The organism is Pseudomonas sp. CC120222-01a, from assembly GCF_003097235.1.
In the GTDB taxonomy this organism is placed as follows: domain Bacteria; phylum Pseudomonadota; class Gammaproteobacteria; order Pseudomonadales; family Pseudomonadaceae; genus Aquipseudomonas.
In genome coordinates this window covers 1-52,018 of the sequence record NZ_QEQQ01000033.1, presented here as the reverse complement: position 1 = coordinate 52,018, position 52,018 = coordinate 1, and the positions used below count along the sequence as shown (strand labels likewise).

The window sequence follows — 52,018 nt, the reverse complement described above, 5'->3', positions numbered from 1 at the left end:
AGCCTTTTTTAGTATCGACTTCTCGCGTTCAAGGCGCGTGATGCGAGCTTCCAGCTCTTGGATTTTTTGCTGCTCTGGCGTCAACGCTTTGCTGGCCGGCGTGATGCCGCCGCGCTCTTGCTGAAGCTGATTAACCCACCGGCGCAGGGCTGACTCGACCAAGCCGAGCGAGCGTGCAGCTTCGGCGTGGCTATAGCCTTGGTCGAGCACCAGGCAGGCAGCTTCGCGCTTGAATTCAGGAGTAAAGGTACGGCGTTGCTTGGTCATCAGACACCTCTCTGTGGCGAGCATTCTCGCCTAAATTGGTGTCCGGGGTTAGTAGACCACTACAGGGTTTTTCACTGGAGCGGGAGCCTGGGAATAGGCTGAGGATAAGTTTAGAGATAGAAATTTGTACGCTTCAGAATAATACCCATTAAATTCAGGGTCTTTCGTATAGGTTCGACTCCTGTCTCCGCACCACATATGAAGGCTTGCAGCGATGCAGGCCTTTTTTGTGTTTGTCCCGCCTTACACCCCCGTCCTGCATTTCTGAAGTGACTACTGAGGCGAGAATCTTTCCTACAACGCGTGTGGCCACCCCGCAAGGCACCTACGGTTGCGTAAGCAGGAACATAAGGATAAATTCCCCCAGTCGCCGAAGCATCGGCGATGCGACCTTGGCCGGTCGGAATCGAAAGGCGCAGCAGCGCCCAGTCTTCATCGCAGGCGCTTTTTTTGTGCCCGCGATGTCGCGTTATGGCGGTGGTGCGCGGGACACCTTCGGGTGTGCCGGGCTCCTTTCGTCCCGGTCGGCCAACCCGCGTACTGCTGCCACCTAAACTTGCTTGGCCGCGAGCGGTGGCAGTTCCACAACGAAAGGAACTCATGCATGACCACCAGAAATCCGTTCAGGATCCTCGCATCCGTTCTCCGCCGCCGCCCCGCGCCGGCTCCCAAACCTCACCGATTCTACCCAATCTGCGATCTGGTTCGTCCCACCTCCAACCCAAAGGTGGTGCCCAATGACTGACCAGGAACGCTTATCCACCATCCAAAGCTACGCCTGGACCCTCGAACTGCTCGGCGAAGCCTTGGTCCAGCACGATGAAGTGCTGGAGTGCGAACACAACCCTCACCTGAGCTTCCGCAACACCGCAGGCATCCACCAGGCGATCCGGATCATCAGCCGGCTGGCCAGTGAGCAATGCGGGAAGATGATCGACCCCAGCGACTTGAGCGACCTGGTCGATTGAATGGTAAGTGAGCTGTCGCCAGCCTTTAGCTGGCGCAGCTGCTACTGTCAGAAGCCTCAACAACGAAAGATGAGGTTCAAGATGGTTTCTCACAGGGATGTCATCGCCAAAAACCGTGATGCCTGGAATGCGTCAGCCGATCATCACCGGCGAAGCGCGGCCTGGGGCCAGTTGATCGATGCCGTGGCTCACAAAGACTTTTCTTGCCTGGATTCAACCCTGACTGAGCAGTTGGAGCAGGTAGGCGTAACAGGAAAGGCCGTAATCCAGCTGGGCTGCAACAATGGCCGCGAAGCGTTATCGCTGTTTGCCCTTGGCGCACTGGAAGTGGTGGGCGTCGATCAGTCTTCGGAATTTCTCAAGCAAGCGCACGAGCTAGCCGAGATATCCCCTTACTCGCCAGACTTCATCGAAGCCGACATCCACGAGCTCCCGGCAAGCCTCAACGATCGCTTCGATGTCGCCCTGATCACCATCGGTGTCCTGAACTGGATGCCCAACCTCGCGCTGTTCTTCAGCCACGTCGCCAGAACGCTGAAACCGGGCGGCACGCTGGTGATCTACGAAACGCACCCCTTCCTGGAAATGCTCGACCCCGAAGCCAGCGACCCGTGGCGTATCAGCACGTCCTATTTCCTGACCGAACCGCTGGTCGAAACGGGCGCCATTGTCTACGAAGGCAAGGCCGAGCCAAACGGGCTGCAGTCTTACTGGCATCTCCACCCGCTGAGCGACGTGCTCATGAGCATTACTGGCGCAGGCTTGAGCCTTCGTGCATTCGACGAATACCCGCATTCCAATCGGGAGGAGGTCTACGACGTCTATGAGCAGGGTGCGGCACAAATACCAATGTGCTACACCCTGGTCGCGGAAAAACGCTGAGGAAGCTGATGAGCAGGGCCGGTTTTCCCGACTCAGCCCACCGTAATCGCCGCATTCAGCATCAACACCACGATCAAACCAACCACTGCCACGATGGACTGCACCACCGAGATGGTCTTGGTCGCTTCACCCATGGTCATGCCAAAGGACTCCTTCACCATCCAGAAGCCCGCATGGTTGGCATAGTTGAAGAACAGCGATCCGCAGCCGATCGACAGGGCCAGCAACGGCAGGTTCAGGCTCGGGTCAGCACCTGCAAGTGGCGCCAGCAGGCCGGCAGCACCGACGATACCGACCGTGGCAGAGCCGGTAGACACCGACAGCAACATCGCGATCAGCCACCCCAGGATCAACGGCGGGAAGGCTGATTGCTGGGTCAGGTGCACGATAGCATCGCCGACCTTGGCGCTGGTCAGCATCTCCTGGAAGGCACCGCCACCGGCGATGATCATGATGATCGAGGCGATAGGCTTGAGGCTTTTGCCCAACGCATCGCGCAGCTGTTCGGCGTTGCCGCCGCGCACGAGTACCAGGCTAGCGCCGGCGAACAGTACGCCCAGCAGCATGGCGATCAATGGGTTGCCCAGGAAGCTGGCCAGTTCCAGCAGCGCATTGCCCTTGGGCAGCAGCATTTCCGCGACGGCATGCACCAGCATCAGGATCGCCGGCAGCAGCGCGGCCAGCATGCCCACCACTACGCCGGGGCGGGGTTGATCGTCGGCTTTCTCGGCCAGGGTGAATTGGTCCAGCAATGCCTGGTCGGGCCGCGTGCTCATGCGCTGCGAAATGAACAGGCCATACAGCGGGCCGCCCAGGATCATGGCCGGGATCGCGGCAAGGAAGCCATAGAGCATGGTCGGCCCGACAGAGGTCTTGAGCACGGCGATGGCGGTCAAGGGGCCTGGGTGCGGCGGGACCATGCCGTGCATGGCGGCAAGCGCGGCAATCACTGGCACACCGACGTACACATACGCCGAGCCCTTGAAGCGGGCCTTGCTCTCCAGCTTGCGCGCCACGCTGAAGATCAGCGGCAGCATGATCACCAGGCCCACTTCGAAGAACATCGGGATGCCAATGACAAAGGCAACCAGCATCATCGCCCAAGGGATCATCCGGTCCGAGGTGCGCTTGAGGATCACATCCGCGACCTGCTCGGTGACACCAGCGTCCGCCAGGATCTTGCCGAGCATCGCGCCCAGCGCGATCACCACCCCGACCGCACCCAGGGTCTTCCCGGCGCCCGTGAGCAGATGGGAGACGATGCTGCCGGGCTCCATGCGGGTGGCAAAGCCCACGCCAATGGACACCACCAGCAAGGCCAGCAGCGGGTGCATCTTGAGGCGGGACACGATGAGCGCTACCAGCACCAGGACACTGACCAATGCGGTCAGCAACAGCTGTATATCTAAGGGAGTCATTCAGGGAATCTCGGTTGGGCTGGCGCGCTAGCGGCACTCAGGCATTGCAGGCATGACAGGGGTTTCTGCGGGCAGTAGCGAGCCGTTATCGGTCGCGGGCAGATGGCCGACTGGATGCGCAAACATCGAACTTCGGAGGAATGGGGCTGGCGGACGGAGGTGTCGCGCCGGGCTTACGCGTAGGGCTGGGCAGTGCGGTCATGGAGCGATTCACCTTGTTATTTGGTCATCTATATGAATCTTTACAAAGTATTTCCGGGACGGCGGGATGCTGTCAATAGCATGCGGTCGCATCACATGGCCTTTTCGCCTTGGCAGGCAATACTTCTCTGTATACGCAGGCGTGCTCCTGGTGGCGCGCGCCGCTGGGAGGTGTCAGGTGAACAAGCTATCAATCGTGGGTGCCGGGATCGTGGGCGAGGCGGCGGCACAGATCATTGCCCGGGAAGAGTACTGCCGTGAGCTGATGTTGCTCGATGTGCAAGGTGAGCTGGCCCAGGGCAAGGCGCTGGACATCTGGCAGGCGGCTGTCGAGTCAGGTTCCGATACCAAGGTGCTAGGCGGCGCCAAGGCCGAAATGCTGCAGGACTCGGACCTGGTGGTGATTACCGCAGGCGTGCCGCGCAAGCCTGGTCAGTCGCGGCAGGACGTGCTGAGCATCAACCTGCCGATCCTCGACGGCATCATGCACGACATCAACCGCTTTGCGCCGGCAGCGACGGTGCTGGTGGTGTCGAACCCGGTCGACGTGCTGACCTATCGGGCCAGGTCGCTCAGCAAGCTCGGGCGCAGCAGGGTGTTCGGGCAGGCGGGGGTGTTGGATACCGCACGCATGAAATGCTTCATTGCCGAGGAGACGGGGTTTTCTGCGCGGGATATCACGGCGCTGGTGCTGGGCGGGCATGGCGACAGCATGGTGCCGTTGATGCGCTACTGCCAGGTCGGCTCGGTGCCGTTGTCGCATTTCCTGTCCGATGAGCAGATCGAACGGATCGTCGAGCGCACACGCAAAGGTGGTGGCGAGATCCTGGGCTTGAAGAAGGTCGGCAGCGCTTGCGATGCCCCGGGTGTGGCCATTGCGCAGATGGTGGATGCGATTGCCAATGGGCGTAACCGCATTCTGCCGTCGGTTGCGATTCTTGAGGGGGAATACGGGCGCACCGATATCGCCATGGGCGTTCCCTGTGTGCTGGCAGAAGAGGGGATTGCCCGGGTGATTGAGTTGCCGCTGGATGCTCAGGAGCAGGCGATGTTTGATCACTCGGCGGATCAGGTGGCGAGGGATATTGCGGAGATGAAGGCGTTGTGAGGATTTGAATTGTCGTTGGTCATGCCATGAAGCGGGTATGCAGGCTCGGGTGGTGTGGGGTAACTCAGGCAACCGTTACGCCAGGGAACATTTCACCATCCTACGTGTCACACCCGTTCATCGGGGTGTCTCCCCACCATTACCAAGGAGAGGTAAGCATGGCCTTTGACGCTTTCATCCAAATCGACGACATTGCTGGCGAAGCGCTGGATGAGCAGTACACTAACTGGATCGAAATCAACGGCTACAACTTCGGCGTGAATCAAAGCACGTCTGCCACCGCGAGCTCTTCTGGCGGTGCCACATCGGGGCGAACCACCCTGACCAACTTCACCTTCACCAAGTTTCTCGATAGCGCCAGTTGCAAGCTGCTGGAAGCAAGCTGCTCTGGGCAGCATCTCAAGGAAGTGAAACTCGCGCTTTGCCGGGCAGGTACCGACAAGCTCAAGTACTACGAGATCGTGCTGGAGGAGGTGATCATTGCCGATTACTCGCAGAACGCCAGTTCAGGCGTTCCCATCGAAATCGTCCAGCTGAACTACGGGCGTATCAAGACCACCTACACCCGCCAGAAGCGCTCCGACGGCAGCGGCGGCGGTAATGTGGCCGGGGGCTGGGACCGGATCAACAACAAGAAGTACGCGTGAGGTAGGGCCATGTCCGAAGCACGCAGCTTTATCAACCCAAGAACCCAGTCGTACCAGTCGCTGAAAGCCAGTACGCCAGTGTCCGGTTACGCCAGAGGCAAATTCGATGTCTTGAATGCGCACATTGCCAACAGCGTGGTCATGGCCGGTGAACTGGTCATCCTGGGCGACGCCGATACGCCTTCTTGCACCAGCCAGGAAGCGTTCCTGATGGCCAAGGCTAGCGAGGTGCACGCAGGTCTGCTGACCAGCGGGGTGGACGCGGATGATTTCTTCCTCGAGCACTTCGACTTGCTGCAAAGTCTGCTGGCCCACGCTTCGATGGGGGCCGGTGCCGCCAGCGAGGGTTGGAGCAAGCACCTTGGCAATATCAAGACCACGCTGGAAGATATCGAGAAACTGCACCGCGACTACCTGGGTTCTGGCACGCTCGCTGCCCGTGATGCGTTCTACGCCAAGCGCTCTGCCTTGTTCATGAAGCTCGAAAAGCAGTTGGGCAATGTTGCCGCGTACGGTTCGGGGTTGCGCCGCCAGGGCAAGATGAAGCAGGCATTGGGCATTTCGACCCGCAGCTACCTGCATACCGGTGAAATCGCGGGTTATGCCGACAAGGTGTCTGGCGTTGCCAGAGCGTCGAACCTGGTCAAGAAGGGCACTTACATCGGTACCGCGTTGGATGTGGCATCCACAGGCCTGTCGATTCATAAAGCTTGCACTACGGGGCGAGAGGATCAGTGTCGGCGGGCCAAATATGTCGAGACCTCAACGTTGATGGGTAGCCTGGCAGGCGGCAGTGCCGGGGGGTATTTGGGTGGTATGGCAGGGACCGGTGTTTGTGCCGTCGTACTGGGGGTCACTACAGGCGGCCCCGGAGCATTAGCGTGTGCTGTCGTCGGCGGTGCCGTGGGCGGTAAGGTACTTGGAGATTTCGGCAGCAAAGGGGGCGAGATTTTTGGTGACTTTTTGTATAGCGAGGTATCGGAGTGAGTGAAGTTGAGCCTGGAATGGTTGCGTTTCTGATTCTCGCACCCATGTTGCTGGCCATGGTCGTACAGTGTTACATCGCACATAAATACACTGAGCGCTTCGAGTCGTTACTTACGAACTGCACGTTCGTGACAGGCAATAAAAAGACGTTTGAACATGCGGGCCTCGTGGGCAAGGTCATGCGCACGGGGTTGATCTCCATGGTGCTGACCATGCCGAAGATGTTCGTGCGCAGAAGGTTGATTGACCTTGATGAAGTAAGACGCTTCCCGCCGAGCATGAGACGCCTTCTGGTGAGCCTGTTGGTAATTCATATCCTGTTGGCCACCGCGCTGGTCATCTTCAATTACGCTCTGCCAGTGAACGTTCACTGAGCGAAAATGGGTTTGAGATGGGCCTATTTGACGTTGAGGGCTGTATTGAGCCCTTTCGTGGCCTGTAGGGGATCGCGGTCAGGCCGGACGGGTTTGTACGAGCCGTGGAATTAGCCTGATGTAAACCAGCTCACTCACCAGTTCCAGCAGCGTCTGGGTGATTACCGCCGCCGGCGCCAACCCACGCAAGTCCTCCGGCAGTGCCAGCGCCAACGGCAACACCACCAGCGAGTTCCGTGTCGCGGCGCTGAAGGTCACCGAGCGTGCCTCTGCCACCGGCAGGCGCAGCATCCGCGCCGAAACGAACCCGAGCACCGGCGCCAGCAGCATGAAGCCGACGTATACCGGAATCACCGGCAGCAACCGGTCGAAATCCCCAAGCACCACGGCAATCTGCGACCCGATCACCGCCACCAATACCAACGCCATCGCAGGCACCGGCATCCACGCCCAAGCGTCATTCCAGGCCGCCACCGCACGGGAGCGGCGGGCGCTGGCGCTGGTGAGCACGGCGAGGATCATCGGCAGCACGATCAGTAGCACGAAGGCTTCCACGAACGGCGCGATGCTGATGGCTACGCCGCTGCTGTCGCCGAGCATCAGCGCCAGGTACACCGGCAGCAGCACCAGCTGCACCAGCAACAACACGGGCGTGGCAGCGAGGGTCAGGCGCGAGTCGCCTTTGCCGATGTGGGTGAACACCACCACATAGTCGATGCACGGTGTCAGCAACACCAGCAGGGCGCCGATGAGGATCGCCGGGTGCTCGGCCAGGCCGCGGGTGAGGCCCCACACCAGCAGTGGCACAAGGATGAAGTTGGCGAGCAGCAGGGCGGTCATGAAGCGGCGGTTGCCCAGGCCCTGGCGCAGGTCCAGGAAGGGGATCTGCAGGAACATCGCGTACATCAGCACGGCGATGGCGGGAGTGACCAGCGCTTGCAGGTGTTGTGCGGCGTCGCTGGCCAGCAGGCCGAAGGCAACAGCAGCGAGCACCGCGGCAAAGTAGATCGGGATTTGCTGGGTTTCGAGTTGCTCTCTGGTCAAGACCGGGCCTGTGCTGGGTTGTGCTTGGGGTGGCACAGGTTAATACGTGACGACGGGCGGCGCACGACGAATCAGGCAGGCTTGAGCCAGTCGACACCGCGCGCCTGGATGATCAGGCTCAAGGTCCCTTGGTGCGCAGCTGCATAGCAGGCCAGAAACCCGCCCACCGGATACAGGTTGTGCACTTCCAGCGGGTGCCCATCTGCACTGGCCAGCTGAATTTCCCTGCGACCCTCTTCAAGCTGCGTCAGGTCAAACGCCTCACCGGTTTGAGCATCGATCAGCGCCCACAGGCTTGGGTCTTCTGCCTTGATCGGCTGGACGTTCACCAGGCCATCGCCGGTGATGAACACACCTTGGCCAGCGTGGGGGCCGCTGCGCAGATAGAGGCGATAACCCGTCTCGCCATGGCGAAAATACAGCAGCAACGCCGCTGGCTGGGCGGCTTGCTCGAAGGTGATCAGCCCGATCTCCCGGCCGTGGTGCCAGTTCGCGTCGGTGCCATTCAACATGCCGAGGGTGGTGGCGCCTTCGACGAAATGACCTGGCGCTTGCTTTGGGCTCGCCAGCGCTACGGGCCCGCGGGTCATGTTGCCCAGCACATTGATCGGCGCTTCAGCGACCTGCAGGGTGGCGGTGAAGGACAGTGCTACGTGATCAGCCATGGGTGGCCTCCTGCTCGTTTATCAGAGGAGGCGGCAGGTTAGGCAGACTGGCCCACACAGACTATTCGGAAGCGATTCCCGCGCCAGAACGCAGGCATGAAAAAGCCCGGCACAAGGCCGGGCTTCTTCACATCAGGCTTGCGCCAATCAGTTGCCGTATACCGGCAGCTTCTTGCAGATGGCCTTGACCTTCTCACGCACGGCGTCGATCACCGCTTCGTTGTTCAGGTCAGCCAGGATGTCGCAGATCCAGCCGGCCAGCTCGCGGCACTCGGTTTCCTTGAAACCACGGGTGGTGACGGCTGGGGTGCCGAAACGCAGGCCCGAGGTGACGAACGGGGAACGTGGGTCGTTCGGTACCGAGTTCTTGTTGACGGTGATGAAGGCTTTGCCCAAGGCAGCGTCAGCATCTTTACCGGAGATTTCCTGCTTGATCAGCGACAGCAGGAACAGGTGGTTCTGGGTGCCGCCGGAAACGACGTCGAAACCACGCTCGATGAACACTTCGGCCATGGCCTGGGCGTTCTTCACGACCTGCTGCTGGTAAGCCTTGAACTCAGGCTGCAGGGCTTCCTTGAAGCAGATGGCCTTGGCAGCGATCACGTGCTCCAGCGGGCCGCCCTGGGCGCCTGGGAACACGGCGGAGTTCAGCTTCTTCTCGATGTCGGCGTTGGCACGGGCCAGGATCAGGCCGCCACGTGGACCGCGCAGGGTCTTGTGGGTGGTGGTAGTGACCACGTCGGCGAACGGCACCGGGTTCGGGTACACGCCAGCGGCAACCAGGCCGGCAACGTGGGCCATGTCGACGAACAGGTAGGCACCGACCTTGTCGGCGATGGCGCGGAAGCGGGCGAAGTCCAGGACCTGCGAGTAAGCCGAGAAGCCGGCAACGATCATCTTCGGCTTGTGCTCGACAGCCAGGCGCTCGACTTCGTCGTAGTCGATCAGGCCGTTGCCGTCGATGCCGTACTGGATGGCGTTGTACAGCTTGCCCGACGAGCTTACCGAAGCACCGTGGGTCAGGTGGCCACCGTGGGCCAGGCTCATGCCCAGGATGGTGTCACCGGCCGACAGCAGGGCCAGGTAGACCGCGGCGTTGGCTTGCGAGCCTGCGTGCGGCTGGACGTTGGCGTAGTCGGCGCCGAACAGCTCCTTGGCACGGTCGATGGCCAGTTGCTCGACCACGTCGACGTACTCGCAGCCGCCGTAGTAACGCTTGCCTGGGTAGCCTTCGGCGTACTTGTTGGTCAGGACCGAGCCCTGGGCTTCCATGACTGCCGGGCTGGTGTAGTTTTCCGAAGCGATCAGCTCGATATGCTCTTCCTGGCGCAGGGCTTCTTGCTGCATGGCTTCGAAGAGCTCGGCGTCGTACTTGGCAATGGTCAAATCACGGCTGAACATGGCGGTCCTCAAGGATCGGGGTAATTTGGGGGGGCATTCTAACCGATTGATCCGCGCCTGGCATATGAACTGGCATCAAGTCGCGGACCAATGGGGCTCATGTTGCATCCCGCGCCGTGTCTGGGCTGGAGTTGACTCGGAGGTCCGTTTTTAATGGCGCTTCTCTGCGTCGCAGAGCGGGCTCTTGTGGGAGCGGCCTTGTGTCGCGAAAGGGCCGCAAAGCGGCCCCGGCAATTTCTGCATGTGTGCTGAAATCCTGGGGCTGCTTCGCAGCCCTTTCGCGACACAAGGCCGCTCCCACAGGGATCGTGCAAGCCGGCAGTTGCTCACTGGAACATGAACAGGGTCTCGTTGGCGAACTGCGCCTCGAACTGGTTGGCCGGCATCGGCCGCCCGAACAGGTAGCCCTGCACCTCGTCACAGCCATGCTCACGGAGGAATTCCAGCTGCTCGTGGGTCTCCACGCCCTCGGCGATCACCGCCAGGTTGAGGCTGTGGGCCATGGCGATGATCGCCCGGGCGATCTGCGCGTCCTGCTCGCCCTCGGGCAGGCCGTCGACGAAGGTGCGGTCGATCTTCAGCACGTCGATGGGGAACTGCTTGAGGTAGTTCAGCGACGAGTAACCGGTGCCGAAGTCGTCGACCGCGATGCTCAGGCCAAGGTTCTTCAGGCTGGCGAGAATCTGCAGCGCCTCGTTGACTTCGCGCATCAGGATGCTCTCGGTCAGCTCCAGCTCCAGGCACGCCGGCGGCAGGCCGGTTTCTTCGAGGATGGTGGCGATGCGCGTGCCCAACTGGCCGTCGGAGAACTGCCGCGCCGAGATGTTGACCGACACCTTCGGCACGCGCACCTTGTTCTTGTGCCAGACCTTGAGTTGGCGGCTGGCCTCGCGCAGCACCCAGTCGCCGACATCCACCACCAGGCCCAGCTCTTCGATCACCGGGATGAAGTCGCCCGGCGGTACCAGGCCGCGGGTCGGGTGGCGCCAGCGCAGCAGTGCTTCGGCACCGGTCAGGCGCTTGCCGTCGCCGCTGAACTGTGGCTGGTAGTAAAGGATGAATTCGTTCTGCTCCAGCGCGTGGCGCAGGTCGCTTTCCAGCTCCAGACGCTCCAGGGCACTGGCGTTCATCTCGGTCTGGTAGAACTGGAAGTTGTTCTTGCCGCGCTCCTTGGCGTGGTACATGGCGGTGTCGGCGTTCTTCATCAGCTGGCTCAGCTCGTTGCCGTCCTGCGGGCTGAGGGCGATGCCGATACTGGCCGTCACGAAGAACTCGCGGCCTTCCAGCACGAACGGCCGCACCAGGCTGCCAAGAATGTTCTCGGCCACGTGGATGGCACGGTTGAGGGCCATCTCGCGGGTGGCGCGCGGCTGCAGCAGCAGGGTGAATTCGTCGCCGCCCATGCGCGCCACGGTGTCGTCGTCGTCGACGCAGGCCAGCAGGCGCAGGGCCATGTCCTTGAGCATGCGGTCGCCCGCAGCGTGGCCAAGGGAGTCGTTGATCGGCTTGAAGCGGTCCAGGTCGAGGAACATCAGCACCACCCACGACTTCTGCCGCTCGGCCTGTTGCAGCGCCGTGTGCAGGCGGTCCTGGAACAGCGTGCGGTTGGGCAGGTGGGTGAGGGCGTCGTAGTAGGCCAGGCGGTGGATACGCTGTTCGCTGGCCTTGCGTTCGCTGATGTCGGTGAAGAAGCACACATAGCTGGCCAGGTCGCCTTCGTCGTCGAGCACGGCGGTGATGCCGACCCAGGCCGGGTAATGGTCGCCGTCGCGGCGCTTGAGCCACACTTCGCCTTCCCAGCTGCCGCGCTGGTGCAGCTGCTTGAGCACGTAGCGCAGGTGGCTTTGCTGCTGATCCTCGACCACCAGCATGGCCGGCAACTGGTCGAGCACGTCGCTGACCGCGTAGCCACTGACTCGGCTGAATGCCTCGTTGGCCTGCACGATGTAGCCGGCCGGGTCGGTGATGAGGATGGCCGAGGTGGAGTGTTCGAATACCGTCGCGGCCATGCGCAGGTCTTTTTCCGCACGGCGCTGCTGGCTGATGTCGCGGCCCACGCCGAGCACGCCTTCGAAGCGCTGCTGGTCGTCCCACACCAGTACCAGGCGCAGCTCGATGGGGATCTTGCGGCCATCGGCGCGCAGGCAATCGAACAGGAACAACTGCGTCGGCAACTGGCTGCGCAGCAGTGCCAGTTGTTCGCTGTCGCCCATGGCCTTGCTGACCCGCTCCATCAGGCTGTAGATGCCGGTGAGCTGGGACGGGTTGGCGATGATCGACTGCCAGCCGTTGTCGAAGATCCAGTCGGCCTGGTAGCCCAGCACCGCCTGCACCGACGGGCTGAGGTAGTTGAGCTGCAGGCGGCTGTCGGTGGAGAAGATCACGTCGCTGATACTCTCGGCGAGCATGCGGTAGCGCTGCTCGCTGTCGCGCAGCGACTGGCTGGCCTCGATCTGCACAGTGACATCCTTGCCCACGCCGATGATGCGCGTGACCAGGCCATCGTCGTCGCGGGTCAGCACCTGCTCACGGATTTCATAGCAACGCCAGCCGCCGTCGCGGTGGCGGAAGCGCAGCTGGGTGTGCAGCGACTGGCTGTGTGCACTGTCACGCTGTTGCTGGCGCAAGGCTTGATAATGCGCGGCGTCTTCGGGGTGTAGCAGCAGCTCCCAGAAGCGGTCACCCATCTGCGCCAGCTCGGTGCGGTCGTAGCCGAGGGTCTGGCCGAGATGGCGGTTGCTGAAGATCATGCGCTGGCTGAGTACGTCCTGTACGTAGAGCTGGTCGGGCACGGTACGCACCACGTCGGACCAGAAGCTTTCACGCTCCAGCAGCGACAGCTCCACCTGCTTGCGGCTGGTGATGTCACTGATGCTGAGGATCACCGCCTGGTAATCGCGGCGCTGCTGCGGCAGGCGCGCCATCATCCACAGGTGCAGTTCGCCGCCCAGCGGCGCGGGCAGGCGTACTTCCAGCTCCAGCGACGGGCGCTGTTCGATCAGGGCGTCGATCAGTTGCATGCCGATGCTGTCGCGGCCAGCGCCGCTGCCATCGATCAGCCGTTGCCAGGCGCCTTCGTGGCACTCGACATTGAGCAACTGGCGCGCCACCTGGTTGATCTCGGTGATCTTCAGCTCCTGCAGCAGCGAGCGGCGCAGGTTAGGGTCCAGCGCCAGGCTCTGCTTGAGCCCGGCGAGGTTGCGCAGGTGATAGCGGTCGAGCTGGCCGGGCAGGCTCGACAGGTCGAGCACGCACAAAGCCACGCCGGTGCCTTCGAAAATTTCGTGGTAGCGTCGCCGGTCTTCCTGCAGCGCGCGCTGGCGGCGGCGCATGTTGAACAGCGCCAGCACCGGCAGCAGGGCGCAAAACAGCGCCAGCAGGCACTTGCCGATCAGTGCCGGCAGCAATTTCTGCTGGGCCAGGCCGGCGTCGAACAGGCCACGCAATTGCCAGGCGCTGTTGTCGATGAAGGCGAGCATCACGCTTTGCAGCGGTTCACCACTGGTCTGTACCGGGGCGTGCCGTTCCAGTACCTCGCCGTTGCGGCTGTTTTCCAGCAACCAGAGCGGGTGGCCGGGGCCGTCCAGGTGCACGGTGAGCGCCTGGTAATAGTCCGCAGACAAGCGCAGCAGCCAGTAGCCCCGATCCTGCTCTGCCGTCTGGCGCAATAGCAGGTAGATGGTGCGGTTGTCTGCCGAGTTGGCGAAAAAGTAGCTGCGGCCCTGGTTCAGCCCGACCAGCTCGTCAATCAACTGGCGGTCTGGGCTGCCGGCCAGACTGTCGCTGAGCAGTTGCCCGGCATGGTCCAGCCAGGCCAAGTCGCGCAGGGCGGGCAGGCGTTCGCGCAGGGTCGCCAGCAGGCTCGGCAGCGCGGCGGGCGCCGGCGCTTTGACGTAGGGCTGGACCACATTGATGGCCTGCTGGGCCTTGAGCGCCATGTTCAGGCTCAGGTGGTCGGCGAGTTCGGCGCTCGCGTCCAGGTTCAGCTGGCGCTGGTCAGCCTGGGTGTGGCGAAACTGGGAAAACAGTTGCCACAGCAGCAAACCCAGCAGAATCAGGGCCAGCAGGGCCAGCGCACCCTTGACCGAACCACGCAGCGAAGCGACTGGGGCCGGCGAAGCGGGGCGCAGCAGAGTCGGATGATTGAGATTGGTCAAGCGTTGGTCCTGCGATTGGGCTGGCGATGGCAGGGAGGGAACATGCACGGTGTATGCCGGTATCTGCACAGGCCTGGACCGCGGCCGCGCACTATAAAGCCGGACTTCCGAACGGGCTAGCATGCCTGTGATTATGGCAATGTGCCAGCCCAATTGTCCGACGCCAGTGGTCGTGGTGATGTCGGCCTGTTCGGCAAGACCCTGCATCCTGTGCGAGAATGCCGCCCGCTTCAATGACAACGCATCGGAGATGTTCGGTTTTGGTTACTCACTTTTCCACCAATGGCCTCGATTCCGCCTGCGGGCGCAGCAGTCAGACCCTTGTCAGCACTGCCGTGACCGCGGACGTATCCTGCAAATCCTGCCAGCGTTCGCTGGTCAAACCCGACGCGGCTGCGGCCTCGAAAAACAAGACGCCATCGCTGGCTGAACTGCGCAAGACCGCCAAGGCGGCGGCAGCCCCGGCTGAAGTGGCACCTGTGGCTGCCGTGGCCAAGCCGGCTGGCCAGGTTGTGAGCACGCCTGCTGCGGCCAAGCCTGCCCAGGTTGCCAAGGTTGCCGAGCAGCCTGCCCGCAACAGTGGCTTCAGCGTCAAGGCCGCTTATGCTGCGCGCCTGGCCGAGCAGAGCGACCGTTGCCGGTTGCCGCGGGGCAAGGCTAAGAAGCAGCGTCACGTCTGACCCATTTCGGGCTGCTGTGCCGGCCTCTTCGCGGCTTTAGCCGCGAAAGGGCCGGCACAGGCAATAAATGCCCGTCAGGATCACAACGATCCCTCCCCACCATCCGACCACCCTGTGCAACGCCGCGCGTTGGCGTAGAATGGTCGACTTTGTTCAATGAAACCCCGTAAACACATCTCTCTGGCTTCAATGCCGGGGCGAACGTCGATGTCTTTACTTATTTAGAGGGCTTGGTTTTGGCTCAATACGTCTACACCATGCATCGGCTGAGCAAGGTCGTGCCGCCGAAGCGGGAAATTCTCAAGAACATTTCCCTGTCGTTCTTCCCAGGCGCCAAGATCGGCGTGCTCGGCCTGAACGGCGCCGGTAAATCGACCCTGCTGCGGATCATGGCGGGCGTCGACAAGGAATTCGACGGCGAAGCCCGTCCGATGCCCGACATCAACGTGGGTTACCTGCCGCAGGAACCGCAACTGGACCCGAACAAGTCCGTGCGTGAAGTGGTCGAGGAAGCGGTCAGCGTGATCAAGGACGCCCAGGCTCGCCTGGACGAGGTCTACGCCGCCTACGCAGAACCCGACGCCGACTTCGACAAGCTGGCTGCCGAACAGGCCAAGCTCGAAGCCATCCTGCAGGCCGCCGACGGCCACAACCTCGAGCGCCAGCTGGACGTCGCCGCCGACGCCCTGCGCCTGCCGGCCTGGGATGCCCGCATCGAACACCTGTCCGGTGGTGAGAAGCGTCGCGTGGCCCTGTGCCGCCTGCTGCTGTCGGCCCCCGACATGCTGCTGCTCGACGAACCGACCAACCACCTGGATGCCGACTCGGTCGCCTGGCTGGAGCGCTTCCTGCACGACTTCCCGGGCACCGTGGTAGCGATTACCCACGACCGTTACTTCCTCGACAACGTCGCTGGCTGGATCCTCGAACTGGACCGCGGCGCCGGCATTCCGTACGAAGGCAACTACTCGGGCTGGCTGGAAGCCAAGTCGGAGCGTCTGGCGCAGGAATCCAAGCAGCAGAGCGCCCACGAGAAGGCCATGAAAGAGGAACTGGAGTGGGTGCGCAAAGGCGCCAAAGCTCGTCAGTCCAAATCCAAGGCCCGCCTGCAGCGCTTCGAAGAAATGCAATCGCAGGAATTCCAGAAGCGCAGCGAAACCAACGAGATCTACATCCCGGCCGGTCCGCGCCTGGGTGACAAGGTCATCGAGTTCAAGAACGTCACCAAGGGCTATGGCGACCGCGTGCTGATCGACAACCTGTCGTTCGCCATGCCGAAAGGCGCCATCGTCGGCGTGATCGGTGGTAACGGTGCCGGTAAATCGACCCTGTTCCGCATGCTGATGGGCAAGGAGCAACCGGACTCGGGCAGCATCGAGATCGGCGAAACCGTGCAACTGGCCTGCGTCGACCAGAGCCGCGAGGACCTGGACGGCAGCAAGACCGTGTTCCAGCAGGTTTCCGACGGTTCCGACATGATCAAGATCGGCAGCTACGAGATCCCGTCGCGCACCTACGTTGGCCGCTTCAACTTCAAGGGTGGCGACCAGCAGAAGTTCGTCAAGGACCTGTCCGGTGGTGAGCGTGGCCGCCTGCACCTGGCCCTGACCCTGAAGGAGGGCGGTAACGTCCTGCTGCTCGACGAACCGTCCAACGACCTCGACGTCGAGACCCTGCGTTCCCTGGAGGAAGCCCTGCTGGACTTCCCGGGCGCCGCCATCGTGATTTCCCACGACCGTTGGTTCCTGGACCGTGTGGCCACGCACATCCTGGCGTACGAAGACGACTCGAACGTGGTGTTCTTCGAGGGCAACTACACCGAGTACGAAGCTGACCGCAAGAAGCGCCTGGGCGATGCTGCTGCCCAGCCGCACCGTGTACGGCACAAGAAGCTGGCCCAGTAAGCTGGTTTCCTGATGCACAAGAATGGGGCCCATCGTGGCCCCATTTTTGTGCCTGTCTGGAAAGTGGAGATGGCTTCATTCGCGGGCACGCCCGCTCCCGCAGGTACAGCGCCGGTCTTGAGGTTTGCGAAGTTCCTGTGGGAGCGGGCGTGCCCGCGAAGCAGGCGGCGCGGAGGGTGATTTTGTATACACTTATATAAAACGCACCAAATAATTTCATAAAAACGACATTTCGCCCTATTCCAGTGCGATTGCTTCTTGGTACATTCCAGAAAAAACCAATAAGTCCAATCCTCTTGGTGAGATGTCTACCATGATCGAATCTGTCGACAATTTCCTCGCACGCCTGCAGCAACGCGACCCGGGCCAACCGGAATTCCACCAGGCTGTGGAAGAAGTGCTGCGTACTCTGTGGCCTTTCCTCGAAGCCAACCCGCACTATCTGCAGTCCGGTATCCTCGAGCGCATCGTAGAGCCGGAGCGTGCAGTGCTGTTCCGTGTGTCGTGGGTCGATGACCAAGGCAAGGTGCAGGTCAACCGCGGCTACCGCATCCAGATGAACAGCGCCATCGGCCCTTACAAGGGTGGCCTGCGCTTCCACCCGTCGGTGAACCTGAGCGTGCTCAAGTTCCTGGCTTTCGAGCAGACCTTCAAGAACTCCCTGACCTCGCTGCCCATGGGTGGCGGCAAAGGTGGCTCGGACTTCGACCCGAAAGGCAAGAGCGATGCCGAAGTCATGCGCTTCTGCCAGGCCTTCATGAGCGAGCTGTACCGCCACATCGGCGCCGACTGCGACGTACCGGCCGGTGACATCGGCGTGGGCGCCCGCGAGATCGGCTTCATGTTCGGCCAGTACAAGCGCCTGGCCAACCAGTTCACTTCGGTGCTGACCGGCAAGGGCATGACCTATGGCGGCAGCCTGATCCGCCCTGAAGCCACCGGCTACGGCTGCGTGTACTTCGCCGAAGAAATGCTCAAGCGCCAGGACCTGCGCATCGACGGCCGTCGTGTGGCCATTTCCGGTTCCGGCAACGTCGCCCAGTATGCGGCGCGCAAGGTCATGGACCTGGGCGGCAAGGTGATTTCGCTGTCCGACTCCGAAGGCACCCTGTACGCCGAAGCCGGCCTGACCGATGCCCAGTGGGACGCGCTGATGGAACTGAAGAACGTCAAGCGTGGCCGTATCAGCGAGCTGGCTGGCCAGTTCGGCCTGGAGTTCCGCAAGGGTCAGACACCGTGGACCCTGCCGTGCGACATCGCCCTGCCATGCGCGACCCAGAACGAGCTGGACATCGAAGACGCCCGTACCCTGCTGCGCAACGGCTGCATCTGCGTGGCCGAAGGCGCCAACATGCCGACCACCCTGGCGGCGGTCGACCTGTTCATCGAGGCTGGCATCCTGTACGCACCGGGCAAGGCTTCCAACGCCGGTGGTGTGGCAGTGTCGGGGCTGGAGATGTCGCAGAACGCCATGCGCCTGCTGTGGACCGCTGGTGAAGTGGACAGCAAGCTGCACAACATCATGCAGTCGATTCACCATGCCTGTGTGCATTACGGTGAAGAGGCGGATGGCAAGGTCAACTACGTGAAGGGCGCTAACATCGCCGGCTTCGTGAAGGTTGCCGATGCCATGCTGGCGCAAGGCGTAGTCTGATCCAAGGCTGCTGGGGCCGCTTTGCGGCCCTTTCGCGACACAAGGCCGCTCCTACAGAAGTGCGCTGTCCCCTGTAGGAGCGGCCTTGTGTCGCGAAAGGGCTGCAAAGCAGCCCCTGGGCCTCAACCGATCTCCATAATCTCGATCATCTGATCCCCCGCCGGCCTTCTCCACAGCACTTCATCCCCAGGCCCGGCCCCAAGCAAGGCCCGCCCCAGCGGCGATCCCCAGTTGATCATCCCGCGCCCGGCATCCGCTTCATCCTCGCCCACCAGCTGTACCACCTGCTCCTGGCCCTGTTCGTCGACGAACCTGACCCGGCTGCCAATCTGCACCTTACTCAGTGAAGTCGCCGCCGGCACCACCTGCGCGCTCTGCACCCGCGCGCTGAAATAGCGCAGGTCGCGCTCGGTATCGGCCAGGCGCTGCTTGTCACCGCGCTCGCCCTGCGCCTGCAACTCGCTGCGCAAGGCATTCAGCTCACTCACGCGCTGTTGCAGCTGGCGCAGGCCGCTGGCGGTGACGTAGTTGGGCTGGTCGCTCACGCGCCGCTCCACCGGCTGGTCAGCCTGGGCGGCGGCCTGGTCTTCGTTGACGAATGCTCGGCTCATGCAATGGCCTCCTTACTGTTGGAGACCAGCATGGCAGGCCGGTGGTTTCAGTGGATGTCCGTTTGCGACCTACTTGCTGCGATAGGCACGGGCGGCGCCCTGGTCTTTCTCCTGCTGCCACTCGCGATCACGCTCGTCCCAGAAGCGCTCATGGTACTGGCGCTGTTCCTCGCTGTTCTGCATCGCGTGGCACTGGCGGAAACCATCGTCCCAGCCAGTCTCGTAGTGGCGATCGTGCAGGTAACGCGGCACGTCTTTCTTGAAGTCGCCAACCATCAGCCCGGCCGCCTGACGGCCGCTGCTGCAACCGTCCTGATAGCCGTCGGCGTAGGCGGGGGGATAACCGTGGTTGACCATCTGATCGTGGGTGGTTTCGCAACCCGCCAGCAGCAACGCAATGCACACACCAAACCAGTACCGCGACATGACCACCTGGACCCTTGGATAGATACCGGAAAGTCTAGGTGGCGATTTGTCGGGGAGCTGTCAAAACAGTGTCAAAGAGTCGGTTGGTTCACATCTGTCTGCCTTGACGCAATCATTGTGGGAGCGGCCTTGCCGGGGCGCCGGACCGGTCGGAAAGGGCCGCAAAGCGGCCCCGGCAATATCAGCTAGAACGCGGAAATCATGGGGGCGCTTCGCACCCCTTTCGCGACACAAGGCCGCTCCCACAAAGGGCCGCGTCAATAGTGATACCACTTGAGCTCCAGCATCACCTCATTCTGCGCCGTTGCCAGGTGGCTGAACTCGCGCGAAGCACTCAATCTCACCCCCAGGTTCTGGCTGATTTCCCACTGCTGGTTCAGGCTTACACTGCGCCGCACCTCGCCATTGGTGAAGTAATCGCCCTTGGCCTCCAGCGTCATGTTGCCCAGCCCGTTGCGCCACAGCAGCCCACCATTGAACCCCGTCGCCGGGGCGACGAACTGGGCGAAGTCGTTGTGGTGTTCGACCCGCACCGTGCCCAGGGCAAAACCCAGCAAGCCATCGGCCAGTTGCCAGGTGCCACCGGCACCGCCATTCACATGGCTCACCAGCACCTCGTCGTCATGCTTGCCCGGCACCCGCTCCAGGCCACCAGCCACCTGCCAGGACCAAGGCTTGAGCAGCTCGTTGCGCGGCGTCAGCGAGCGGATGGTGGCCAGGTCCAGGCGCTGCACCTGCCAGTCGTTGCCTTCGTACTGGCGCACCTTGAGCTGCAGGATCTCGATCTGCGCCCCCAGCGGGAAGCCATAGGCATTGTCGTTGAGGTCGTGGTAGGCCATGCGCAGGCCGTATTCGGCGTAGGCGCGGTCCTCTCTGGTGCCGACGCCCAGTTGCCAGGTCCGCGAGTCATGGCCGTCCTCGGGCAAGCCGGGGCGCTCGATCTGCAAGGGCGGCGGCGGGTTGCTGTTGATCGCCCGCAGCAGCTCGAAACTGCGCTTGGCCTGCCCGGGGTCACGCTCCTGGCCATTGGCCCGGTAGCGCTCCAGGCGGTATGCGGCATCCTGCACCAGCGCCTGGCGCTCGCGGGGCAGGGCTTTGAAATCTGGGCTTTGCAGCTGCGTGGTATCGGCACTGACGGCCAGCACCTGGCGCTTCTCGTCATGATCCAGCGGCTCGGCCCGGGCCAGCAGTTCGCGCTCGCGTGACGGGCGGTAGGTTTCGCTGGCGACCAGGCCCGATTGCTTCACCGCTTTGACCGTGTCGGTGGGAATGGCGGTGAGTGGGAACTGCGAGGTCAGGTCCAGGCTCGGCCGGGCCACCTGCAGCAACTCCAACAGGCGGTAGGAGCAGTTTTCGTCGAAGAAGAAGTAGTCGAACTGGATCTGCTTCAGCTCCCAGACGTGCTCGACCATGCGCCCGGTTTCTTCCGGCGTCAGGTCCAGCTGGTATTCCCACAGGTCGCGGTTCTCCAGGCTGCGGTACTCGGAGAGCTTTTCCTGGTAGGGCATCAGTGCGAACAGGCCCGGGTAGCCGCCCATCAGGCCCTTCCAGGCATACAGGATGCTGTTGTCGCTGCCTTCGATGTAGGCGCCAAAGTTGATCGCATAACTCAGCAGCGTGGTGTCGTCGCTGCGGGTGTTGGACTGGTCGATGCGCAGCAGGGTATGGCCGAACATCGACGAGGGGCTGTTCAGGTAGGCCGCCGGGAAGATCAGCGCCGCGCTGTGCGGGTCGATCGACTTGTACCAGGTCTTGAATTCCTGGCAGTCCGGCTGCGGCAGGCCTTGCAGGTCGAGCTGTTCACGCAGCCAGCGGGTGCGTGCGGGGAATACGCACTGGGCGTGCTTGTCACCCAGGCTCGCCGGGGCGTACAGCGCTTCGACCGTGGCCTTGAGCTCCTGGTCCGGGTGGTGCGCGCCGTCCTCGGCGAGGAAGAAGGCGTCGTCGTCCACATAGCTGCGCCAGCCGCCGAGCTTGGCGGTTTCGTAGTGGCCCAGGGCAATCCAGTAAGGGGTGTTGGCCAGTTGCTGGATACGGCCTGGGTCCAGCACGGGCATGGCATGAACGGGGGCGCAGGCACACAGCGCCAGGGAAGCGAGGCGTTTGAGCATGTCGGGCAACTACTTCTTAACGATGCCGAAAAATGGCGAAACCCGCCCCGGAAGCCGGGGCGGGAGCAGCTGCACTCAGGCCTCGGTGGCGTATTTGGCCAGGCGTGGGTCGTTCTTCAGAACGGCCAGAGTGTTGCTGTGGACAGTTTCGGCAGTCACGTCGGCGCTGCTGAAGATCTGGTTGAAGTGCTGGTGGGTGACCGAGGCGAAGTAGCCACGATCTTCCGGCGCGACACCGAGGACCACGGCGTAGGTGGTCAGGGCTTCGCCCTGGCCCATGGCCATGTCTTCGGACAGCTCGTTCATCATGCCATTCATGGCAAACCAGGATTTACCGCCGTAGGTCAGCGAAGCTTTGGTCGAGCAGCCGTTGGTGCCCGAGGTCATGCCGAAGGTGGCGTTACCGGAGGTGCCGTTGGTGGTGGAGGCCAGGAAGTGCGCTGGCGTACCGCGCTGGCCTTCGAACAGCATGTTGCCCCAGCCGCAGTTCGGGCCGCCCGGCGCTTCGGCGAGGGCGTTGAGCGAGACCACGGTGAACAGAGTACCCAGAAGAATCCGTTTCATAGCATTGTTCTCTTTGTCTTAACCAAGGGTCAGGGTTATCTGGCAACGCGGTTGCCAGGTCGGGAAAGCATTTCACCCACCCGCGCAGCTTGGAGTTTAGGCATGTTCTAAAGGTTGCGTCGTTGATTGCGAAAAATTTGCTTGTACATGACGGCGTCCCGCCTGCGACATAAAGTCCCGTGGAGCCTTGCAAGGCGCGCGCGGGCAGCGCCAGAATGCTGCGTATCTGCCCCGCCGAAGTAAGGAAACCCAATGCCCGATCCTGTCGCTGCGCGCCTGCGTCTCGCGCCTGAAGCCCTGACCCGGCGTTTCTCACCCGAGCAGTTTGCCTTTACCAATACCGACGATCTGGAGCCGTTTCGCGGAGTCCTGGGCCAGGAACGTGCTGTCGAGGCCCTGCAGTTCGGCGTGGCCATGCCGCGCCCTGGTTACAACGTGTATGTGATGGGCGAGCCGGGCACCGGCCGCTTCTCGTTCGTCAAGCGCTACCTCAAGGCCGAGGGCAAGCGCCAGCAGACCCCGGCCGACTGGCTCTACGTCAACCATTTCGACGACACCCGCGAGCCACGTGCACTGGAGCTGCCTTCCGGCAGCGCGGCCGAGTTCATCAGCGACATGGGCGGGTTGATCGACAACCTGCTGTCTACTTTCCCTGCGGTGTTCGAGCACCCGTCGTACCAGCAGAAGAAGGGCGCCATCGACCGCGCCTTCAACCAGCGCTATGACCGTGCGCTGGATGTGATCGAGCGCGCCTCGCTGGAAAAGGACGTGGCCCTGTACCGCGATGCCAGCAACGTCGCCTTCACCCCGATGGCCGACGGCAAGGCACTGGACGAAGCCGAATTCGCCCAGCTGCCTGAGGAAGTTCGCGAGCAGTTCCACGAGGACATCGCCCTGCTCGAGGAGCGCCTCAACGAAGAGCTGGCCAGCCTGCCGCAATGGAAACGCGAGTCGAACAACCAACTGCGCCAGCTCAACGAAGAAACCATCACCCTGGCCTTGCAGCCGCTGCTGGCGCCACTGTCGGAAAAGTACGCCGAGAACGCCGCCGTCTGCGCCTACCTGCAGTCCGTGCAGCTGAACCTGCTGCGTACCGTGGTCGAGCAACTGGTTGAAGACAGCAAGACCGACGCCGCTGCGCGCAAGCTGCTCGAAGAGCAGTACGCACCGAGCCTGGTGGTCGGCCACCACGCTGATGGTGGCGCGCCGGTGGTGTTCGAGCCGCACCCGACCTACGACAACCTGTTCGGCCGCATCGAATACAGCACCGACCAGGGTGCGCTGTACACCTCGTACCGGCAGTTGCGCCCGGGCGCGCTGCACCGCGCCAATGGCGGCTTCCTGATTCTCGAAGCCGAGAAGATGCTGGGCGAGCCGTTCGTCTGGGACGCCCTCAAGCGCGCCCTGCAGTCGCGCAAGTTGAAGATGGAGTCGCCGCTGGGCGAGCTGGGCCGTGTTGCCACGGTCAGCCTGACACCGCAGATGATCCCGCTGAACATCAAGCTGGTGATCATCGGCTCGCGCCAGCTGTACTACGCGCTGCAGGACCACGATTCGGACTTCCAGGAGATGTTCCGCGTGCTGGTCGACTTCGACGAAGACATGCCGATGGTCGACGAAAACCTCGAGCAGTTCGCCCAGTTGCTGCGCACCCGCACCAACGAAGAAGGCATGGCGCCGCTGACCAGCGATGCCGTGGCGCGCCTGGCCACCTACAGCGCCCGCCTGGCGGAAAACCAGTCGCGCCTGTCGGCACGCATCGGTGACCTGTTCCAGCTGGTCAGCGAGGCTGATTTCATCCGCCAGCTGGCCAGCGACGAGATGACCGATGCCGGGCACATCGAGCGTGCGCTCAAGGCCAAGGCCACCCGCACCGGGCGTGTTTCGCAGCGGGTGCTCGACGACATGCTCGCCGGCATCATCCTGATCGACAGCGAAGGCGCGGCCATCGGCAAGTGCAACGGCTTGACCGTGTTGGAGGTCGGCGACTCGGCGTTCGGCATGCCGGCACGCATTTCCGCCACGGTCTACCCGGGCGGTAGCGGCATCGTCGACATCGAGCGCGAGGTCAACCTCGGCCAGCCGATCCACTCCAAGGGGGTGATGATCCTCACCGGGTACCTGGGCAGCCGCTATGCCCAGGAATTCCCCCTGGCGATTTCCGCAAGCATCGCCCTGGAGCAGTCCTACGGCTATGTCGATGGCGACAGTGCCTCGCTGGGTGAGGCGTGCACGCTGATCTCGGCCTTGTCGCGCACACCGCTCAAGCAGTGCTTCGCCATCACCGGCTCGATCAACCAGTTCGGTGAAGTGCAGGCGGTGGGTGGGGTCAACGAGAAGATCGAGGGCTTCTTCCGCCTCTGCGAGGCACGTGGCCTGACCGGCGAGCAGGGGGTGATCATCCCGCGTGCCAACGTTGCCACGCTGATGCTCGACGAGCGCGTGCTGCAGGCGGTGGAGAACGGCATGTTCCACGTCTATGCCGTGAGCCAGGCTGACGAGGCGCTGAGCCTGCTGGTGGGCGAGGACGCGGGCGAACTCAACGATGAAGGCGTCTTCACCGAAGGCAGCGTCAATGCCCGGGTGGTGGAGCGCCTGCGCGAGATCGCCGAGATGATCAGCGAGGAAGAGGTCGAGAAGGCAGAAAAGGAACGCCTGGAAGAGGTGATTGCCCAGGCCAAACCGGCCTGAGTCAATAAATCGGCGCTGGCGGCCATGTGCTACCGTTCAGCGCCGGTTTTCCATCTTTCTGTACTGTTCTTCTATGCTGGAACTTAAGGACGGTATCAGGGTTCAGGATGGAAACAGCCTGGGTTTTCAGGCTGAACAGGGCTCATTGGAGGGGACGCGGCCATGCGCAACCTCAGCCTTACTCGCCAGTGCCTGGGCCTGGTGACCCGCATTGAATGCAGCATTCGTCCGCTGGCCGGCGATAACGGCATGTGGACCTTGCTGTTCGCCGCCGGCATGGCCGGTGAACAACCCTCGGCGATCAAGGCCCAGGGGCCTTTCCACGGGCCGATGGTGGCCGAATCCGTGCTCAATGCCATCGTCGACAGCCTCACCCTGCACGGGTATCAGGTGGCCGAAGATCCACAGATCTGGTGCCTGCATCTGCAGGCTCAGCTGCGGCGGATCAACGGTGAACGCTGCCGCAACCTGGGGGATTACCAGTTCCACCCTGAAACCTGAGCATACACACCGAGAAGTGCGGCATCTGGCCGCAGGCTTTTGCTGTCACAGGTGGCTGGCTATACTCGCGGCCGATTTTCCAGTCACCTGACGAGTCCCAAACCCTCCATGGAACGTATTCTCGAAAACGCGATGTATGCCTCGCGCTGGCTGCTCGCACCCATCTACTTCGGCCTGTCCCTCGGCCTGCTGGCCCTGGCGCTGAAGTTCTTCCAGGAAGTTGTCCACGTCCTGCCCAACGTCTTCGCCCTCAGTGAAGCCGACCTGATCCTGGTCATCCTGTCGCTGATCGACATGTCGCTGGTTGGCGGCCTGTTGGTGATGGTGATGATTTCCGGCTACGAGAACTTCGTCTCGCAGCTGGACATCGACGAGAGCAAGGAAAAACTCAACTGGCTGGGCAAGATGGATTCTTCGTCGCTGAAGATGAAGGTAGCCGCGTCGATCGTGGCGATTTCGTCCATCCACCTGCTGCGGGTGTTCATGGACGCGCAGAACATCTCCACCGACTACCTGATGTGGTACGTGATCATCCACATGACCTTCGTGGTCTCGGCCTTCTGCATGGGCTACCTGGACAAGCTGACCAAGCACTGAGTCCGGTTGCCTTTCACACCGCCCGGCCGTTGCAAAACGGACGGGCGGTGGCGTTTATGGCTTGTGCTTTAAGCCGGTCCGTACAAAAAATGAGCACTCATGCGTGGTTCCCAAAGCGAGGTGCTCTCATGAACCTGCAGCAGCTCAACTCCGAGGCCAGGGCCGGCCATGTCGACGAACTGAACCTGATTGCCATTGAAGGCGGCGACTACCTGATCGAGGCCCGGGTCAAAGGCCATCCCCATCCCCTGTCCGATACCCGCGGTGAGCGCTTGCGCGTGCACTCGGTGGAGGATGCGCGCAAGTTGCTGCAGACCATCCCGATGGTGTCGATGAACCTCGTGCACTGGTCGGTGCAGGATGAAATGTGCGGCATGGGCACGCACCCGGAAGAAGACCTGAAGGTGCCGATTTCCCAGCGTTCGGCCTGGTAGCTGCTCGCGGCGCCCCAGTGTGCTAGGCTGCTCGCCCTTTTCATCAAGGGCGCGGCTGCACTGCGCCCTGCCGTGGAGCACGACAATGTCCGAACTCAACCTGTCCACCGACGAAACCCGCGTCAGCTACGGCATTGGCCGCCAACTGGGCGGCCAGCTGCGCGACAACCCGCCACCAGGCGTGAGCCTGGAAGCCATCCTGGCCGGCCTGACCGACGCTTTCAGCGGCGCCGAAAGCCGTGTCAGCGAAGCCGACCTGTCGGCCAGCTTCAAGGTCATCCGTGAAGTGATGCAAGCCGAAGCAGCTGCCAAGGCTGAAGCCGCCGCTGCCGCTGGCAAGGAATTCCTGGTCGAAAACGCCAAGCGTGAAGGCATCACTACCCTGGCTTCGGGCCTGCAGTTCGAAGTGCTGACCGCAGGTGAAGGCGCCAAGCCGACCCGCGAAAGCAACGTGCGCACCCACTACCACGGCACCCTGATCGACGGCACTGTGTTCGACAGCTCCTACGACCGTGGCCAGCCGGCTGAATTCCCGGTTGGCGGCGTGATCGCTGGCTGGACCGAAGCCCTGCAACTGATGAACGCCGGCAGCAAATGGCGCCTGTACGTGCCGAGCGAGCTGGCCTACGGCGCGCAAGGCGTTGGCAGCATCCCGCCGCACAGCACCCTGGTGTTCGACGTCGAGCTGCTCGACGTTCTGTAATGCCGTTGAGGCCGGCGCAGCCGGCCTCAATTCCAGTCTGTTCCCCCAGGGCGCAAGGCCCGTGCATAGCAGAACAGAAACAGGTTGCGCACCAGCTCCTTGAGCACTACCGGCTCACTCGAATTCAACCCGTACAGATCCAGGTCACCCTGGTCGCGCAGCTCGTCCAGTGCTTCTTCTTCGAGCACTGCGCACACCTCACCGGTTTCCCGGTGGAGGATGCGCAGATAGGGGTGGGGGCGGTCCAGCCAGGCGTCGATCAGATAAGTCATGGCTATTCTCCTTGGAAAGCGGTTCCAATGAGAATAATTCTTATTATCAGAATAGCAAGCGCCAATTGGCAGAATTTGTAATCAGACCTTACGCACGAATTCCGACTTCAGCTTCATGGCGCCGATGCCGTCGATCTTGCAGTCGATGTCGTGGTCGCCGTCGCACAGGCGGATGTTCTTGACCTTGGTACCGACCTTGACCACCAGGGACGAGCCCTTGACCTTGAGGTCCTTGATCACGGTAACGGTGTCGCCGTCCTGCAGGACGTTGCCGACCGAGTCCTTCTTCACCACGTCATCGCTGGCCGCTTCGGCTTCGCCGCTGGCCGACCACTCGTGGGCGCACTCGGGGCAGACCAGCTGGGTGCCATCCTCGTAGGTGTATTCGGAGTTGCATTTGGGGCAGGGTGGCAGAGTGCTCACTTCGGTTCCTTAAACAGACAGGCGGTTAAAGGCCCATATTGTATAAGGTCTAGCGGGAGAAGTATTTTTGTCCGGACAAATGCATTCGCGGCGCCGAAGCGCCGCGAATGAAGGCGACTGGGTCTGATCAGTGAGTACGCGCGACAGCAAACTCGCTCAGTTCAACCAGCGCATCCCGGTATTCACTGGCTGGCAGCACTTCCAGGCACTCGATGGCACGCTTGACGTAGTCACGCGCCAGTTCGGCGGTGTACTTCAGTGCGCCCGAGGCTTCGACAGCCTCGCGAATCTGCTCCAGGTCTTCCAGGCCACCCTTCTGGATCGCCTTGCGCACCAGTGCAGCCTGCTCCGGCGTACCTTCACGCATGGTGTAGATCAGCGGCAGGGTCGGCTTGCCTTCGGCCAGGTCGTCGCCGACGTTCTTGCCCAGGGCCTCGGCATCGCCTTCGTAGTCGAGCAGGTCGTCGACCAGCTGGAAGGCCACGCCCAGGTGGTCACCGAAGGTGCGCAGGGCTTCGCGCTGCGCTTCGCTGGCTTCGGCCAGTGCTGCGGCGCTGTGGGTCGAGGCTTCGAACAGCATCGCGGTCTTGCCGCGGATGACGTCCATGTAGACCTCTTCGGTGGTGCTGGCGTCGCGTACCCGCGACAGCTGCAGCACTTCACCTTCGGCGATCACCCGGGTGGCCTTGGAGAGGATCTGCATGACCGGCATCGAGCCGAGTTCGACCATCATCTCGAACGAACGCGAATAGAGGAAGTCGCCCACCAGCACGCTCGGCGCGTTGCCCCACAGGGCGTTGGCGGTGGAACGGCCACGGCGCATGCCGGACATGTCGACCACGTCGTCGTGCAGCAGGGTGGCGGTGTGCAGGAACTCGATGGTCGCGGCCAGCAGGCGCAGGTCGTCGCCTTCACGGCCCAGGGCCTTGCCGCACAGCAGCACCAGCAGCGGACGCAGACGCTTGCCGCCGGCGGACGTGATATAGTCGCCGATCTTCGATACCAGCGGCACGCGCGAGGTCAGCTGCTTCTTGATGATCTCGTCGACGGCGCTGAAGTCTTCAGCTACCGCGCGGTAGAAGGTTTGGGGTTGCATCGGCTGCTCCAGTGAGGTTGCGCGGCATGCTAGGTCGCGGGTCCCGGTGTGTCAAGGCGCGGTGCCCGCAGGCCGGGGGCGGGACTTGCAAGCAAAACCGCGGTTGCGTACAATCGCGCACCCTAACTTCCTGGGCAGCACCTGCCTTACGCAATTGCACAGGGCCGTTCCAGCCCCATGCAGCCATGCCAGCCAATACTTATCCTATAAAGCGCTGGGTGAGCAGGATTATCGGAGAAATACCATGTCTTACGCAGTAATCGTTACCGGCGGCAAGCAGTACAAAGTCGCTGAAGGTGAATTCCTCAAGATCGAAAAACTGGAAGTCGCCACTGGCGAATCCGTGACCTTCGATCGCGTCCTGCTGGTTGCCAACGGTGAAGAAGTCACCATCGGCGCACCAGTCGTCGCCGGCGCTAAAGTGGTTGCCGAAGTCGTTTCGCAAGGCCGTCACGACAAGGTTCGCATCATCAAGTTCCGTCGTCGTAAGCACCACATGAAGCGTATGGGCCACCGCCAGTGGTTCACCGAGATCAAAATCACCGGTATCCAGGCTTAATCGCCTCGGTCCCCTGAATTTATTTGGAGAATTGAACCATGGCTCACAAGAAGGCTGGTGGTAGTACTCGTAACGGTCGCGACTCAGAATCTAAACGCCTTGGCGTGAAGATGTATGGCGGCCAGGTTATCAAGCCAGGCAACATCATCGTCCGTCAGCGCGGCACCGAATTCCACGCTGGCTACGGCGTTGGCATGGGCAAGGATCACACCTTGTTCGCCAAGATCGAAGGCGTGATCAAGTTCGAGAAGAAAGGCGAGTTCATGCGCCGTTACGTGAGCATCGTCGCCGCCTAATCGCGACGTCGCTCCAGAAGCCCCGTCATGCGACGGGGCTTTTTCGTTTGTGGTGAGCCTCTTGCAAAGCTGTTTGTTTGGGCTGCCGGCGTGGGTTTCTACGGTCGTACGGGGCCGCCGCGCTCATTTTTGCAAGAGCCTCAGGTTTTTCAGTATTCAACTCGCCCGCAGGCGAGAGGCGGTTTTCAATGAAGTTTGTTGACGAAGTATCCATTCGGGTCAAAGCCGGTGACGGCGGTAACGGTTGCATGAGCTTCCGCCGCGAAAAGTTCATCGAGAACGGCGGCCCCAACGGCGGCGACGGTGGTGACGGTGGTTCGGTGTACATGGTGGCCGACGAAAACCTCAACACCCTGGTCGACTACCGCTACACCCGTCACCACGAAGCCCAGCGCGGCTCCAACGGCGGCAGCACCGACTGCACCGGCAAGAAGGGTGAAGACCTGTTCCTGCGCGTGCCAGTCGGCACCACCGTGATCGACGCCTCGACCCAGGAAGTGATCGGCGACCTGATCACCCCCGGCCAGAAGCTGATGGTCGCCCAGGGCGGCTGGCACGGCCTGGGTAACACCCGTTTCAAGTCCAGTACCAACCGTGCGCCACGCCAGACCACTCCAGGCAAGCCGGGTGACCAGCGCGACCTGAAGATGGAAATGAAGGTATTGGCCGACGTTGGCCTGCTGGGCCTGCCAAACGCCGGCAAGAGCACCTTCATCCGCTCGGTTTCGGCGGCCAAGCCGAAAGTCGCCGACTACCCGTTCACCACCCTGGTGCCGAACCTGGGCGTGGTCAGCGTTGACCGCTGGAAGAGCTTCGTCATCGCCGACATCCCCGGCCTGATCGAAGGTGCTTCCGACGGTGCCGGCCTGGGTATCCGCTTCCTCAAGCACCTGGCGCGTACCCGCGTGCTGCTGCACCTGGTCGACATCGCGCCGCTGGACGAAAGCAGCCCGGCCGATGCCGCCGAAGTCATTGTCAATGAGCTGACCCGCTTCAGCCCGTCGCTGGCCGAGCGTGAGCGCTGGCTGGTGCTGAACAAGTCGGACATGGTCATGGACGACGAGCGCGATGAGCGCGTGCAGGAAGTGATCGACCGCCTGGAATGGGAAGGCCCGGTCTACGTGATCTCGGCCATCTCCAAGCAGGGCACCGACAAGCTCAGCCACGACCTGATGCGCTACCTCGAAGACCGCGCCGACCGCCTGGCCAACGACCCGGCCTACGCCGAAGAGCTGGCCGACCTCGACCAGCGCATCGAAGACGAAGCCCGCGCCCAGCTGCAGGCCCTGGACGACGCCCGCACCCTGCGTCGCACCGGCGTCAAGAGCGTGCACGACATCGGCGACGACGACGATGGCTGGGATGATGATTTCGAGGACGACGAAGACGGCCCGGAAATCATTTACGTGCGCGACTGATCGGTTGCAGTACACTAAACGCCGCTCTCAGGAGCGGCGTTTTTGTATCCACGGTATCTACAGATTCGACATAGGTTGGAAGAAGATGCGAAGCAAGGTGACGGGCGCCAAGCGCTGGGTCGTGAAGATTGGCAGTGCCCTGCTGACCGCCGATGGCAAGGGCCTCGACCGCGGTGCCATGGCCGTATGGGTCGAGCAGATGGTCGCGCTGCGTGAAGCAGGCGTGGAGTTGGTACTGGTCTCCTCCGGGGCCGTGGCTGCCGGCATGAGCCAGCTGGGCTGGACTTCGCGACCGAGTGCGATGAACGAGTTGCAGGCGGCTGCCTCGATCGGCCAGATGCGCCTGGTGCAGGCCTGGGAAACGAGCTTCGGCGAGCACGGCAAGCACACCGCGCAGATCCTCCTGACCCACGATGACCTGTCCGACCGCAAGCGTTACCTGAACGCCCGCAGCACCCTGCGTACCCTGGTTGACCTGGGCGTGGTGCCGGTGATCAACGAGAACGACACCGTGGTCACCGACGAGATCCGCTTCGGCGACAACGACACCCTGGCCGCGCTGGTGGCCAATCTGGTGGAAGCCGACCTGCTGGTGATCCTCACCGACCGCGACGGCATGTTCGACGCCGACCCGCGCAACAACCCCGAAGCCCAGCTGATCTACGAAGCCCGCGCCGACGACCCGTCGCTGGACGCCGTGGCCGGTGGTACCGGCGGTGCCCTGGGCCGTGGCGGCATGCAGACCAAGCTGCGCGCCGCGCGCCTGGCAGCCCGTTCCGGCGCCCACACGATCATCATCGGTGGCCGTATCGAGCGCGTGCTGGACCGCCTGAAGGCCGGTGAACGCCTGGGCACGCTGCTGTCGCCCGAGCGCGGCATGCTGGCGGCGCGCAAGCAGTGGCTGGCTGGCCACCTGCAGACCCGTGGCACCCTGGTGCTCGACGCGGGCGCCGTGCAGGCGCTGCGTGAGGCGAACAAGAGCCTGCTGCCGGTCGGCGTGAAGACCGTGCAGGGCAGCTTCCGCCGTGGCGAGATGGTGGTCTGCGTCGGCCCGGATGGCGTCGAGGTGGCCCGTGGCCTGGCGAACTACAGCGCGCTGGAAGCGCAGAAGATCATCGGCCAGCCGTCCGATCAGATCGAGGCCGTGCTGGGCTATATCGCCGAGCCGGAGCTGGTGCACCGCGACAACCTGGTGCTGGTATGAAGCTGCTCAAGCGGGCGCTCGCCCTGACCGTCTTTGCCCTGCCAATGCTGGCCGGGGCCGAGGAGATTGGCCAGGTGTCCACCGTGTTCAAGTTCCTCGGACCGAACGATCGCATCGTGGTCGAGGCGTTCGATGACCCCAAGGTCGAGGGTGTGACCTGCTACCTGTCGCGGGCCAAGACTGGCGGCGTGAAGGGTGGTTTGGGGTTGGCGGAAGATCGGGCGGAGGCTTCGATTGCCTGCCGTCAGGTCGGGCCGATCAACTTCAAGGGTGACTTGAAGGACGGTGAGGAAGTGTTCAAGGAGCGCACCTCGCTGGTGTTCAAGACCATGCAGGTGGTGCGCTTCCTCGACAAGAAGCGCAATACGCTGGTGTATCTGGTGTATAGCGACCGCATGATCGAAGGCAGCCCGCAGAATGCGGTGACTGCGATTCCGATCCTGCCTTGGGCTCATTGATAGCCAGGTAGATCGCCGGGAGGCCTTCGGCCTCCTTTCGCGACACAAGGCCGCTCCCACATTGGCCGGCGTACGCAGGACCTTTGTGGGAGCGGCCCCAACCACATCAGGCCAACTCTTCGGCCTGATCCTCCCGCACAATCGCCTTCACCTCATCCAGCCGGCTGATGTACTTCCAGTCCGCCTCGTCGATGTAGATGCCATTCGGCCCGCTGCCACCTTCCAGGTCGATCGCCACGCGCGCCGACACCTGCGGCTTCACGCTCGCCAGAATCGGCACGAAGCCCAGCTGCAGGCTGGTCTCCAGCAGCGCCGCCTGGTTGCGTTCGTCGATGTCCGCTGCCTCGTCGAGGTAGTACGGCAGGCGAATGCGCCCGGCCAGGTCGCGGTCCATCAGGTGCAGCAACAGGTACATGTTGGTCAGCGCCTTGATGGTCATGGTGGTGCCGTTGGACGCCGCGCCGTCGATGTCGGCGTGGATGATCGGCTGGCCGTTGACCTTGGTGATCTCGAACGCCAGCTCGAACAGGTCCTTCAGGCCCAGCTGGTTGTGGTTTGCAGCCACCAGCCGTGCCAGGTACTCCTTGGCCTCTTCGTTCTTGTTGTCCTGCTCGGCGCTCTGGGTCAGGTCGAACACCGACAGGGTCTCGCCCTCTTCGTATTGGCCTGCGCTGTGGATGATCTGGTCGATGTGCTTGAGCGCTTCCTTGTTCGGCGCCAGTACCACGCGGAAGCTCTCCAGGTTGGACACCTGGCGCTTGTTGATCTCGCGGTTGAACAGGGCCAGTTGGTGCTCGAGGCTGTCGTAGTCGCTGCGGATGTTGCGCAGGGTCCGGGCGATGTCGGTGACCGCAGCGCGGCGCGCCTTGGCCAGGGTCAGGGCCTCGTCGGTGCGGTGTGCATAGGCGTTCACCAGCAGTTGCAGGCGGCGCTCCATGTCGTCTTCGCTGTCGAACTTGGCCACGCCCTTGAGGCGCACCTGGGCGTACAGCGCCTCGATCTGGTTGTCGACGCGTTGCAGGGCCTGCCAGCTGTCCTGGTAGTCGTTGAGCATCGGCAGCAGGTTGTCCATGGAGTCGTCGACCGCTTCCATGAACGGCGTGCCGTAGGGCAGGTCGGCCGGCAGCAGCTGGCGGCGACGCAGGGCGTCTTCCAGGGTGCGCTGCTTGGCTTCGAGGTCGCCGATCTGGCGGCCGACCAGCTGCAGCTTGGCCGACAGTTGCTGGACGCGCTCGGTGAAGGCGTCGCTGGAGCGCTTGAGCTCGTCCTGGGCGGCTTCCAGCTGCGCCAGTTGCTCCATCTTCTCGGGCTCTTCGGCGCTCAGGGTTTCGCTGCGGCGGAAGTCTTCCAGGGCCTTCTGGGCGTCCAGCACTTCCTGGTACAGGGCTTCTGTCTGCGCCTTGGAAGCGGTGCGGTCGGCGGCGACCTGCTGCTGGGTCTTGAGCTGCTTGAGCTCCTTTTCCAGACGCTCCTTCTGGTCGCGCAGGGCTGCGCGGTCGGCCAGGGCCTGCAGGGCCGGTGGGTCGATGTTGGAGAGGTCGATGGACAGGCCAGGGGCTTCGAAACGCTCGCCCTTGAAGCTATCGAGCACTGCTTCGAGGGATTTCACCCACAGGTCGCTGTCATCCAGCTCGATGCCGCGGTCGCCCAGCGGCAGGCTGAACAGCGCGCCGTTGAACAGGCGCATCAGGCGGTCGACGTCCTGCTGCGAGAACTCTTCGCGCAGGCGGGCGTAGCTGTTGTTGTCGGCGTGGTCGAGCTGCTGCTTGACCTGCTTCAGGCGTTTTTCCAGGTCGCGCACGCGCTCGTCGAGGTCTTCGGCGCTGAACTGGCGCGACTGCGCCAGGGCGCCGGCCAGTTCGTCGTGGGCGTCCTTGGCAGCCAGCAGGCCCTGCTCCAGCACCTTGACGTCATCGACCAGGGCGAAGCGGTGCTTGAGCACCGACAGTTCGCCGAGCCAGCGCTGGATACCGGTGATTTCACGTTCCAGGCGCATCAGCTCCTGGGTGCCGCCGCGCTGGTCGTTCTGCAGGCGGTCCTGCTCGCCACGGAAGTGCTCGGCCTGGATCACCAGCTCTTCCTTGCGCGCCATGGCGTATTCCTGCCAGGTGCCCAGCAGGTTGTCGAGCAACGGCGAAAGGCGGTGCAACTTGCCGCGCAGGATGTCGCGCTGGGCCACGCCACCGGCCAGGGCCTCGACCAGCGGGCCGGCTGCGACCAGGGCGTTGTAGTCCTGCTCCATGCGGCGCACGTCGCGGAAGGCCTCTTCGCAGGCGGCGATGTAGTCGACGCTGCCCGAGCGCAGGCTGTGCTCGAAGGCATCGAGGAACAGCTGCTTGAGTTTGGCGGCGGTGATCTCGCGCATGTGCAGCAGGTTGATGAACAGCGCGCGGAAGGTTTTCAGGCTCTGCTCGCTGGTGGAGCGCAGCGGGATCAGGGTGAGGTCCAGCGGGCACGAGGTATGGCCGCCGACCAGCAGCCTGCGCAGTTCATCGGGCTTGAGCTCGTAGGCCTTCAGGCCCAGGCGCTCGAGGTTGGTGAACAGCTCTTTCTGGCGCAGGCAGGTGTCGTTCTTCTGGTAGTGGGCCAGGTCCAGCTCGCCCTTGTAGGCGAAGAACTGGTGGCCGAAACCGCCGCCCGGGCCGCGGCCGACCACGCCGATCACGTGCGGGCCGTGGGGCAGGTTCAGTTCGCAGAGGATGTACGAGGTGTCGCTGGCGAAGTAGAAGCGGCGCGACTGCTCCAGGCTGTACTTGCCGAAGCTCATGTCGGACATGCGCGCCAGGATCGGGAACTGCAGGGCGTTGATCGACGCCGATTTACCCAGGTTGTTGGCGCCGTACACCGACAGCGGGTGCTCCAGCGGGAACAGGCCGAGGCTGTAGCCGGCGGTGTTGAGCAATGCGAAGCGGCGGATGCCGTAGCGTTCCTGGCTCATGCGTCAATCTCCTGTTGCTCTTCGCGGATGGCCCGGGCCAGGGCGTCCTCTTCGCTTTCCTCGCCGTCGAACGGGGTGAGGTCGAGTGGGTCGTCGGTGCGGTTGAGTTGTTCCGGGCTTTCTTCTTCCACCAGTACCGGGGTCGGCAGTGGCAGGTCGCTGTGCAGGCTGGCGGCCAGGTCGCGGTCTTGCTGCACCGACAGGCACACGTCGAGGAAGCGGTGCATCGGCGGCAAGAAGCGGTAGATGCCGCCTTCTTCATGGGCGAAACCGAGCTGGGTCATGCGGCGCATGATCTTTTCTTCCAGCTCGTCGACGGTCTGCACTTCGGCCTGCAGGAACAGGTCACGGTACTTGTCCAGCAGCGAGGGCAGCTCGTCGCGGCCGATGCTGCCGCCGTCGAGCACGGCCATCGGGTCGCGGCCCTGGTCGGCCAGGTGCTCGACGATGATGAAGGTGAACAGCGACAGGCGCTGGGCGGTCTTGTTGACCTGCGCGGCGGCCTGTTCGGGGACGAAGTAGTAGAAGCCGCGGGTGTCGCACACCAGCTCGAAGCCCAGGGCCTTGAACAGGGTGCGGTACTGGTCCTGGAAGTTCGACAGCTGGGCGTACATTTCAGGATCGCGGCGGCTGACGTGGAAGCCCTTGAACAGCTCGCGGAAGATCGGCGCGAGCTGGGACAGTTCGGAAAGATCAAGATGCATTGGCTGGGCTCGCGTTGGTTTCAGGTTGCGCTTCGCGGCTGGACGTCAGGGCGAAGGAGCGCAGGCTGACCAGGTGTTCGTGGGTGGTGTACTCGCGCCGTTCCAGGCGTTCGCGCTTGAAGCGCTTCTCTCGCGACAGGCGCGAGAACCAGTACAGCAATTCGTCGGTGGCGCCTTCGGGCTCCTGGTCCAGCAGCCAGACCATGAGGTCGGGCAGGGGCAGGGCGTCTTCGCAGCGCTCGAGCATCTCTTTGACCGTGCGTGGCGCACGCGGCAGCGGGCCTTTCTGGGTCTTGTGCGCCTTGGGGAACTTGGCCGGTTTCGGCTCGAAGCGCGCCAGGGCATAGACGTAGGCCTCGACCTGGCTGGCGCTGCCGAGGAAGGTGCTTTGCGGGCGGGTGAACAGCGGCATGGCCGCCTGCGGCACGGCGTCGATGCCTTTGCGCCGGATCACCGACAGGGCCAGGGCCGCGCCGCGAGTTACGGCGTTGTGCCGGCGCGCTTCTTCACGCAGCGGCAGCAGCAGTTCGCGGGCGTGGCGCAGGGTCAGCTGGGCGCTGGTCTGCATTTCCAGGATGCGTGCGTGGGTGCGCAGCAGCATGTCGTCATCGACCAGGTGGCCGAGTCGCGCCTGTTCGCCGAGCAGCTTCAGCAGCACGGTCTCGACCTTGCGCACGCCTTGCTCGAAGGCGCCGTCGGCGTTCACCAACTGGATCATCGGCTCGACGTACTCGTCCCAGGTTGCCAGTACTTCGGCGTAACGCTGGCGCAGCGGGATCTGGCGGTTGCTGGTCTTGGCCCGTTCGGCCACGGCCACCAGCGCCTGCTCGTCGTTGTCGAGCTTCTTCAGTACGTCGCGCACGCGCATGTCGAGCAGGCGCAGCTGGCGCGCCAGGTCGTCGCTGTCGCGGTTGTCGAAGGCATCCTGGATATGCCCGGCCAGGCGCTCCAGGTGGCGCAGGTAGGCCTCGATCTCCAGGCACAGGCCCAGCCGGTGCTCGCGGCGCAGGTAGGCGAGGAAGTCGTGGATCTGGGCGTTGAGCTCGAAGCGGTTCGGGCTCTTGGCCACCGGCACCAGGATATCCAGGCGGATCCACACGTCGAGCAGCTGGGTGATGTCCTGCGGCGTGCTTTCCACCTGCTGGCGGCCCAGTTGCTGGCGCAGCTCCACCAGGCTCAGGGTGCCCTGGTCGAAACGCTCGCACAGCGGCTCGATCAGGGCCCAGTGTTCGGCTAGGGCGCGCAGGACGCGCTTGGGTTCGATCATTGGCGTCTACTCGTTGCCAAGTAAAAAGGGGGCGATTGTACTTCATCCGGGGGGGAGGATTTCACCCCTTGGTCTGTAATGAGAGATAACCTTGGCGCTTGTAGGGGATTCTCTGGCCTCAAATTTCCGCCGACCAGTTGCAGCACAGCCCGGCCAACAACGTTAGAATGTGCGACGTTTCGAACCCCGGACCCCCGAGCCTTGCTGACCGAACCCCGCCGCCGCGCCTACCTTTCCGCCATGCAAGTGGTGCATTGGCTGCCGCGCGCCGAACTGCCGTTCGCCGCGCCGTCGCGCCCCGAGCTGCTGCTGCCGCAAGCGCCGGTAGAGGAAGTCGATTTCGAGGTTCGGCCATCCGACCCGGCGGCCAGCGAGGCGCCGGTCGCGCCCCAGGCGCGCTCCGGCGAGCGCCCGAAAATCGAGATTCCGCGCCCGGGCAGCACGCCCAAGGTCGCTGCCAAGCCAGTCGAAGCCGAGGAAGAGGCCCCCGCACCGCGGCCGGCCCCGGTACCGCCGCCGCGCTTCTCGTTGCAGTTGCTGCGTGCCGGCAGTTGCCTGTTGCTGGTCGAACTGGCAACCGGTCAGCCTTTCCAGAGTCGCGACCCCTCCTATCTGCTGCTCAAGGACATGCTGCGTGCCGCCGGCCTGCCCGATGCGCCGCAGATCATCGGCGAGCCCGTGCGCTGGCCGCTGCTGGTGCGCGGCAACATGGACCAGGGCCCGGATGCTGCACGCGACTTCGTCCAGGGCTTCATCCAGGCGCGCCTGGAAGAAACCCCCTGCAGCGTGCTGTGGCTGATCGGCCTGCCGGCCATGCGTTTCGCGGCCAGCGCCGACGATACCGCCTATTACCAAGTACTGAAGGTCGACGGCCTGGGCGATGTCTGGGCCTTGCCGGGCCTTGAACTGTTGATGGACGAGCCGCAGCGCAAGGCGGACGTCTGGCAAGCGATGCGCCAGCTGATGGCGCGCTGGAAGAGCGTTGAATGAGTGACTCGATCAGTTTCCGCCCGATGACCGAGGCGGATCTGGATGCCGTGCTTAAGATCGAATATGCCGCGTTCAGTCATCCCTGGACCCGCGGGATCTTTCAGGATGCGCTCAAATCCTACGAAGTGTGGCTGATGTTCGATGGCCAGCAGCAGGTGGGGCATGGGGTGATCAACGTGATCATCGATGAGGCGCACCTGCTCAACATCACCGTCAAACCCGAGAACCAGGGCTGTGGGCTGGGGCTGAAGCTGCTTGAGCACCTGATGGCGCGGGCTTATCAGCTTAATGGCCGTGAGTGCTTCCTCGAAGTGCGGGCCAGCAACCAGTCGGCCTATCGCTTGTACGAGCGTTACGGTTTCAATGAAATCGGCCGCCGCCGCGATTACTACCCGGTTGCCGGTGGGCGTGAAGATGCGCTGGTGATGGCTTGTACCCTGCTTGAAGACTGAGTAAGCCTGTACCGGCCCCTTCGCGGGCAAGCCTGCTCCCACAGGTACTGCACAAAATTCGAAATGTGTAGGGATCCTGTGGGAGCGGGTTTACCCGCGAAGAGGCCAGCGAGTCGATCACAGCTCCCGCGGCACGACCTCGACCGGCTTCTTCAGGTCCCGCAGGCTGCGGGTCATCTCCCCGGTATTGCACTTAGCCGCTGACTGCTCCGGCGTGTAATTGCGTACGGTGCGGAAGAACAGCTCACAGGTCTGCTTCTTCTGCGTCACTTGCCATTTGGTCGAGCAGGCCTCCAGGGTCATCTTCGGTTCGGCCCCCGGGTTACGCCCCATCCCCGCCTGCCAGCAGGCCGCAGTCAAGTCCTGCCCCATCATCTTCAGCCCCGCCGCATCGGCTGCATCCTGATCGCCGCCATGGCTGTCCTTGTTTGCCGCATACCAGATCGCACTCGGATGGTTGGCGCCCAACACCGGCACCTGAGCGCCCGCCTGCGGGCTGATGCTGACCAGGCCCAGCACATTCACCTGTGGCCCGTACTGTTGCTGAATCCAGCTGCGCACCGGTGCACCGAAGGCGACCATGGGCAAGGGTTTGGCGGTGTTCTGCAGGGTCATCTCCTTGACCATGCGCAGCTGGTAGTCCTTGAAGTAGCCGTAGGTGCCGGTCAGGGCATCGCCCGCACTGGCGGGGGCGGCTATCGGGGCGATGTCGATGATGGTCTGGTAGGCCGGGGTCTGGCTGGCGTCGACGCCGTTGAAGGTCAGCAGTTCGGCCCATCGGTCGGTGGTATTGGAGCGCAGGTAGTCCTGGGCCTTGGTCAGCGAATAGTCCGGCGGGAAGTGCAGCAGTTCGATGCTGCGGCGGTTCTGCAAGGCCATGCCCAGCGGCAGGAACAGGTACCAGTCGTAGGACCACTTGCCGTCCTTGTTCAGCTGGGTGGCACCCTTGTAGGCCAGCTCGCCGCTGTCGAGCAGCTTGCGCAGGGGCTCGACATAGTTGGCGGGCACGTCGCTGATAGTGGCATGCAGCCGGTCGTGCTCGCGGCTGACGTGGACCTGGGCGTTGGCATGGCCGTCGCGGCGTACGCTTTGGGTCAGGTAGTGCTCGACGGTCTGCTCCAGCGTCCAGTCGCGGTAGCAGATCACGTGGCAATTGTTGGGGAAGGCGAACAGTCGGGTGACGCGCTGGGCGTCGCCCAGGTCGATGTGCGCGTCGGCCAGGGCCAGGCCGCTGAAGGCGAGGGCGGCGAGGCTCGGTAAGGCAGTCTTGTGCATGCTTAACTCCTTGTCAGTGGCCTCCCGGGTTGGCGGCCGTGCTCATACTGAGGCAGGGAGCGTGGGGATGAGAAGAGCAAGCGGGCTGCTGCTGGCTGCAGGTGTGCTGTCGAGCACAATGGCGCTGGCGGACGAGCGCGACGTATGGATGTTCGCGCAGTGGGCGGGTGACCATCAGACCCGGCCGTTTCGCGAGATGCTGGTGGATGCGCGTCTGTATGGTGTGGTACCTATCCATCAGCTGCTGCGTTCGGCGTCGGACTGGAAGTTGTGCCATGCCGCGCCGTTCGCGGTGCCACCGGTCAGCAACTGGCCGGCAGTGCGTTCCACGTTGTCGTTGCTCAATACCCTCGACAGGCAAGGCATCTTGCGCCAGTTTGAAGTGGTTTCGGCCTACCGCAGCCCCGATCTCAATCGCTGCGCGGGCGGCGCCGTGGGCAGCGCCCATACCCGCGCCTTCGCGGTCGATATCCTGCTGCCGGCCTGGGCCGACCCCAATCCGTTGTGCCGCTTCTGGCAGCAGCATGGTCAGGCCTGGAACATGGGCCTGGGGCGCTACCCGAGCGGGCGCATCCACATCGATACCGCGGGTTATCGCACCTGGGGTGGTGATGGTGGTTCGGGCTCGTCGTTCTGCAGCAAGCCCAGGTGAGTAAGGCAGGCCTGGCATTCACTCATCACCCAGTCGGCGAAACGTTGGCGCTTGCCACCATCGCTCAGTGGCTGCGGGCTGAGCAGGTAATAGGCTGAGCCATCGCGCAGGAAGCCGAACGGGGCGTGCAACTGGCCGCTGTCGAGTTCGTCACGCACCATCAATGCTGAGGCGATGGCCAGGCCCAGGCCGGCGCTGGCGGCCTGTAGCGACAGGTAGAAGTGTTCGAAGTCGCTGCGCTCGCTGTGGGTTGCCTGCCGTTCGCCCAGGCGCAGCCAGGTGGGCCAGGCGTTGGGGCGGGTGCTGCTGTGCAGCAGGCGTTGGCCGTCCAGGTTGTCGCTGTTGGTGCGGCTGACCGGGCCAATCCACTCGTCGCAGATTTTCAGGCTGTGCAGCGCCGGTGGCCAATGGAAGTCATCCCGGCGTAGCGCCAGGTCGACCCCGCTGCGGGCAAAGTCCACCGGCCCGCCGGCAGCCACCAGATGCAGTTGCAGGTCCGGGTGCGCGGCATGGAAGCGTGGCAGGCGTGGGATCAGCCAGCGCATGGCGATGGTTGGCTCGCAGGACAGCACCAGCACGTTGTCGCGTTCTTGCTGTTGCAGGCGCTGCACCGCGCCTTCGAGCTGTTCGAAGATCGCCTGGGTGGTGCCGTGCAATGCCCGGCCAGCGGCGGTGAGGAAGATCGCCCGGTTGCGCCGTTCGAACAGTTCGACGCCCAGGCTTTCCTCGAGCAGGCGTACCTGGCGGCTGACGGCGCCGTGGGTGACATGCAGGCGCTCGGCGGCGCGGACGAAGCTTTCGGTTTCGGCGGCGATGTCGAAGTAGCGGAAGGCGGTGAGGGCTGGCAGTTTCATGGGGTCCCTGTTTGCCTGTGCCGGCCTCTTCGCGGGCACGCCCGCTCCCACATGTACTGCACAACCTCCAGGCTTGCTGAGGTCCCTGTGGGAGCGGGCATGCCCGCGAAGAGGCCCGAACGGGCTTTGGATATCTGTCAGGAAAACTATCAGATCTGCTTCACTTTAAATCGTTTTTTTCCCGCCAGGCAGCTCTCGATAATAGGTGCATCTGTGCTTTCTCATCGTCTATCGAGGCATTTCCCTTGACCGAGCTCATTGCTGTCGCCCTGTTCACTCTCCTGGCCGTCATCAGTCCTGGCGCCGACTTCGCCCTTGTCACTCGCAGCAGTTACGCTCAGGGCCGCAAGGCCGGGCTGGCTGCCGCGGTGGGGATCGCTCTGGGCGTGCAGGTGCATGTGCTGTACACGGTACTGGGTATCGCCGTGGTCATCAGCCAGAGCCCGGCGCTGTTCCTGGCCATGAAAGTGCTCGGTGCGGGCTATCTGATCTACCTGGGCTATCAGTCGTTGACCAATACCAGCCGTATCAGCCTGGAAGGGGAGGTGGCGCAATCCGGTGTGCTGGCTGCGTTGCGCACAGGCTTCATGACCAATGCCCTAAACCCCAAGACCATGCTCTTCGTCGTCAGTGCCTACACCCAGGTAGTGCGGCCGGGCAGTTCATTGGGCGTGGATTTCGCCTACGGGGCATTCATGTCGTTCGCTCACTGGGCCTGGTTCAGCCTGGTGGCGTTGTTCTTTTCCCGTGCGGGGTTGCGTGCGCTGATGATCGCAAGGCAGCGGCTGGTCGACCGAGTGATCGGTATTGCGCTGATCGGTCTGGGGCTGGCCGTGGCGGTCGCCGGGGTGCGTTGATAGGGCGGGACTTTTTTGCAGGCAAAGAAAAAGGGCCTACCTTGCGGTAAGCCCTTTGACTTGTTTGGTGGCTACACAGGGACTTGAACCCCGGACCCCAGCATTATGAATGCTATGCTCTAACCAACTGAGCTATGTAGCCGATGGGGCGCATTATTCCCTTGTGATGGACCTGTGTCAACACTCATTTCAAAAAAAATTGCACGCCTTTCAAAAACTTAGCGACCGACCCCGGTTTCAGCGGACGATCAGCCACTGCCCGAGCACGCCGTACAGCTGCAAATGCTGCTCGGCAGCCAGTGCCGCCAGGGTTTCGCCCGGGCGGTCGAGGTTGAAGTCGCCACTCACCCGTCGATAGGCAGTCTGCTCATCCATCAGCCAGACCCGACGGCCCTGATAGCTGGCCAGGCGCTCGATGACCTGTCCCAGGGGCAGGTCGCTGGCGCGCAGGTGGCCGGTGCGCCAGGCATCCGCCGTCTTCACGTCGGCTTTCTGCACCGGGTTGATCCGTGCCTCGCTGAAGGTCACTCGTTCACCCGCCGACACCATGCGCTGGTCGCCGCCCTGGATGACCATGGCCTTGCCATTGAGCACCACCAGTTCATCTTGATCGGCATGGCGCGCCACCATCAGGCGGGTGCCATACACCTGGATACGGGTATCGTCGACCTGAACCTCCATGGCGCGGCCATCGAGCACCACCTCCAGGTACACCTGGCCTTGCACCAGGTGCAATTGGCGCGTGCGCCCGCGCAGGTCGACGTTCATCGCGCTGGCGCTGTCCAGGTGCAGCGTTGAACCGTCAGCCAGGCGCACGCTGCGCCGCTCACCCACATCGGTAGCCAGTTCGCTGGCCAGGCGTTGCATCAGCGGCCAGTAAAGATAGGCAACAGCGCCGAGCAACAGCAGGAACAGCACGGCCAATACCTTGCCCAGGTAGCTACGGCGGACCTTGAGCAAACGCGGCCGTGGCCGGGCGGGGGGCACCTGAAGTTGCTGCCAGCACGCTTCCAGTTCGGCATAGGCGTGCGCATTACGTGGCTCCTGGCACCAACGGCCGAATGCCTGGCGTTCGCCTTCATCACAGCCGGGCTGGCGCAGGCGGGAAAACCACTCCAGCGCTTCCTGCTGAGGATCGGCCTGAATCTGCGTGGCGGGCATCGGGCTCATGGGTCGGTGTGCTCGCGTGAGGGCGGTTTCGCCCAACGATTACGGGGGAAGGTAGGTTGAGGATGCTAAATATATTGAGAACCATTTACAAGTACGCATTGCAGGTTAAACAAAAAGGTAGCTATGTATCTATTTGTTTCCCGATAATCGGATCCCAAACCTGCGGACGGAATTCAAGCTCATGGCCATCAGCAGCACCCCCACCGCCAGCACCGGTTCGGCGAACCAAGCCAACCCGCTGGTGATGCGCATCATCGCCTTCTGCGCCTTGGCGCACCTGATCAACGACCTCATTCAGTCGGTGCTGCCGGCGATCTATCCGATGCTCAAGGCCAACTACGACCTGAGCTTCGCCCAGATCGGCATGATCACCTTGACCTTCCAGATCACCGCCTCGCTGCTGCAACCGTGGGTCGGCTTCTTCACCGACCGCAGGCCGACGCCCAACCTGTTGCCGCTGGGCACCCTGTGCACCTTGGTGGGGATCGTCATGCTCGCCTTCGTCGGCAGCTTCCCGATGATTCTGCTGGCCTCGGCACTGGTCGGCATCGGTTCGTCGACCTTCCACCCGGAGACCTCGCGGATCGCGCGGCTGGCCTCGGGCGGCCGTTTCGGCCTGGCGCAGTCGACCTTCCAGGTTGGCGGCAACACCGGTTCTGCCTTCGGCCCGTTGCTGGCGGCGGCCATCGTGATTCCGTTCGGCCAGACGCATGTGGCCTGGTTCGGCGTGGCGGCGCTGTTCTTCTTTGCCGTGACCCTGATGCTGCGCCGCTGGTACAAGGAGCACCTGAACCAGGCCAAGGCGCGCAAGGCGGTGCAGGCCACCCACGGCATCTCGCGCGGGCGGGTGATCGCGGCGCTGGTGGTGCTCGGGTTGCTGGTGTTTTCCAAGTACTTCTACATGGCCAGCTTCACCAGTTACTTCACCTTCTACCTGATCGAGAAGTTCAGCCTGTCGGTGGCCAGCTCGCAGCTGCACCTGTTCCTGTTCCTTGGTGCGGTGGCGGCGGGGACCTTCTTCGGTGGGCCGATCGGTGACCGCATCGGGCGCAAGGCGGTGATCTGGTTCTCGATCCTGGGTGTGGCGCCGTTCACCTTGGCGCTGCCGTATGCCGACCTGTTCTGGACCACGGTGCTCAGCGTGGTGATCGGTTTCATCCTGGCCTCGGCGTTTTCCGCGATCGTGGTGTATGCCCAGGAGCTGGTGCCGGGCAGTGTGGGCATGATTGCCGGGGTGTTCTTCGGGTTGATGTTCGGCTTTGGCGGGATCGGTGCGGCGCTGTTGGGGTACCTGGCTGATTTGCGCGGGATCGAGTACGTGTATGGTTTGTGCTCGTTCCTGCCATTGTTCGGCTTGTTGGCGGTGTTTCTGCCAAATACCGGTAAGCGTTGACATCGCTGGGGGCTGCTTTGCAGCCCTTTCGCGACACAAGGCCGCTCCCACAGGGATTGCACATCGCCAGGCTGACACTATCCCTGTGGGAGCGGCCTTGTGTCGCGAAAGGGCCTCGCAGAGGCCCCAGCGGCAATTGACGACTTGGTCAGGCTTGGCCTAGAGTGCCGCCTCTCTTTTCGACACCTGCGTAGTAGCCACAGCAATGCGCCGTACCCAATCCCTCCCACACGCCCGCCAGCCTGCCCTCCAGGCCATGCGTCGTGCGTGGCCGAGCGATACGGTGCTCAAGCGTCGCCGCAGCGTGCTGTTCGCCTTCACCTTCTCGCCACACCAAGCCCTGAACTGACATCTCCGCGCCTTTGCGTCGCCCGCCTTTCCGGCGTGCGTGTGGGCGCCTGTATCTGCGCGTCTTTTCAGTTTTGCCTGGAGTGGTACATGAACATGCGTTTGCTGGCGGGCCTTCTGTTCGCCGTATCGGTGGTGGGCTTCAGCCTGGGGGCCAGCCTGCCGCTGGTGTCGTTGCGCTTGCACGAGGCCGGTGCCGGCACCCTGGAAATCGGTGTCATCTCGGCCATCCCGGCCGCGGGCATGATGCTCTCGGCGTTCATGGTCGACGCCTGCTGCCGGCACCTGACCCGGCGCACCATCTACCTGCTGTGCTTCAGCCTGTGCACCGTGAGCATCGCCTTGCTCGATTCGGCGTTCGATACGCTGTGGCTGCTGGCCGTGCTGCGCCTGGGCCTGGGCATCGGCATGGGCATCGCGATCATCCTCGGCGAGTCCTGGGTCAACGAGCTGTGCCCGGACCACAACCGCGGCAAGATCATGGCCCTGTACGCCACCAGCTTCACCGGCTTCCAGGTGCTTGGCCCGGCGCTGATCGCGCTGATTGGTGCCGACAGCCCGTGGATCATCGGCGTGGTCACCATCGGTTATGGCCTGGCCCTGCTGTGCATTCTGCTGACAGTGCCCAACGACCATGTCGAGCACGGCGAAGAAGGCGAGAAAAGCTTCGGCCTGGCAGGCTTCTTCCGCGTGGCGCCGGCGCTGTGCGTGGCGGTGCTGTTCTTCTCGTTCTTCGATGCCGTGGTGCTGTCGCTGCTGCCGGTGTATGCCAGCAGCCATGGCTTTGCCGTGGCCGTGGCGGCGCTGATGGTGACCGTGGTGTTCGCCGGCGACATGGTGTTCCAGCTGCCGCTGGGCTGGTTGGCCGACCGCGTCGAGCGCACCGGACTGCACCTGGTGTGCGGGCTGGTGGCGATGGCCATCGGCATCGCCCTGCCATGGCTGCTGCAGGTGAGCTGGTTGCTGTGGCCGATGCTGGTGCTGCTGGGCGCGGTGGCGGGCGGCATCTACACCCTGGCGCTGGTGCTGATCGGGCAACGCTTCAAGGGGCAGGACCTGGTTACCGCGAATGCCAGTGTAGGCCTGCTGTGGGGCGTCGGCAGCCTGGTCGGGCCGCTGGTTAGCGGGGCGGCGATGGATGTGGCGCCACATGGCCTGCCGATGGCGCTGGCGCTGATGGCGGGGCTGTTCGTGTGCTTTGCCCGGCAGTCGTACCGGCGGGTGGGGAAGTTGCGGGCAGTTGCCGATTGAGGATGCCTGCACCGGCCTCTTCGCGGTCTTGTCCCGCGAAGAGGCCGGTGCAGGATTTCAGAACGTCCCGCGTAGGGTCACCGACACGTTGCGTGGATCACCCCAGTAATATCCGGTCGGCGTTGGCGCCACCTGGCGGTAGTACTTGCGGTCGAAGATATTGTTGGCATTCAACTGCAACGAGTAGTTGTCGTTGAAGCGGTAGTTGACCATGGCGTTGTACACCGCATACCCCGACTGTGACGCCACCGCCGTGCCGCTGCGGTTGTAGATGTCGCTCTGCGCTTGCACCCCGCCACCTATGGTCCAGGCCTCCAGCTCGCCCGGCAGGCGATAGGAGCTGAACAGGCGCAGCATGCGCTTGGGGTCGGTGGTGCGGATGGCATTGCCGGTGTTGCTGGTGGTGTCCTTGAGGTACTCGGTGGTGTTGTAGGTGTAGCCACCGCTGACGTTCCAGCCCGGCAGCACTTCACCGGAAATCTCCAGCTCGAAGCCCTGGCTGCGGTTCTTGCCCGCCGCGACCTTGCAGTAACCCGAGGTGTAGTTGGGCAGGCACGGGTTGGGGCCGCTGATGTCGTCCAGCGGGTTGCCCACCTGGTAGATGCGGAAGAACGCCAGTGAGGTGTTCAGCCGCCCTTCGTAGAACTCGCCTTTGATCCCGGTCTCGTAGGCTTCACCCGTAGTCGGTTCGAGCACCGAGCCGGTGACGTCGGTGGCGGTCTGTGGGTTGAAGATTTCGGTATAGCTGGCGTAGGTGCTGAAGTTGTCGTTGAGGTCGTAGATCAGCGCGGCGTACGGCACGATCTTGTTGTCGACGCTGAACTTGCCATTGCTGCGCGTGTTGTTTTCCTGCTCGTAGTCATACCAGTTCGAGCGCGCGCCGATGATCGCGGTGAGTGGGTCGGCCAGCGATATGCGCCAGCTGGCGTAGGCGCCTTCCTGGGTGGTACGGGTACGCACGGGGTGGGCGGTGATGTCGATGTGCGGGTTGGCCAGGCTAGTCTTCGGGTCCCACTCACGGATGTCGAACACGCCCGAACTGACGAAGTTGGTTGCCGAGGCGTAGGAGTTATTGCGAATGCGCTCCACGCCAAGCATCAGCTCATGGGTGCGGCCGAGCAGGTCGAATGGCCCGTTCAGCGTGGCGCTGAGGTTGTTCTGCAGGCTTTCACCGCCATCGCCTTCGGTCACCTGGTAGTTCATCAGGTACGGGTTGTTGGTCGGGTTGGCGGCACCGCTGGCGCGGGTGAAATACGTCTGCTTGAAGCCGTCGTCGGCCAGCTCGAAGTGGGTGCGCTGGGCCATCAGCTTGAGCTTCCAGTCGTTGTCGAAGTGATGCTCCAGTTCGGCGAACGTCTGCAGGTTGCTGCGGTTCCAGCGGTTCCAGTCAGCACCCAGGTAGGTGCTACGGCCCAATGGCAGGGGCGAGCCGTCGTAGTTGGCAGGCAAGTTGCCCCAGGCGCCAGTGGCGTCGAGCTTGGTCCACTCAAGGCCAGTGGTCAGGGTGGTGCTGTCGTTCAGGTCGAAGGCCAGCACGCCGTAGAGCACTTCCTTGCGTTCCTGGCGCGCTTCCTGGAAGTGGTCCTTGTCATCGTGCACGGCAATCACCCGGCCACGCACGTTGCCGGTTTCAGTCAGCGGGCCGGAAATGTCCGCCACGTAGCGCTGGGCGTCCCACGAGCCCAGGGTCACGCTGCCTTCGCCCTGGTACTCATAGGTTGGGCGCTTGCGCACCAGGTTGACCGTGCCCGACGGGTTGCCGGCACCGCGGATCATGCCGGTGGCGCCGCGCAGGATCTCGGCGCGGTCGATGATTGCCGAATCGCTCTGGATGAACGAACCGCCACCGCTGCTTTGCACCACGGTGGCACCGTCATACTGGATGGCATCGATCGCATAGCCGCGCGAGTAGTACTGCACCCGCTCGCTGTCGGTCAGGTTCACGACTACGCCGGGCGTCTGCTCCAGCAAGTTGGTGAGGTTGGTGATGTTCTGATCGTCGATGCGTTGACGGGTGACCACCGTGACCGACTGCGGGGTGTGGCGAAGGCTTTGCGCGGTCTTGCCGATGGTCACTGCGCCGGTAGTGTATGAACCGCTGTTCTCGGTGGTTTCGCCCAGGCGGTCAGAAGAAATGCTGGTGGCCCCCAGCTCCAGCGCGCCGCCCGCATCCATGGCCGGGATCAGCAGGAAGCTGCTGTCACCTTCCTGCTGCACCTGCATATCGCTGCCTTGCAGCAAGATCGACAACGCCCCGGCGCCATCATGCCGGCCCTGCACGCCACGAGTGGTCTTGCCTTGCAGGCTGGAGGCATCGAACGACAGGTTCAGCCCGCCTTGGCGAGCCAGCTGGTCCAGCGCGGGGGCCAAAGGGCCGGCTGGAATGTTCCAGTCGATCTGCTGCTGGCTGGCTGGCGCCGCCAGTGCCGCCAGCGGAAGTGCCAGGCCAGCGCCAAGGCCAAGGCCGAACACGGCAGCGCGCACAGCCTGGCGCAGCCGCTCGTTGCGGGGGGAACTCGGGTGAATCATCGACCGCTCCTGAAGGTTTCGTAGACCACTTTTCGGGCTTTGTTCCTTCAGGCCGGACGAGAATGAGATTCCACCTCATTCTTTTTTGAAAAACTTCAGGCCGCGCCGATGCTGACCCAGTAACGCGTGCGGTAATCGATACGCACCGGCAGGCTGCGCGCAAGCAGCTGCAGGATCCGTTCGCTGTCGCCCAGCTGGTAGGTGCCTGAGACTTTCAGTTCGGCCACTTCCGGCGCACAGCGCAGCAAACCAGGGCGGTAGCGCGCCAGTTCGGCGACAAATTCGCCGAGCGGCATCTGCTGCACGCTGAGCACGCCATCGGTCCAGCCCCACGGGTCGGCGTGCAGGTTGGCCGGTGAGTAGGCGCCGTTCGCCGACACTTGCAGTACTTCGCCGGCATGCACCAGGCGTGGCGAGGCGGAGTAGGGGAATAGCGTGACCTCGCCGCGGCGCACGGCCAGCAGCAGGCCCTGGTCGTTCTCACGCAGCAGCAACTGGCCGTCGCGGGTGGCCAGCGGGCCAAGGCGGGTATTGATGCGGAACGGTCGACTGTCGCTGGCGTTGCTGTCCAGGCTGAACTCGCCACGCACCAGGGTCAGTTCGCGTTGGTCGGTGCTGAAGTGCAGGTCGATGGCACTGGCGGTGTTGAGTTGGATGTGGCTGCCATCACTGCCCTGCAAGCTGCGGCGTTCGCCGGTTGCCGTGCTGTTGTCAGCCATCAGCGCCGGCAGCCCGAGGGGCTCTCGGGCGGCCCAGCCGAGGCTGCCGCCGACGGTCAGCACGGCCAGCAGCTTGAGGTGGTCACGACGGCTGATGCGCTGGCGCTGGCTGCCCTCCAAGGTACGCCGGCTCAATGTGTTGGGCAGCCCGGCGAGCTCGTTGCTGAGGCCGCTGACCCGCTGCCAGGCCAGGGCGTTCTGTGGGTGGCTGGCCAACCATTGCTGAAATTGTTGCTCGGTAGCCGGGCTCGGGGTATCGAAGCGCAGTTTGACCAGCCATTCGATGGCCTGGTCGACCTGGGCTTGTGCGGGTGCGCGTTCAGAGTTCGGCATAGCGCAACCGGTAGCAGGCGCCCAGGGCCTTGGCCAGGTCGCGCTCGACGGTGGCCCGTGACACTTCAAGGCGCAGCGCAATTTGCGGGATGCTCAGGCCGTCGAGCTGGGCCAGCAGGAAGGCCTGGCGGGTACGCGGCTTGAGCTGGTGCAGGGCCCGGTCGAGGCGTTCGAGGGTATCGAGTATGACCAGTCGGTGTTCTTCGCTGGGCACTTCGCCCTCGGGCAGCAGCGCCAGGCTTTCCTGATAGGCGCGCTCCAGCGCCCGGCGACGGAACTGGTCGATCATCAGCCCGCGGGCGATGCTGCTCAGATAGGCGCGTGGTTCTTTCAGCGCGGACACCTGGCGTGCGCGCAGCAGGCGGACGAAGGTGTCCTGTGCCAGGTCGGCCGCGTGCTCCTGGCAGCCGACCCGGCTGCGCAGCCAGCCACGCAGCCAGGCGTGATGGGACTGATAGAGCAGGGCGACCTCGGTCGGTTTGAGCGTGTCGTTGATCTGCATCGAATCGAAGGCCTGGTCCCGTGGAGTGCGCGTGATTGTGAATGGTTCTCAATTCTATGCGGGGAAACACGCACTGAGCAATGGCATACCAGAAATTAGCCGCGCAAGAAGCGGCGTTCGCCCGAAGAATGGCTGGGCTAAGCTGGACCTGCCTTGAACCCACAGGAGCTATGGATGATCCTCGCCGACCTTTCGCCTGACGCTTACAGAGAAGCCACTGAATACCTGGCTGCGCTGGACCCGGACTGGGCGCGGCATATCGAGGTGACCGGGCCCTGCCTGCATCAGGCAACGCCAGGGCGTGAACCTTATGAAGCACTGGTGCGGGCGATTGCCTATCAGCAACTGCATGCGCGGGCGGCCGAGGCGATCCTGGGGCGGTTGCTGGCGTTGTTCCCTGGGCAGGTGTTTCCGGCGCCAGAACAGTTGCTGGCGGTCAGCCCAGAAGCGATGCGCGGGTGCGGCTTTTCGGCGAGCAAGCTGGCGACCATTCAGGGTATTGCCCAGGCAAGCCTGGAGGGCGTGGTACCGAGCCGGGAGGAGGCTTTGGCCCTTGCCGATGATGCCTTGATAGAGCGCCTGGTGCCCTTGCGTGGGGTGGGCCGTTGGACAGTGGAAATGCTCTTGATCTACAGCCTGGAGCGTTCGGATATCCTGCCCGTGGACGATTTTGGCGTGCGCGAAGGGTATCGCCGGCTCAAGGGGGTGGACAAGGCACCAACTCCGGCACAGATGCGTTCGCTCGGTGGTGGCTGGAGCCCATATCGGACGGTGGCTGCCTGGTACCTGTGGCGGGCCTGATTTTTTGCATGGGCATTACCGGCCCTTTCGCGGGTAAACCCGCTTGTATGGTAGGACTTGAAGGGAGGAGGAGGGTCATAACTCGCTTCTGACTGTTCGCGCAGTACAGACCGTGGGAGAAATCACCCCTCCTCCTTTCAGCACCCAAGCGCCGATAAGGAATGCCTCGCGAGCAAGCGACAATAGAAGCAAGCCTGCGCCAGGGTGTGCCCTTCAAGTCACACTACGCTACAAGGAGCAGCTATTCATGGCAACGTCCGCA

Annotated in this window: 49 protein-coding genes and 1 tRNA gene; 27 read left to right on the top strand and 23 right to left on the bottom strand. The window is 63.1% G+C overall.

What is annotated here, in order from left to right; all coding sequences use genetic code 11:
* Positions 1-267 (bottom strand): transposase (locus N430_RS27210; protein WP_133248855.1); only part of this gene is annotated, 267 nt, incomplete at its 3' end.
* Positions 268-1,004: 737 nt separating this feature from the next.
* On the opposite strand from N430_RS27210, the gene N430_RS27205 reads away from it, so the two are divergent.
* On the top strand, positions 1,005-1,235 hold the full coding sequence (locus tag N430_RS27205) for a hypothetical protein (protein ID WP_110639746.1): 231 nt from the start codon (positions 1,005-1,007) through the stop codon (positions 1,233-1,235).
* Positions 1,236-1,304: 69 nt separating this feature from the next.
* Positions 1,305-2,117, top strand: coding sequence for a bifunctional 2-polyprenyl-6-hydroxyphenol methylase/3-demethylubiquinol 3-O-methyltransferase UbiG (locus tag N430_RS27200; protein ID WP_256592194.1), 813 nt, complete (start codon positions 1,305-1,307; stop codon positions 2,115-2,117).
* Positions 2,118-2,149: 32 nt separating this feature from the next.
* Here the strand turns inward: N430_RS27200 and N430_RS27195 are convergent, their stop codons facing one another.
* On the bottom strand, positions 2,150-3,535 hold the full coding sequence (locus N430_RS27195) for a GntP family permease (RefSeq protein ID WP_110639748.1): 1,386 nt from the start codon (positions 3,533-3,535) through the stop codon (positions 2,150-2,152).
* A 379-nt stretch (positions 3,536-3,914) separates the two neighbouring features.
* Here N430_RS27195 and N430_RS27190 point away from each other — a divergent pair, with 379 nt between their 5' ends.
* From N430_RS27190 to N430_RS27175, 4 genes are all read left to right on the top strand, one after another.
* Entirely contained in the window at positions 3,915-4,844 is a 930-nt protein-coding gene (locus tag N430_RS27190; protein ID WP_110639749.1) for a malate dehydrogenase, read from the top strand.
* Positions 4,845-5,002: 158 nt separating this feature from the next.
* The gene (locus tag N430_RS27185; RefSeq protein WP_047605116.1) at positions 5,003-5,491 is read left to right on the top strand and encodes a type VI secretion system tube protein Hcp; all 489 of its coding nucleotides are present in this window, start codon (positions 5,003-5,005) and stop codon (positions 5,489-5,491) included.
* A gap of 9 nt (positions 5,492-5,500) precedes the next feature.
* A complete protein-coding gene (locus N430_RS27180; protein ID WP_110639750.1) occupies positions 5,501-6,478 on the top strand; it encodes a hypothetical protein in 978 nt (325 codons plus the stop codon).
* Complete coding sequence (locus N430_RS27175) at positions 6,475-6,852, top strand: hypothetical protein (RefSeq protein WP_110639751.1); 378 nt, start codon at positions 6,475-6,477, stop codon at positions 6,850-6,852. Before N430_RS27180 ends, N430_RS27175 begins: the two co-directional genes overlap by 4 nt.
* 78 nt (positions 6,853-6,930) lie before the next feature.
* Here N430_RS27175 and N430_RS27170 read toward each other — a convergent pair whose 3' ends face one another.
* The 4 genes from N430_RS27170 to N430_RS27155 form a co-directional block, all read right to left on the bottom strand.
* The gene (locus N430_RS27170) at positions 6,931-7,896 is read right to left on the bottom strand and encodes an arsenic resistance protein (RefSeq protein WP_110639752.1); all 966 of its coding nucleotides are present in this window, start codon (positions 7,894-7,896) and stop codon (positions 6,931-6,933) included.
* A 71-nt stretch (positions 7,897-7,967) separates the two neighbouring features.
* A complete protein-coding gene (locus tag N430_RS27165) occupies positions 7,968-8,561 on the bottom strand; it encodes a hypothetical protein (protein ID WP_110639753.1) in 594 nt (197 codons plus the stop codon).
* A gap of 147 nt (positions 8,562-8,708) precedes the next feature.
* Positions 8,709-9,962: a serine hydroxymethyltransferase gene (gene glyA / locus N430_RS27160; RefSeq protein ID WP_027918253.1), complete on the bottom strand. Its 1,254-nt coding sequence runs from the start codon at positions 9,960-9,962 to the stop codon at positions 8,709-8,711.
* Between the two features lie 326 nt (positions 9,963-10,288).
* On the bottom strand, positions 10,289-14,119 hold the full coding sequence (locus N430_RS27155; RefSeq protein WP_110639754.1) for a bifunctional diguanylate cyclase/phosphodiesterase: 3,831 nt from the start codon (positions 14,117-14,119) through the stop codon (positions 10,289-10,291).
* 260 nt (positions 14,120-14,379) lie between these two features.
* Here N430_RS27155 and N430_RS27150 point away from each other — a divergent pair, with 260 nt between their 5' ends.
* From N430_RS27150 to gdhA, 3 genes are all read left to right on the top strand, one after another.
* Positions 14,380-14,799: a hypothetical protein gene (locus N430_RS27150; RefSeq protein ID WP_110639755.1), complete on the top strand. Its 420-nt coding sequence runs from the start codon at positions 14,380-14,382 to the stop codon at positions 14,797-14,799.
* A gap of 236 nt (positions 14,800-15,035) precedes the next feature.
* Positions 15,036-16,703 (top strand): energy-dependent translational throttle protein EttA, encoded by a 1,668-nt coding sequence (ettA, locus tag N430_RS27145; RefSeq protein ID WP_110639756.1) that lies wholly within the window; start codon positions 15,036-15,038, stop codon positions 16,701-16,703.
* 313 nt (positions 16,704-17,016) lie between these two features.
* A complete protein-coding gene (gene gdhA / locus N430_RS27140; RefSeq protein ID WP_110639757.1) occupies positions 17,017-18,357 on the top strand; it encodes an NADP-specific glutamate dehydrogenase in 1,341 nt (446 codons plus the stop codon).
* A 122-nt stretch (positions 18,358-18,479) separates the two neighbouring features.
* On the opposite strand, the gene N430_RS27130 is transcribed toward gdhA, so the two are convergent.
* The 4 genes from N430_RS27130 to N430_RS27115 all read right to left on the bottom strand — a co-directional run bounded on the left by N430_RS27130 (position 18,480) and on the right by N430_RS27115 (position 22,069).
* Positions 18,480-18,968, bottom strand: a complete 489-nt coding sequence (locus tag N430_RS27130) for a GreA/GreB family elongation factor (RefSeq protein ID WP_110639759.1) — start codon at positions 18,966-18,968, stop codon at positions 18,480-18,482.
* Between the two features lie 69 nt (positions 18,969-19,037).
* A complete protein-coding gene (locus tag N430_RS27125) occupies positions 19,038-19,394 on the bottom strand; it encodes a hypothetical protein (RefSeq protein WP_103445754.1) in 357 nt (118 codons plus the stop codon).
* A gap of 257 nt (positions 19,395-19,651) precedes the next feature.
* Entirely contained in the window at positions 19,652-21,505 is a 1,854-nt protein-coding gene (locus tag N430_RS27120) for a DUF4105 domain-containing protein (protein ID WP_110639760.1), read from the bottom strand.
* Between the two features lie 75 nt (positions 21,506-21,580).
* The gene (locus tag N430_RS27115; RefSeq protein ID WP_054887210.1) at positions 21,581-22,069 is read right to left on the bottom strand and encodes a DUF3015 domain-containing protein; all 489 of its coding nucleotides are present in this window, start codon (positions 22,067-22,069) and stop codon (positions 21,581-21,583) included.
* 252 nt (positions 22,070-22,321) lie between these two features.
* On the opposite strand from N430_RS27115, the gene N430_RS27110 reads away from it, so the two are divergent.
* The 5 genes from N430_RS27110 to N430_RS27090 all read left to right on the top strand — a co-directional run bounded on the left by N430_RS27110 (position 22,322) and on the right by N430_RS27090 (position 26,995).
* The gene (locus N430_RS27110; RefSeq protein ID WP_110639761.1) at positions 22,322-24,760 is read left to right on the top strand and encodes a Lon protease family protein; all 2,439 of its coding nucleotides are present in this window, start codon (positions 22,322-22,324) and stop codon (positions 24,758-24,760) included.
* Between the two features lie 162 nt (positions 24,761-24,922).
* Complete coding sequence (locus N430_RS27105; RefSeq protein ID WP_085673987.1) at positions 24,923-25,261, top strand: hypothetical protein; 339 nt, start codon at positions 24,923-24,925, stop codon at positions 25,259-25,261.
* A 108-nt stretch (positions 25,262-25,369) separates the two neighbouring features.
* Positions 25,370-25,858 carry a TIGR00645 family protein gene (locus N430_RS27100; RefSeq protein ID WP_003247486.1) on the top strand — a complete coding sequence of 163 codons (489 nt, stop codon included), beginning with the start codon at positions 25,370-25,372 and terminating at the stop codon, positions 25,856-25,858.
* Positions 25,859-25,986: 128 nt separating this feature from the next.
* On the top strand, positions 25,987-26,292 hold the full coding sequence (locus tag N430_RS27095; protein WP_110639762.1) for a DUF6482 family protein: 306 nt from the start codon (positions 25,987-25,989) through the stop codon (positions 26,290-26,292).
* Positions 26,293-26,377: 85 nt separating this feature from the next.
* Entirely contained in the window at positions 26,378-26,995 is a 618-nt protein-coding gene (locus tag N430_RS27090) for an FKBP-type peptidyl-prolyl cis-trans isomerase (protein ID WP_110639763.1), read from the top strand.
* Between the two features lie 26 nt (positions 26,996-27,021).
* On the opposite strand, the gene N430_RS27085 is transcribed toward N430_RS27090, so the two are convergent.
* From N430_RS27085 to N430_RS27075, 3 genes are all read right to left on the bottom strand, one after another.
* The gene (locus N430_RS27085) at positions 27,022-27,267 is read right to left on the bottom strand and encodes a hypothetical protein (protein ID WP_060512530.1); all 246 of its coding nucleotides are present in this window, start codon (positions 27,265-27,267) and stop codon (positions 27,022-27,024) included.
* A gap of 81 nt (positions 27,268-27,348) precedes the next feature.
* Positions 27,349-27,690: a zinc ribbon domain-containing protein YjdM gene (locus N430_RS27080; protein ID WP_110639764.1), complete on the bottom strand. Its 342-nt coding sequence runs from the start codon at positions 27,688-27,690 to the stop codon at positions 27,349-27,351.
* A 127-nt stretch (positions 27,691-27,817) separates the two neighbouring features.
* Positions 27,818-28,786 carry a polyprenyl synthetase family protein gene (locus tag N430_RS27075; protein ID WP_110639765.1) on the bottom strand — a complete coding sequence of 323 codons (969 nt, stop codon included), beginning with the start codon at positions 28,784-28,786 and terminating at the stop codon, positions 27,818-27,820.
* 244 nt (positions 28,787-29,030) lie between these two features.
* Between N430_RS27075 and rplU the strand changes: the two genes are divergently transcribed.
* The 5 genes from rplU to N430_RS27050 all read left to right on the top strand — a co-directional run bounded on the left by rplU (position 29,031) and on the right by N430_RS27050 (position 32,721).
* Positions 29,031-29,345 carry a 50S ribosomal protein L21 gene (gene rplU, locus N430_RS27070; RefSeq protein WP_003247466.1) on the top strand — a complete coding sequence of 105 codons (315 nt, stop codon included), beginning with the start codon at positions 29,031-29,033 and terminating at the stop codon, positions 29,343-29,345.
* 38 nt (positions 29,346-29,383) lie between these two features.
* Positions 29,384-29,641, top strand: coding sequence for a 50S ribosomal protein L27 (rpmA, locus tag N430_RS27065; RefSeq protein WP_003247464.1), 258 nt, complete (start codon positions 29,384-29,386; stop codon positions 29,639-29,641).
* 188 nt (positions 29,642-29,829) lie between these two features.
* Positions 29,830-31,059 (top strand): Obg family GTPase CgtA, encoded by a 1,230-nt coding sequence (gene cgtA / locus N430_RS27060; RefSeq protein WP_110639766.1) that lies wholly within the window; start codon positions 29,830-29,832, stop codon positions 31,057-31,059.
* A gap of 85 nt (positions 31,060-31,144) precedes the next feature.
* Positions 31,145-32,263: a glutamate 5-kinase gene (proB, locus tag N430_RS27055; RefSeq protein WP_085673978.1), complete on the top strand. Its 1,119-nt coding sequence runs from the start codon at positions 31,145-31,147 to the stop codon at positions 32,261-32,263.
* On the top strand, positions 32,260-32,721 hold the full coding sequence (locus N430_RS27050) for a CreA family protein (RefSeq protein ID WP_110639767.1): 462 nt from the start codon (positions 32,260-32,262) through the stop codon (positions 32,719-32,721). The genes proB and N430_RS27050 overlap by 4 nt, the downstream gene beginning before the upstream one ends.
* Positions 32,722-32,827: 106 nt before the next feature.
* Here the strand turns inward: N430_RS27050 and mksF are convergent, their stop codons facing one another.
* The 3 genes from mksF to mksB are packed head-to-tail and all read right to left on the bottom strand — an operon-like array spanning position 32,828 to position 37,630.
* A complete protein-coding gene (gene mksF, locus N430_RS27045) occupies positions 32,828-35,659 on the bottom strand; it encodes an Mks condensin complex protein MksF (protein WP_110639768.1) in 2,832 nt (943 codons plus the stop codon).
* Complete coding sequence (gene mksE, locus N430_RS27040; protein WP_027918273.1) at positions 35,656-36,363, bottom strand: Mks condensin complex protein MksE; 708 nt, start codon at positions 36,361-36,363, stop codon at positions 35,656-35,658. The genes mksF and mksE overlap by 4 nt, the downstream gene beginning before the upstream one ends.
* Positions 36,353-37,630: an Mks condensin complex protein MksB gene (mksB, locus tag N430_RS27035; RefSeq protein WP_027918274.1), complete on the bottom strand. Its 1,278-nt coding sequence runs from the start codon at positions 37,628-37,630 to the stop codon at positions 36,353-36,355. Before mksB ends, mksE begins: the two co-directional genes overlap by 11 nt.
* A 201-nt stretch (positions 37,631-37,831) precedes the next feature.
* Here mksB and N430_RS27030 point away from each other — a divergent pair, with 201 nt between their 5' ends.
* Positions 37,832-38,620: an energy transducer TonB gene (locus N430_RS27030; RefSeq protein WP_110639769.1), complete on the top strand. Its 789-nt coding sequence runs from the start codon at positions 37,832-37,834 to the stop codon at positions 38,618-38,620.
* Complete coding sequence (gene rimI / locus N430_RS27025) at positions 38,617-39,072, top strand: ribosomal protein S18-alanine N-acetyltransferase (RefSeq protein ID WP_060512520.1); 456 nt, start codon at positions 38,617-38,619, stop codon at positions 39,070-39,072. Before N430_RS27030 ends, rimI begins: the two co-directional genes overlap by 4 nt.
* A gap of 117 nt (positions 39,073-39,189) precedes the next feature.
* Here rimI and N430_RS27020 read toward each other — a convergent pair whose 3' ends face one another.
* Entirely contained in the window at positions 39,190-40,347 is a 1,158-nt protein-coding gene (locus N430_RS27020) for a hypothetical protein (protein WP_110639770.1), read from the bottom strand.
* A gap of 67 nt (positions 40,348-40,414) precedes the next feature.
* Here N430_RS27020 and N430_RS27015 point away from each other — a divergent pair, with 67 nt between their 5' ends.
* Positions 40,415-40,999 carry a D-Ala-D-Ala carboxypeptidase family metallohydrolase gene (locus N430_RS27015; RefSeq protein ID WP_110639771.1) on the top strand — a complete coding sequence of 195 codons (585 nt, stop codon included), beginning with the start codon at positions 40,415-40,417 and terminating at the stop codon, positions 40,997-40,999.
* On the opposite strand, the gene N430_RS27010 is transcribed toward N430_RS27015, so the two are convergent.
* Positions 40,939-41,853, bottom strand: coding sequence for a LysR substrate-binding domain-containing protein (locus N430_RS27010; protein WP_110639772.1), 915 nt, complete (start codon positions 41,851-41,853; stop codon positions 40,939-40,941). The two genes, N430_RS27015 and N430_RS27010, sit on opposite strands and share 61 nt — an antisense overlap.
* A gap of 245 nt (positions 41,854-42,098) precedes the next feature.
* On the opposite strand from N430_RS27010, the gene N430_RS27000 reads away from it, so the two are divergent.
* Positions 42,099-42,710 (top strand): LysE family translocator, encoded by a 612-nt coding sequence (locus tag N430_RS27000; RefSeq protein ID WP_110639774.1) that lies wholly within the window; start codon positions 42,099-42,101, stop codon positions 42,708-42,710.
* A 65-nt stretch (positions 42,711-42,775) separates the two neighbouring features.
* On the opposite strand, the gene N430_RS26995 is transcribed toward N430_RS27000, so the two are convergent.
* Positions 42,776-42,852, bottom strand: a tRNA-Met gene (locus N430_RS26995).
* A gap of 95 nt (positions 42,853-42,947) precedes the next feature.
* A complete protein-coding gene (locus N430_RS26990) occupies positions 42,948-43,880 on the bottom strand; it encodes a FecR domain-containing protein (protein WP_256592193.1) in 933 nt (310 codons plus the stop codon).
* 181 nt (positions 43,881-44,061) lie between these two features.
* Here N430_RS26990 and N430_RS26985 point away from each other — a divergent pair, with 181 nt between their 5' ends.
* From N430_RS26985 to N430_RS26980, 3 genes are all read left to right on the top strand, one after another.
* Positions 44,062-45,273 (top strand): MFS transporter, encoded by a 1,212-nt coding sequence (locus N430_RS26985; protein ID WP_110639776.1) that lies wholly within the window; start codon positions 44,062-44,064, stop codon positions 45,271-45,273.
* 205 nt (positions 45,274-45,478) lie between these two features.
* Positions 45,479-45,622 carry a hypothetical protein gene (locus N430_RS29545; RefSeq protein WP_165837390.1) on the top strand — a complete coding sequence of 48 codons (144 nt, stop codon included), beginning with the start codon at positions 45,479-45,481 and terminating at the stop codon, positions 45,620-45,622.
* Between the two features lie 89 nt (positions 45,623-45,711).
* Positions 45,712-46,872 carry an MFS transporter gene (locus tag N430_RS26980; RefSeq protein ID WP_110639777.1) on the top strand — a complete coding sequence of 387 codons (1,161 nt, stop codon included), beginning with the start codon at positions 45,712-45,714 and terminating at the stop codon, positions 46,870-46,872.
* A gap of 57 nt (positions 46,873-46,929) precedes the next feature.
* Here the strand turns inward: N430_RS26980 and N430_RS26975 are convergent, their stop codons facing one another.
* The 3 genes from N430_RS26975 to N430_RS26965 all read right to left on the bottom strand — a co-directional run bounded on the left by N430_RS26975 (position 46,930) and on the right by N430_RS26965 (position 50,955).
* On the bottom strand, positions 46,930-49,401 hold the full coding sequence (locus N430_RS26975) for a TonB-dependent receptor (protein WP_110639778.1): 2,472 nt from the start codon (positions 49,399-49,401) through the stop codon (positions 46,930-46,932).
* A gap of 95 nt (positions 49,402-49,496) precedes the next feature.
* Positions 49,497-50,453, bottom strand: a complete 957-nt coding sequence (locus N430_RS26970; RefSeq protein WP_110639779.1) for a FecR domain-containing protein — start codon at positions 50,451-50,453, stop codon at positions 49,497-49,499.
* The gene (locus N430_RS26965) at positions 50,440-50,955 is read right to left on the bottom strand and encodes a sigma-70 family RNA polymerase sigma factor (protein WP_110639780.1); all 516 of its coding nucleotides are present in this window, start codon (positions 50,953-50,955) and stop codon (positions 50,440-50,442) included. Before N430_RS26965 ends, N430_RS26970 begins: the two co-directional genes overlap by 14 nt.
* Positions 50,956-51,129: 174 nt before the next feature.
* Here N430_RS26965 and N430_RS26960 point away from each other — a divergent pair, with 174 nt between their 5' ends.
* The gene (locus N430_RS26960; RefSeq protein WP_110639781.1) at positions 51,130-51,756 is read left to right on the top strand and encodes a DNA-3-methyladenine glycosylase; all 627 of its coding nucleotides are present in this window, start codon (positions 51,130-51,132) and stop codon (positions 51,754-51,756) included.
* Positions 51,757-52,018: the final 262 nt, after the last annotated feature.

Bases quoted from the DNA above. Each gene is read 5' to 3' on its own strand.
- N430_RS27205 (WP_110639746.1), top strand. From the start codon at position 1,005: ATGACTGACCAGGAACGCTTATCCACCATCCAAAGCTACGCCTGGACC.
- N430_RS27200 (WP_256592194.1), top strand. From the start codon at position 1,305: ATGAGGTTCAAGATGGTTTCTCACAGGGATGTCATCGCCAAAAACCGT.
- N430_RS27195 (WP_110639748.1), bottom strand. From the start codon at position 3,535: ATGACTCCCTTAGATATACAGCTGTTGCTGACCGCATTGGTCAGTGTC.
- N430_RS27185 (WP_047605116.1), top strand. From the start codon at position 5,003: ATGGCCTTTGACGCTTTCATCCAAATCGACGACATTGCTGGCGAAGCG.
- N430_RS27180 (WP_110639750.1), top strand. From the start codon at position 5,501: ATGTCCGAAGCACGCAGCTTTATCAACCCAAGAACCCAGTCGTACCAG.
- N430_RS27165 (WP_110639753.1), bottom strand. From the start codon at position 8,561: ATGGCTGATCACGTAGCACTGTCCTTCACCGCCACCCTGCAGGTCGCT.
- glyA (WP_027918253.1), bottom strand. From the start codon at position 9,962: ATGTTCAGCCGTGATTTGACCATTGCCAAGTACGACGCCGAGCTCTTC.
- gdhA (WP_110639757.1), top strand. From the start codon at position 17,017: ATGATCGAATCTGTCGACAATTTCCTCGCACGCCTGCAGCAACGCGAC.
- N430_RS27130 (WP_110639759.1), bottom strand. From the start codon at position 18,968: ATGAGCCGAGCATTCGTCAACGAAGACCAGGCCGCCGCCCAGGCTGAC.
- N430_RS27125 (WP_103445754.1), bottom strand. From the start codon at position 19,394: ATGTCGCGGTACTGGTTTGGTGTGTGCATTGCGTTGCTGCTGGCGGGT.
- N430_RS27120 (WP_110639760.1), bottom strand. From the start codon at position 21,505: ATGCTCAAACGCCTCGCTTCCCTGGCGCTGTGTGCCTGCGCCCCCGTT.
- N430_RS27115 (WP_054887210.1), bottom strand. From the start codon at position 22,069: ATGAAACGGATTCTTCTGGGTACTCTGTTCACCGTGGTCTCGCTCAAC.
- N430_RS27110 (WP_110639761.1), top strand. From the start codon at position 22,322: ATGCCCGATCCTGTCGCTGCGCGCCTGCGTCTCGCGCCTGAAGCCCTG.
- N430_RS27105 (WP_085673987.1), top strand. From the start codon at position 24,923: ATGCGCAACCTCAGCCTTACTCGCCAGTGCCTGGGCCTGGTGACCCGC.
- N430_RS27100 (WP_003247486.1), top strand. From the start codon at position 25,370: ATGGAACGTATTCTCGAAAACGCGATGTATGCCTCGCGCTGGCTGCTC.
- N430_RS27095 (WP_110639762.1), top strand. From the start codon at position 25,987: ATGAACCTGCAGCAGCTCAACTCCGAGGCCAGGGCCGGCCATGTCGAC.
- N430_RS27090 (WP_110639763.1), top strand. From the start codon at position 26,378: ATGTCCGAACTCAACCTGTCCACCGACGAAACCCGCGTCAGCTACGGC.
- N430_RS27085 (WP_060512530.1), bottom strand. From the start codon at position 27,267: ATGACTTATCTGATCGACGCCTGGCTGGACCGCCCCCACCCCTATCTG.
- N430_RS27075 (WP_110639765.1), bottom strand. From the start codon at position 28,786: ATGCAACCCCAAACCTTCTACCGCGCGGTAGCTGAAGACTTCAGCGCC.
- rplU (WP_003247466.1), top strand. From the start codon at position 29,031: ATGTCTTACGCAGTAATCGTTACCGGCGGCAAGCAGTACAAAGTCGCT.
- rpmA (WP_003247464.1), top strand. From the start codon at position 29,384: ATGGCTCACAAGAAGGCTGGTGGTAGTACTCGTAACGGTCGCGACTCA.
- cgtA (WP_110639766.1), top strand. From the start codon at position 29,830: ATGAAGTTTGTTGACGAAGTATCCATTCGGGTCAAAGCCGGTGACGGC.
- proB (WP_085673978.1), top strand. From the start codon at position 31,145: ATGCGAAGCAAGGTGACGGGCGCCAAGCGCTGGGTCGTGAAGATTGGC.
- N430_RS27050 (WP_110639767.1), top strand. From the start codon at position 32,260: ATGAAGCTGCTCAAGCGGGCGCTCGCCCTGACCGTCTTTGCCCTGCCA.
- mksF (WP_110639768.1), bottom strand. From the start codon at position 35,659: ATGAGCCAGGAACGCTACGGCATCCGCCGCTTCGCATTGCTCAACACC.
- mksE (WP_027918273.1), bottom strand. From the start codon at position 36,363: ATGCATCTTGATCTTTCCGAACTGTCCCAGCTCGCGCCGATCTTCCGC.
- mksB (WP_027918274.1), bottom strand. From the start codon at position 37,630: ATGATCGAACCCAAGCGCGTCCTGCGCGCCCTAGCCGAACACTGGGCC.
- rimI (WP_060512520.1), top strand. From the start codon at position 38,617: ATGAGTGACTCGATCAGTTTCCGCCCGATGACCGAGGCGGATCTGGAT.
- N430_RS27020 (WP_110639770.1), bottom strand. From the start codon at position 40,347: ATGCACAAGACTGCCTTACCGAGCCTCGCCGCCCTCGCCTTCAGCGGC.
- N430_RS27015 (WP_110639771.1), top strand. From the start codon at position 40,415: ATGAGAAGAGCAAGCGGGCTGCTGCTGGCTGCAGGTGTGCTGTCGAGC.
- N430_RS27010 (WP_110639772.1), bottom strand. From the start codon at position 41,853: ATGAAACTGCCAGCCCTCACCGCCTTCCGCTACTTCGACATCGCCGCC.
- N430_RS26990 (WP_256592193.1), bottom strand. From the start codon at position 43,880: ATGAGCCCGATGCCCGCCACGCAGATTCAGGCCGATCCTCAGCAGGAA.
- N430_RS26985 (WP_110639776.1), top strand. From the start codon at position 44,062: ATGGCCATCAGCAGCACCCCCACCGCCAGCACCGGTTCGGCGAACCAA.
- N430_RS29545 (WP_165837390.1), top strand. From the start codon at position 45,479: ATGCGCCGTACCCAATCCCTCCCACACGCCCGCCAGCCTGCCCTCCAG.
- N430_RS26980 (WP_110639777.1), top strand. From the start codon at position 45,712: ATGAACATGCGTTTGCTGGCGGGCCTTCTGTTCGCCGTATCGGTGGTG.
- N430_RS26975 (WP_110639778.1), bottom strand. From the start codon at position 49,401: ATGATTCACCCGAGTTCCCCCCGCAACGAGCGGCTGCGCCAGGCTGTG.
- N430_RS26970 (WP_110639779.1), bottom strand. From the start codon at position 50,453: ATGCCGAACTCTGAACGCGCACCCGCACAAGCCCAGGTCGACCAGGCC.
- N430_RS26965 (WP_110639780.1), bottom strand. From the start codon at position 50,955: ATGCAGATCAACGACACGCTCAAACCGACCGAGGTCGCCCTGCTCTAT.
- N430_RS26960 (WP_110639781.1), top strand. From the start codon at position 51,130: ATGATCCTCGCCGACCTTTCGCCTGACGCTTACAGAGAAGCCACTGAA.